51 protein-coding genes and 3 pseudogenes are annotated in these 56,549 nt (G+C 60.7%); 20 read left to right on the forward strand and 34 right to left on the reverse strand.

What is annotated here, in order from left to right; all coding sequences use genetic code 11:
- Nucleotides 1-403: 403 nt before the first annotated feature.
- Genes nuoH through C4N04_RS16495 form a run of 3 tightly spaced genes read left to right on the forward strand, consistent with a single transcriptional unit; the run spans nt 404 to nt 2,468 of the window.
- The gene (gene nuoH, locus C4N04_RS16485) at nt 404-1,405 is read left to right on the forward strand and encodes an NADH-quinone oxidoreductase subunit NuoH (RefSeq protein WP_077994905.1); all 1,002 of its coding nucleotides are present in this window, start codon (nt 404-406) and stop codon (nt 1,403-1,405) included.
- 10 nt (nt 1,406-1,415) lie between these two features.
- Nucleotides 1,416-1,982 carry an NADH-quinone oxidoreductase subunit I gene (locus C4N04_RS16490; RefSeq protein WP_077994904.1) on the forward strand — a complete coding sequence of 189 codons (567 nt, stop codon included), beginning with the start codon at nt 1,416-1,418 and terminating at the stop codon, nt 1,980-1,982.
- A gap of 45 nt (nt 1,983-2,027) precedes the next feature.
- Nucleotides 2,028-2,468, forward strand: coding sequence for a CBS domain-containing protein (locus C4N04_RS16495; protein WP_106796553.1), 441 nt, complete (start codon nt 2,028-2,030; stop codon nt 2,466-2,468).
- A 176-nt stretch (nt 2,469-2,644) separates the two neighbouring features.
- Here the strand turns inward: C4N04_RS16495 and nuoG are convergent, their stop codons facing one another.
- The 17 genes and pseudogenes from nuoG to C4N04_RS16580 all read right to left on the reverse strand — a co-directional run bounded on the left by nuoG (nt 2,645) and on the right by C4N04_RS16580 (nt 20,061).
- Nucleotides 2,645-5,224, reverse strand: coding sequence for an NADH-quinone oxidoreductase subunit NuoG (nuoG, locus tag C4N04_RS16500; RefSeq protein ID WP_106796554.1), 2,580 nt, complete (start codon nt 5,222-5,224; stop codon nt 2,645-2,647).
- 31 nt (nt 5,225-5,255) lie between these two features.
- The gene (gene nuoF / locus C4N04_RS16505; RefSeq protein ID WP_077994902.1) at nt 5,256-6,521 is read right to left on the reverse strand and encodes an NADH-quinone oxidoreductase subunit NuoF; all 1,266 of its coding nucleotides are present in this window, start codon (nt 6,519-6,521) and stop codon (nt 5,256-5,258) included.
- 4 nt (nt 6,522-6,525) lie between these two features.
- Nucleotides 6,526-7,038: an NADH-quinone oxidoreductase subunit NuoE gene (gene nuoE, locus C4N04_RS16510; RefSeq protein WP_010056746.1), complete on the reverse strand. Its 513-nt coding sequence runs from the start codon at nt 7,036-7,038 to the stop codon at nt 6,526-6,528.
- A gap of 18 nt (nt 7,039-7,056) precedes the next feature.
- A complete protein-coding gene (gene nuoD, locus C4N04_RS16515) occupies nt 7,057-8,271 on the reverse strand; it encodes an NADH dehydrogenase (quinone) subunit D (RefSeq protein ID WP_077994901.1) in 1,215 nt (404 codons plus the stop codon).
- Nucleotides 8,272-8,300: 29 nt separating this feature from the next.
- Complete coding sequence (locus C4N04_RS16520; RefSeq protein WP_009989232.1) at nt 8,301-8,837, reverse strand: NADH-quinone oxidoreductase subunit C; 537 nt, start codon at nt 8,835-8,837, stop codon at nt 8,301-8,303.
- The gene (locus tag C4N04_RS16525) at nt 8,834-9,337 is read right to left on the reverse strand and encodes an NADH-quinone oxidoreductase subunit B (protein WP_003582024.1); all 504 of its coding nucleotides are present in this window, start codon (nt 9,335-9,337) and stop codon (nt 8,834-8,836) included. The genes C4N04_RS16520 and C4N04_RS16525 overlap by 4 nt, the downstream gene beginning before the upstream one ends.
- Nucleotides 9,325-9,690 carry an NADH-quinone oxidoreductase subunit A gene (locus C4N04_RS16530; RefSeq protein WP_038692760.1) on the reverse strand — a complete coding sequence of 122 codons (366 nt, stop codon included), beginning with the start codon at nt 9,688-9,690 and terminating at the stop codon, nt 9,325-9,327. The genes C4N04_RS16525 and C4N04_RS16530 overlap by 13 nt, the downstream gene beginning before the upstream one ends.
- A gap of 129 nt (nt 9,691-9,819) precedes the next feature.
- Nucleotides 9,820-11,259: an NADH-quinone oxidoreductase subunit N gene (locus C4N04_RS16535; RefSeq protein WP_077994900.1), complete on the reverse strand. Its 1,440-nt coding sequence runs from the start codon at nt 11,257-11,259 to the stop codon at nt 9,820-9,822.
- Complete coding sequence (locus tag C4N04_RS16540) at nt 11,256-12,731, reverse strand: NADH-quinone oxidoreductase subunit M (RefSeq protein WP_106796555.1); 1,476 nt, start codon at nt 12,729-12,731, stop codon at nt 11,256-11,258. Before C4N04_RS16540 ends, C4N04_RS16535 begins: the two co-directional genes overlap by 4 nt.
- 8 nt (nt 12,732-12,739) lie before the next feature.
- Nucleotides 12,740-14,500: a Na(+)/H(+) antiporter subunit D gene (locus C4N04_RS16545; RefSeq protein WP_106796556.1), complete on the reverse strand. Its 1,761-nt coding sequence runs from the start codon at nt 14,498-14,500 to the stop codon at nt 12,740-12,742.
- A complete protein-coding gene (locus C4N04_RS16550; protein WP_077994897.1) occupies nt 14,493-14,747 on the reverse strand; it encodes a hypothetical protein in 255 nt (84 codons plus the stop codon). Before C4N04_RS16550 ends, C4N04_RS16545 begins: the two co-directional genes overlap by 8 nt.
- Nucleotides 14,744-16,207: a monovalent cation/H+ antiporter subunit D family protein gene (locus tag C4N04_RS16555; RefSeq protein ID WP_077994896.1), complete on the reverse strand. Its 1,464-nt coding sequence runs from the start codon at nt 16,205-16,207 to the stop codon at nt 14,744-14,746. The genes C4N04_RS16550 and C4N04_RS16555 overlap by 4 nt, the downstream gene beginning before the upstream one ends.
- 4 nt (nt 16,208-16,211) lie before the next feature.
- Complete coding sequence (nuoK, locus tag C4N04_RS16560; RefSeq protein ID WP_038690941.1) at nt 16,212-16,514, reverse strand: NADH-quinone oxidoreductase subunit NuoK; 303 nt, start codon at nt 16,512-16,514, stop codon at nt 16,212-16,214.
- Nucleotides 16,514-17,014 (reverse strand): NADH-quinone oxidoreductase subunit J, encoded by a 501-nt coding sequence (locus tag C4N04_RS16565; RefSeq protein WP_009996280.1) that lies wholly within the window; start codon nt 17,012-17,014, stop codon nt 16,514-16,516. Before C4N04_RS16565 ends, nuoK begins: the two co-directional genes overlap by 1 nt.
- A 150-nt stretch (nt 17,015-17,164) precedes the next feature.
- Nucleotides 17,165-17,287 (reverse strand): annotated as a pseudogene (locus C4N04_RS16570) (sugar ABC transporter ATP-binding protein); the annotation flags it as partial.
- A gap of 92 nt (nt 17,288-17,379) precedes the next feature.
- A pseudogene (locus C4N04_RS16575) lies at nt 17,380-17,685 on the reverse strand (adenylate/guanylate cyclase domain-containing protein); the annotation flags it as partial.
- A gap of 57 nt (nt 17,686-17,742) precedes the next feature.
- Complete coding sequence (locus tag C4N04_RS16580; protein WP_077994895.1) at nt 17,743-20,061, reverse strand: membrane-bound PQQ-dependent dehydrogenase, glucose/quinate/shikimate family; 2,319 nt, start codon at nt 20,059-20,061, stop codon at nt 17,743-17,745.
- A 253-nt stretch (nt 20,062-20,314) separates the two neighbouring features.
- Here C4N04_RS16580 and C4N04_RS16585 point away from each other — a divergent pair, with 253 nt between their 5' ends.
- Together C4N04_RS16585 and C4N04_RS16590 are read left to right on the forward strand one after the other, a co-directional pair.
- On the forward strand, nt 20,315-21,424 hold the full coding sequence (locus C4N04_RS16585; protein WP_077994907.1) for an acyltransferase: 1,110 nt from the start codon (nt 20,315-20,317) through the stop codon (nt 21,422-21,424).
- Nucleotides 21,425-21,794: 370 nt separating this feature from the next.
- Nucleotides 21,795-22,094 carry a hypothetical protein gene (locus C4N04_RS16590; RefSeq protein ID WP_009996210.1) on the forward strand — a complete coding sequence of 100 codons (300 nt, stop codon included), beginning with the start codon at nt 21,795-21,797 and terminating at the stop codon, nt 22,092-22,094.
- Nucleotides 22,095-22,125: 31 nt separating this feature from the next.
- Here C4N04_RS16590 and C4N04_RS16595 read toward each other — a convergent pair whose 3' ends face one another.
- A complete protein-coding gene (locus tag C4N04_RS16595) occupies nt 22,126-22,776 on the reverse strand; it encodes a sugar transferase (protein WP_009996208.1) in 651 nt (216 codons plus the stop codon).
- 342 nt (nt 22,777-23,118) lie between these two features.
- On the opposite strand from C4N04_RS16595, the pseudogene C4N04_RS16600 reads away from it, so the two are divergent.
- Nucleotides 23,119-23,883: pseudogene (locus tag C4N04_RS16600) on the forward strand (Crp/Fnr family transcriptional regulator).
- A 98-nt stretch (nt 23,884-23,981) separates the two neighbouring features.
- Here the strand turns inward: C4N04_RS16600 and C4N04_RS16605 are convergent.
- Both C4N04_RS16605 and C4N04_RS16610 read right to left on the reverse strand, forming a co-directional pair.
- The gene (locus C4N04_RS16605) at nt 23,982-25,004 is read right to left on the reverse strand and encodes a glycosyltransferase family 2 protein (protein ID WP_077994894.1); all 1,023 of its coding nucleotides are present in this window, start codon (nt 25,002-25,004) and stop codon (nt 23,982-23,984) included.
- Nucleotides 25,005-25,134: 130 nt separating this feature from the next.
- Nucleotides 25,135-26,046, reverse strand: a complete 912-nt coding sequence (locus C4N04_RS16610; protein WP_077994893.1) for a glycosyltransferase — start codon at nt 26,044-26,046, stop codon at nt 25,135-25,137.
- A 308-nt stretch (nt 26,047-26,354) separates the two neighbouring features.
- Here C4N04_RS16610 and C4N04_RS16620 point away from each other — a divergent pair, with 308 nt between their 5' ends.
- On the forward strand, nt 26,355-26,651 hold the full coding sequence (locus tag C4N04_RS16620; protein WP_077994891.1) for a hypothetical protein: 297 nt from the start codon (nt 26,355-26,357) through the stop codon (nt 26,649-26,651).
- A gap of 188 nt (nt 26,652-26,839) precedes the next feature.
- Here the strand turns inward: C4N04_RS16620 and C4N04_RS16625 are convergent, their stop codons facing one another.
- The 5 genes from C4N04_RS16625 to C4N04_RS16645 form a co-directional block, all read right to left on the reverse strand.
- Nucleotides 26,840-28,309: a hypothetical protein gene (locus tag C4N04_RS16625; RefSeq protein WP_106796557.1), complete on the reverse strand. Its 1,470-nt coding sequence runs from the start codon at nt 28,307-28,309 to the stop codon at nt 26,840-26,842.
- Nucleotides 28,310-28,435: 126 nt separating this feature from the next.
- Nucleotides 28,436-29,815 (reverse strand): polysaccharide biosynthesis/export family protein, encoded by a 1,380-nt coding sequence (locus C4N04_RS16630; protein WP_096763812.1) that lies wholly within the window; start codon nt 29,813-29,815, stop codon nt 28,436-28,438.
- 4 nt (nt 29,816-29,819) lie between these two features.
- Nucleotides 29,820-30,782, reverse strand: a complete 963-nt coding sequence (locus C4N04_RS16635) for a glycosyltransferase (protein ID WP_096763811.1) — start codon at nt 30,780-30,782, stop codon at nt 29,820-29,822.
- Nucleotides 30,779-32,545, reverse strand: a complete 1,767-nt coding sequence (locus C4N04_RS16640) for a tyrosine-protein kinase domain-containing protein (RefSeq protein ID WP_106796558.1) — start codon at nt 32,543-32,545, stop codon at nt 30,779-30,781. The genes C4N04_RS16635 and C4N04_RS16640 overlap by 4 nt, the downstream gene beginning before the upstream one ends.
- Before the next feature lie 114 nt (nt 32,546-32,659).
- Nucleotides 32,660-33,361, reverse strand: coding sequence for a sugar transferase (locus tag C4N04_RS16645; RefSeq protein ID WP_009995030.1), 702 nt, complete (start codon nt 33,359-33,361; stop codon nt 32,660-32,662).
- Between the two features lie 473 nt (nt 33,362-33,834).
- On the opposite strand from C4N04_RS16645, the gene C4N04_RS16650 reads away from it, so the two are divergent.
- From C4N04_RS16650 to C4N04_RS16670, 5 genes are all read left to right on the forward strand, one after another.
- Nucleotides 33,835-34,572 (forward strand): Crp/Fnr family transcriptional regulator, encoded by a 738-nt coding sequence (locus tag C4N04_RS16650; RefSeq protein ID WP_009995031.1) that lies wholly within the window; start codon nt 33,835-33,837, stop codon nt 34,570-34,572.
- Nucleotides 34,572-35,918, forward strand: coding sequence for a glycosyltransferase family 4 protein (locus C4N04_RS16655; RefSeq protein WP_106796559.1), 1,347 nt, complete (start codon nt 34,572-34,574; stop codon nt 35,916-35,918). Before C4N04_RS16650 ends, C4N04_RS16655 begins: the two co-directional genes overlap by 1 nt.
- The gene (locus tag C4N04_RS16660) at nt 35,915-37,159 is read left to right on the forward strand and encodes a glycosyltransferase family 4 protein (protein ID WP_077994885.1); all 1,245 of its coding nucleotides are present in this window, start codon (nt 35,915-35,917) and stop codon (nt 37,157-37,159) included. Before C4N04_RS16655 ends, C4N04_RS16660 begins: the two co-directional genes overlap by 4 nt.
- Before the next feature lie 78 nt (nt 37,160-37,237).
- Nucleotides 37,238-38,719 (forward strand): lipopolysaccharide biosynthesis protein, encoded by a 1,482-nt coding sequence (locus tag C4N04_RS16665; RefSeq protein WP_077994884.1) that lies wholly within the window; start codon nt 37,238-37,240, stop codon nt 38,717-38,719.
- A 52-nt stretch (nt 38,720-38,771) separates the two neighbouring features.
- Complete coding sequence (locus C4N04_RS16670) at nt 38,772-39,599, forward strand: glycoside hydrolase family 16 protein (RefSeq protein ID WP_077994883.1); 828 nt, start codon at nt 38,772-38,774, stop codon at nt 39,597-39,599.
- Nucleotides 39,600-39,627: 28 nt separating this feature from the next.
- On the opposite strand, the gene ugpC is transcribed toward C4N04_RS16670, so the two are convergent.
- From ugpC to C4N04_RS16700, 6 genes are all read right to left on the reverse strand, one after another.
- Nucleotides 39,628-40,707 (reverse strand): sn-glycerol-3-phosphate ABC transporter ATP-binding protein UgpC, encoded by a 1,080-nt coding sequence (ugpC, locus tag C4N04_RS16675; RefSeq protein ID WP_106796560.1) that lies wholly within the window; start codon nt 40,705-40,707, stop codon nt 39,628-39,630.
- Nucleotides 40,704-41,633 (reverse strand): PfkB family carbohydrate kinase, encoded by a 930-nt coding sequence (locus C4N04_RS16680; protein WP_106796561.1) that lies wholly within the window; start codon nt 41,631-41,633, stop codon nt 40,704-40,706. The genes ugpC and C4N04_RS16680 overlap by 4 nt, the downstream gene beginning before the upstream one ends.
- Nucleotides 41,634-42,656 (reverse strand): SIS domain-containing protein, encoded by a 1,023-nt coding sequence (locus tag C4N04_RS16685; protein ID WP_199852476.1) that lies wholly within the window; start codon nt 42,654-42,656, stop codon nt 41,634-41,636. It abuts the gene before it with no gap.
- Nucleotides 42,653-43,498 carry a carbohydrate ABC transporter permease gene (locus C4N04_RS16690; RefSeq protein WP_038690932.1) on the reverse strand — a complete coding sequence of 282 codons (846 nt, stop codon included), beginning with the start codon at nt 43,496-43,498 and terminating at the stop codon, nt 42,653-42,655. Before C4N04_RS16690 ends, C4N04_RS16685 begins: the two co-directional genes overlap by 4 nt.
- Complete coding sequence (locus C4N04_RS16695; protein WP_106796563.1) at nt 43,498-44,382, reverse strand: sugar ABC transporter permease; 885 nt, start codon at nt 44,380-44,382, stop codon at nt 43,498-43,500. The genes C4N04_RS16690 and C4N04_RS16695 overlap by 1 nt, the downstream gene beginning before the upstream one ends.
- Before the next feature lie 73 nt (nt 44,383-44,455).
- The gene (locus C4N04_RS16700; RefSeq protein ID WP_106796564.1) at nt 44,456-45,694 is read right to left on the reverse strand and encodes an extracellular solute-binding protein; all 1,239 of its coding nucleotides are present in this window, start codon (nt 45,692-45,694) and stop codon (nt 44,456-44,458) included.
- 229 nt (nt 45,695-45,923) lie between these two features.
- Here C4N04_RS16700 and C4N04_RS16705 point away from each other — a divergent pair, with 229 nt between their 5' ends.
- From C4N04_RS16705 to C4N04_RS16730, 5 genes are all read left to right on the forward strand, one after another.
- Nucleotides 45,924-47,129: an ROK family transcriptional regulator gene (locus C4N04_RS16705; RefSeq protein ID WP_096763802.1), complete on the forward strand. Its 1,206-nt coding sequence runs from the start codon at nt 45,924-45,926 to the stop codon at nt 47,127-47,129.
- Nucleotides 47,130-47,493: 364 nt separating this feature from the next.
- Nucleotides 47,494-48,849: an extracellular solute-binding protein gene (locus C4N04_RS16715; RefSeq protein WP_106796565.1), complete on the forward strand. Its 1,356-nt coding sequence runs from the start codon at nt 47,494-47,496 to the stop codon at nt 48,847-48,849.
- A gap of 126 nt (nt 48,850-48,975) precedes the next feature.
- The gene (locus C4N04_RS16720; protein WP_038690923.1) at nt 48,976-49,860 is read left to right on the forward strand and encodes a sugar ABC transporter permease; all 885 of its coding nucleotides are present in this window, start codon (nt 48,976-48,978) and stop codon (nt 49,858-49,860) included.
- A gap of 10 nt (nt 49,861-49,870) precedes the next feature.
- The gene (locus C4N04_RS16725; protein WP_096763800.1) at nt 49,871-50,785 is read left to right on the forward strand and encodes an ABC transporter permease subunit; all 915 of its coding nucleotides are present in this window, start codon (nt 49,871-49,873) and stop codon (nt 50,783-50,785) included.
- Nucleotides 50,786-50,797: 12 nt separating this feature from the next.
- The gene (locus C4N04_RS16730; RefSeq protein ID WP_096763799.1) at nt 50,798-51,907 is read left to right on the forward strand and encodes a sn-glycerol-3-phosphate import ATP-binding protein UgpC; all 1,110 of its coding nucleotides are present in this window, start codon (nt 50,798-50,800) and stop codon (nt 51,905-51,907) included.
- 21 nt (nt 51,908-51,928) lie between these two features.
- Here the strand turns inward: C4N04_RS16730 and C4N04_RS16735 are convergent, their stop codons facing one another.
- Complete coding sequence (locus tag C4N04_RS16735; protein ID WP_009994847.1) at nt 51,929-52,402, reverse strand: cupin domain-containing protein; 474 nt, start codon at nt 52,400-52,402, stop codon at nt 51,929-51,931.
- Nucleotides 52,403-52,489: 87 nt separating this feature from the next.
- Between C4N04_RS16735 and C4N04_RS16740 the strand changes: the two genes are divergently transcribed.
- Nucleotides 52,490-53,026, forward strand: coding sequence for a hypothetical protein (locus C4N04_RS16740; protein ID WP_009994849.1), 537 nt, complete (start codon nt 52,490-52,492; stop codon nt 53,024-53,026).
- Here the strand turns inward: C4N04_RS16740 and C4N04_RS16745 are convergent.
- A complete protein-coding gene (locus C4N04_RS16745) occupies nt 53,023-53,793 on the reverse strand; it encodes a TIM barrel protein (protein WP_096763798.1) in 771 nt (256 codons plus the stop codon). The genes C4N04_RS16740 and C4N04_RS16745 overlap by 4 nt on opposite strands.
- Nucleotides 53,794-53,921: 128 nt before the next feature.
- Between C4N04_RS16745 and C4N04_RS16750 the strand changes: the two genes are divergently transcribed.
- Nucleotides 53,922-54,710, forward strand: a complete 789-nt coding sequence (locus C4N04_RS16750) for an SDR family oxidoreductase (RefSeq protein WP_096763797.1) — start codon at nt 53,922-53,924, stop codon at nt 54,708-54,710.
- A 152-nt stretch (nt 54,711-54,862) separates the two neighbouring features.
- Nucleotides 54,863-55,327: an Rrf2 family transcriptional regulator gene (locus tag C4N04_RS16755; RefSeq protein ID WP_009996604.1), complete on the forward strand. Its 465-nt coding sequence runs from the start codon at nt 54,863-54,865 to the stop codon at nt 55,325-55,327.
- Nucleotides 55,328-55,382: 55 nt separating this feature from the next.
- Here C4N04_RS16755 and C4N04_RS16760 read toward each other — a convergent pair whose 3' ends face one another.
- Nucleotides 55,383-56,507: a monooxygenase gene (locus C4N04_RS16760; protein ID WP_106796566.1), complete on the reverse strand. Its 1,125-nt coding sequence runs from the start codon at nt 56,505-56,507 to the stop codon at nt 55,383-55,385.
- Nucleotides 56,508-56,549: the final 42 nt, after the last annotated feature.

The following is a 56,549-nucleotide window of genomic DNA, read 5'->3' on the forward strand; positions in this document are numbered from 1 at the left end:
GAGTGGAAAAGGCTGCGCCAGGCCGAAAAAGCCTCTGCTCAGATCACCGCCTGAATCTTATCCGCAGCATACATCAGCAATGACCCGCGCACGCGACCAAGTTCCGCGGTTCCTCGCGTATGGATACATAGATGCCGGCAATGGCCAGGTTTCAGATGGTTCACAAACAACCATCGTTTTATCCGCAAGTAGCGCAATACACACACGTGCGCATCGAACCAGTCGGCTCGAACCGTCCTGAACCCAGACACATCATCGCAGCGACCACATAACTGTAGTGGCATTGTAAGAGCTGCGTCGCCGTTATACTATGTAGCCTGACAAAGTGCTCAAGTGCTCAGCGTATAGCCGGAGCCAAAGTCCGGTTGCGCGTTTCAACCCGATGTATAAGTAGCCGCGGATCATGGAGCTTATCGTCGCCCTTGGCCTGATCGTTTTCAAGGTCGCGTTTCTGATTGCGATCTTGCTGCTGCTGCCCTTGCCGCTGACCTGGCTGGAACGCAAGATCGCAGGGCACATTCAGCAGCGGATGGGACCGATGCGCGTGGGGTGGCATGGGCTTCTGCAGCCGGTGGCGGACGGAATCAAGCTCTTGACCAAAGAGGACCACATCCCGGCCGAGGCCGATCGATTCCTGTTCAAACTGGCGCCAATACTGGCGCTCGCCCCTCCCTTTGTGGTGTTCGTCGCGATCCCCTTCGGCGAAAGCATCTCGGTCCTCGGCTCCGAGATCACGCTCTACGTCTCCAACATGAATGTGGCATTGCTCTTCGTCTTTGCGGTGATCGGGATCGAGGTCTATGGCGTCATCTTCGGTGGCTGGGCCGCTAACAGCAAATACGCGGTTCTCGGCAGCCTCAGGACCTGCGCGCAGATGATCAGCTACGAGATTCCGATGGGGTTCGCGGTGGTCGGGGTGGTCATGTTGGCGCAATCCATGAGCCTGCTCGACATCGTGCGGGCCCAAACCGATGTCTGGAACATCGTCTACCAGCCGGTCGGCTTCCTCGTGTTCTTCGTCGCCGGACTGGCCGAAGCGCAGCGTATTCCTTTCGATCTTTCGGAAGCGGAAGGCGATCTGGGCGCCGGCTTCCATACGGAATACAGCGGTATCCGCTTTGCGTTCTTCATGGTCAGCGAATATGCCATCGTGTTGCTGGTGTCGGTCCTGGTGGTGATCCTGTTTTTCGGCGGCTGGAACGGTATCCTAATCCCCTTGCCACCACTGCTCTGGTTTGTGGTCAAGGTGGCATTCTTCGTCTATGTGTTTATCTGGTTCCGCTTCACTTTCCCCCGCTACCGCTACGACCAACTGATGGCGATCGGATGGAAAGTCTTGCTTCCTCTGTCGATGGCGAACATAATTGTAACCGGTGTACTTTTAGGGGCCATGGCGGCTCCGTAGCGAGGCGGCGATGTCGCGCGCGCAGGACAAAGCTGGAAGATGGATCGGCTGGGCGTTCTTCGCCGATCTGGCGAACGGCTTGGCTCTGACCTTCGGCTACATGTTCTCCAAGCCGGTCACCATGCAATATCCGGACAAGGAAAAGTGGTTGCCCTATTCCCGCTATCGCGGGCATCACTTCCTGAAGCGTGATGAAGCAGGCGAGATCAAATGCGTGGCCTGCGAACTCTGCGCGCGGATCTGTCCCTGCGACTGTATCGAAGTCGTCCCCTACGAGGACGAGAAGGGCAACCGGCACCCGGCCAAATTCGAGATCGACACGGCTCGCTGCCTGTTCTGCGGGCTGTGCGAGGACGCCTGCCCAGCCGATGCAATCGCGCTCGGCCAGCAGTACGAATTTTCGAGTTTTTCCTCGCGTGACCTGGTGATCGGGCGCGACGACCTGCTCGCCAAGCCGGGCAAGGCGGCAACCGGCGGCGGCGTGGTTACCGCACGCCTGAACACAAAGAAGGACGTGCTCGTCGAGACGAAAGAGAAGCAGGGCTACAATTGGTGGCGGAATATCCGGCGAACGTGAACGCGCGCCATCCGTCAATCCGGAGCGCGCAGACAGGAGGCTCAGATGCTTGTCGGCGAAATCATGAAGAACAAGGGTGTCGGTGTCATCGCGGTTGCTCCCGATCAGACGATGTTGGAAGTCTTGAGGCTGTTTCGCGACAGCAATATCGGCTTCGTCGTCGTCGGCCAATCGAACGACGAATACCTGGGTTCGCTATCGGAGCGGGATTGCTGCAATGCGGTGGCGGAATACGGGTCCGAGGCGGCGTTGATGCGCGTCGCGGATGTCATGAACCGCAGTGTGGCGACCTGTTCGACACGAGATTTGCTACCCGTCGTGATGGGGATCATGACCCAGCGGCGTACGCGTCATGTGCTGGTTCTGGATGGAGGCGACGTTGTCGGCGTGCTCAGTATCGGCGACGTGGTTAAACATAGGCTCGAGGAAGCGCAGCGCACAGAGCAGGAACTGCAGGATTACATCTGCGGAACCAGGTATCACTGATGCCGCCAGCTTGATGTGAGGAGGCTAAAGCGCGTCGCATCAAATTTGATCCATGCGACGCGCTTTAGCCCTTTGTTTTTTTGCATGTCGTTATCCCGGAACCGCTGCACACTTCCGGGCGACACGCATTGGGGCAGGGCAGCTTGCGGGCGGCGCGGCGCCCCGACCCCAAATCTTCAGACCCCACGCCAGATCCGGCTCGTGCGGTCGACCTCAAGCGTGGCCTGCACCTTCCGGACCTCCACCGGGCATGGGTATTCACCCCGCCGCATCAGGCCGTTGAGACGCAAGGCTCTATAGTTTTCCGGAACGAAGACGAGGCCCTTGGGAAACCGCCCGTCGACCTTGAGCTGGGCCGTCAGTTCGCCCTGGGCGGAACGCACAATGACCTGATCGCCATCCGAAAGGCCAAGCTGTGCGGTATCCTGCGCGCTCATCGCGACATAGGGATCATTGGCGACCGTGTTCAGGATGTCCGACCGTTCGGAAAGATAGCCGTTGTGGAACAGGCAGTCCCCGGTGATCAGCATGAGCCGGTCGGCTGCTGGCGGGACGGGCGGCGGCGCAAAGAACCTGGCCGCAGGTGCCGTCGGCACCGCCTTGGTGAATGCGCCGTCGGCGCCAAGTCCGTCCTGCGTCAATCCCTGGTAGGCGGGAACAAACCGCGCAATCTCGTCGAAAATTTCGCCTTGCGTCGACGGCCGCAGTGCCTGGTTGCGAAGCGCCGCGACGAAGTCGAAGATCGCCAGATTGCTCCGCGCCTCGAAGGCGGGTTCGCGGAATTTGCGGACCTTCTGGATTCGGCCCTCGTTGTTGGTGAACGTGCCGGTTTCCTCGCCGTAACCTGCCGCGGGTAGGACGACCTCGGCAAGGCCCGCCGTATCCGTGAGGAAGGCGTCCTGCACGATCAGGAGATCGGCGGCGCCAAGCGCCCGCGACACGAAATCCCTGTCGGGATAGGCAATCAGGGGGTCGGTTGCGACGATGTAGAGAGCGCCCATTCGCCCGCCGACGCAGAGCTCCAGAATGGCGTCGAGATCCGCGCCGGGTTCAGACGGGATTTCGGCGCCCCAGTTCCGCGCAAGAGTTGTGCGCGCTACCTCGTCGGTTACCGCCCGCAGCCCCGGCAGAGCCGCCGGCAGAACTCCCATGTCCCAGGCGCCCATCTGGTTGGCACGGTCGAAGAGGAACTGCATCGCCAGGTCCTTGCCGAGCAGGCGCAGAGCCTGCAGCAGATTATTGATCTGCTGCAGCGTCGCGCTCGCTTCGGGTGATCTCAGGAGGTCGACGCTGACAAGCACGGTGACGCTGCGGCCGTCCTTGAGCGCCGCGGCCAGACGATCGGGCCCGTCAATTCCGGTTTCCACCGCTGACTTGCCGATTGCCGCGCCGATGCCCGCAAGAACGGTGCCCGGCAAGGCCTCACCAACTGCCGCTACGAGACCGGTCACCACCGCCGCAAGGCACGCCGCTTCTCCGCCCGGCGGCACGCGAACCACCACCCTGGCATCGGCATCCAGACGGGATGGCCGCGCCGAGAGCATGAGCAATCCGGTCTGCCGCCGCCGCACGCCATCCCGCAGCAGGTATTCGGTGACCGGGTTCTCCTCGGTGACGTTGCCGCCGACCACGAGCACACAGTCGTTGCCGATCACTTCGTCCAGCGGTGCGCGGCTGTTGAAGGCTGCCATTAGCGGGCCGAGCGTATCGAAGGGCGTGGACCAGCGTGACGAACAATCAATGCTGTTGGTCTGGAATGCCGTCCGCATCAGCTTCTGAAACTGATAGAGTATCTCGTTGGGTAGGCGAGGCGAGGCCAGCCCGCCGGCAGCCTTGCCCTCGACGGCCGACAGCCGCTGGCGCAGATAGTCCCCCGCTTCGTCCCAGGAAACCGAAACCAGGGTACCATCACGACGGATCATCGGTCGCTTGATCCGGTCCCGGCTCTCGACGAAATCGAGGCCGAAGCGTCCCCGTACGCAGAGCACTTCGCGGTTAAGCCCCTCGTCCCACTTCGAACGCACCCGCATGAACTCGCCCTTGCGCGTGCCCACCGTCAACTGACAACCGGTGCCACAATGCGGGCAGACCGTGTCGGTCTCGACCAGATCCCAGGGCCGCGCCTTGTAGCGATAGGGAAAGCTCATCAGCGCGCCGACCGGGCAGACCTCGACGCAATTGCCGCACTGGTCGCAGCTTGCGAGACTACCCTCGAAGCCGGTGACGGCGGTATCCATGCCTTTTTCGACGGTACCCAGGGCGACCGCGCCGACGACCTCCTCACACATCCGGACACAGCGCTGGCACTGGATGCAGCGGTTGACGTTCATGATGATGACCGGGCTGAGACGGATGTCCTCGGAATGGAAGACACGTTTGGGATCGTGAAACTCGCTTTTGCGAGGCCCGTAGGCCATCACCATGTTCTGAAGCTCGCATTCGCCGCCCTTGTCGCAGATCGGACAGTCGAGGGGGTGGTTGGCGAGCAGCATATCGAGCATGGAAGCGCGCGTTTCCTCGATCAGAGCTGTGTTCGCCCGCACCACCATACCCTCGGTGACGGCGGTGGCGCAGGACGGCTGCAGCCGCCGCTGCCCCTCGATCTCCACCAGGCACATGCGGCAGGAGGCCAGCGGCGGCAGGCGCTTCAGATAGCAGAAGGTTGGGATATCGATGCCCAAACGCCGGGCGGCCTGTAGCACTGTCGAGCCAGCCTCAACTTCCAGCGTTCGTCCATCGATCGTAATGCTAACCATACTTCCTCGCAGTCCTGTCGCGGTGCAGGCTTCAGTGAAAGGGGCACCTGTGCTCCTCGATATGGGCGACGAACTCATCGCGGAAATGCGCGAGTGCCGCCCGCAATCCCATCGCTGCGCCGTCACCCAAGGCACAAAACGTATTGCCGAAAATGCCCTTGCAGAGCATCTCCAGCTGCTCCAGATCGCCGGCAGCACCTTCCCCGGTCTCAATCCGGCGCAATACTTTTACGGTCCAGTTCAATCCTTCCCGGCACGGCGTGCACTTGCCGCAGGACTCATGATGGAAAAATTCGATGATCCGGGTCGCGACCTTGACCATGCAGGTCGAGTCGTCGATCACGATAACGCCAGCCGAACCGAGCATCGAACCGGCGGCAGCCAGCGAGTCGAAATCCATCCTCACTTCCAGCCCGTGCTCCGGTATGACCGGCGCTGAGACCCCGCCCGGGATCACCGCCTTGATTCTGCGTCCCGGCAGCACGCCGCCGGCGTGGTTCTCGACCAGTTCGCGCAGCGGTATGCCCATCGGCAATTCATAGAGGCCGGGTTTGTGCACCTGCCCACTGAGGCAGTAGAGCTTCGGGCCGGGGCTCTTGTCCGGGCCGATGCCCCGAAACCAGTCCGCCCCCCGCATAACGATATGCGGCACGCAAGCGAGCGTCTCGACATTGTTGATCACTGTCGGGCTGGCGTAGAGCCCCGCCACGGCCGGAAATGGCGGCTTCAATCGCGGCTGCGCCCGTTTGCCCTCGAGCGACTCGAGCATCGCAGTCTCTTCGCCGCAGATATAGGCGCCGGCGCCGCAGTGGATGTGTACGGCGAAATTGAAATCCGAGCCCAGAATGCGTTTTCCGAGATAACCCTTTGCGTGGGCCTCGGCGATCGCCTGCTCCAACCGACGGATCGCCGTCACATATTCTCCGCGAATGTAGACATAAGCGGTTTCGGCCCCAATCGCGTATGCACTTACCGCCAACCCCTCGATCAGCTGATGCGGGTCGCGCTCCATGATGATCCGGTCCTTGAACGTGCCCGGCTCGCCCTCATCGGCGTTGCAGCACAGATATGTCGGCTTGCCGGTCCGCTTCGGTACGAAACCCCATTTCATGCCCGTTGGGAATCCGGCACCGCCGCGACCGCGCAGGTTGGACCGTTTGACGAGATCAATAACCTCGTCGGGCGTGTATTCGCGAAGTACCGTGGCCAGAGCCTGGTAGCCTCCGCCGGCCTCGAAGGTGGAGAGCAGATGGCCATCCCGAACATCGACATTCTTGAGGAGGATCGGTTCGAACATGAGGCTATTCTCCCGGCGGTGCTGCTGAGGCGAGATCGGCACCAGTCGCTTGCCCCGCCTCCGTTCGCAACCTGTCGAGAAGCGCGTCGATTCGCGCGATGTCGAGGTCGCCGTGATAGTCGTCGCCGACCTGCATCACTGGAGCCATCTCGCAGGCGCCGAGGCATTCGACGGTCGAAAGCGTGAACAGCAGGTCCGGGGTGGTCTCGCCCTTCTTGATCCCGAGGACCTCCTCCAGATGCCTCAGCAGGTCCTCGGATCTGCACAGCATGCAGGAGACGTTGTCGCAAAGCTGCAGGTGAAACATGCCCACCGGTTCGGTATGGAAGAGCGTGTAGAAGGTTGCCAGCTCGTAGACCCAGATCCGCTCGACCCCGAGAATGTTGGCGACCTCCTCCAGCACCGGACCAGGCAGATGGCCATGCTCCCGCTGCGCGATCCGAAGCGCGGGCATGATCGCCGAGCGCTGGTCGGGATACCGCGCCGCCGCCTCTTCGATCTTTTCGCGCATGGCCATCACGTTCCAAATCCTCTGCTACTTGTCCACCTCGGCCATCACGGGGTCGAGGCTGCCGAGCACGGCGATCATGTCCGCCAGATAGCGGGCGTTGGTGACCCCGAAGAGGGCCTGAAGATTGACGAACGAGGGTGCCCGCACCTTCATGCGGAACGGTTTTGGCGAGCCGTCACTGATGATGTAGAAGCCAAGCTCGCCCTTTGGCGCCTCGATTGCCGAATAGACCTCGCCCTTCGGCACCTTGAAGCCGTAGGCCGACAGGTCGAAATGCTGGATCAGCGCCTCCATCGAGCAGTGCACCCGATCCTTGTCCAGCGGGAAGGCGATTGTCGGCATATCGATCTGGAACCGCCCCTCAGGCATCTGGTCGATGCATTGTTCGATGATCCCTATGCTTTCGCGCATCTCGTCGACGCGGCATCGCCAGCGTGCATAGCAATCGCCCTCGTCACGGGTGATGACGTTGAAATCCAGCCGGTCGTAGATCTCGTAGGGCTCATCGCGCCGGATGTCCCAGTCGACACCGGACGCACGCAGGTTCGGGCCGCTGAGGCCGAGATCGACAGCATCCTCGGCGGAGATCACGCCGATCCCCTTCGTGCGATTGAGAAACACCCGGTTATCTTCGAGCAGTCGCTCATAGTCGCGGATCCGGTTCGGGAAGATGTCGCAAAACTCCCGGATCTTCGGGAAGAATTCGTCAGGCAAGTCCTCGCGCACTCCGCCGACCCGGCAGAACGAGGTGTGCATGCGCGCACCGGTGATCATTTCCAGGAGGTCCATGATCATTTCACGTTCGCGCATGACGTAAAGCAGCGCGGTCATGGCGCCGAGATCCATCGGCAAAGCGCCCGTGATCAGGAGGTGACCGGAGATCCGTGACAGCTCGGCCATCATCACGCGGATATATTGCGCCCGGATCGGTGCTTCTATGCCGAGGAGTTTCTCCACTGCCAGCGCGAACGCAAGGTTGTTCGAGGGCGGGCAGAGATAGTCGAGCCGGTCCGTCAGCGGGAAAATCTGGGTATAGGTGAAGCTCTCCGCCAGTTTTTCGGTGCCGCGATGGAGGTAGCCGATATGCGGATCGACGCGCTCGACGAATTCGCCGTCCAGTTCGAGGACGAGCCGAAGAACCCCATGGGTGCTGGGGTGCTGCGGACCGAGGTTGAGAAGCACTTCCCTGGTATTGAGCGCTTCGCCCTCAGGCCTGCTGAGTTCGGTGACTTCAGTCATCTCAACGGTCCGGCGTCGAACGGCCTCCCCTACGGAATGTCCCTGGTGGCAAGGTCGGGCTGCGTTGGCGGCGGACCTTCGGCACCGAAGGGGTTCAACTTGTCCCTAAAGCCCCTGAGGGGGAAATCCTTGCGCTGAGGAAAGCCCTCGAAGCCTTCCCACATATAGATCCGGCGCAGATCGGGATGTCCCGTGAACCGGATGCCATACATGTCCCAGGCCTCACGCTCATGCCAGTTGGCGGTGCGCCAGACTCCCGTGACCGAAGGCACTTCAGGGGGATCGCCAAGGCGGCACTTGATGCGGACCCGCCGCCTGTTGGGCAGCGAATAGAGATGGTAGACCGCCTCGAACCGCGGCATTTCGGGATAATGATCGACCCCGCAAACGTCCGAGAGGAAATTGAATTGCAGCGCCGGATGCTCTTTCAGGAACCGGCAGAACTCGACGATCCTCTCCGGCGGAACGGCAAAGGCCTCGATGCCGTGCGCAGTGCCGAGGTCCTCGATTGTTTCTCCGAAGCGCTCCATGATCGGAGCGCGATTGAGGGACGGCTCCGCACTCATGATGCTATAACCCGATCCAGAGGCGTGCCGGCGAGTGCCCGCGACCTCTTGATCTTTTCTTGAAGCAGAAGGAAGCCGTGCATCAGCGCCTCAGGCCGGGGCGGACAGCCAGGCACATGTACATCGACGGGCACGAAGGTTTCCGATCCCTGCACCACGGCGTAGGTGTTGTAGACCCCGCCCGAAATAGCGCAGGTGCCCATTGCGATCACCCAGCGTGGTTCCGGCATCTGGTCATAGAGCCGCCGCACGACGGGCGCGAATTTCCGTGTCACGGTGCCGGCGATGATCATGACGTCGGATTGTCTCGGCGAAGGGCGGAACACGACACCGAACCGGTCGAGATCGTAGCGGGCGCAACCGGCGGAGATCATCTCGATGGCGCAGCAGGCGATGCCGAAGGTCTCCGGCCACAGCGCCGATCTGCGGCTCCAACTGATGATGCTGTCAGCCGTGGTGAACAGCACGCTGTCGCGGATCGCGTTGTTTACGCCTCCCATTCCAGCGCTCCTTTCAGCCAGGCGTAGGCGAAGCCCACGAGAAGCAGCACCATGAAGACGATCATTTCGATATAGCCGACCAGCCCGATCTCTTTCAGGACGACAGCCCAGGGAAAGAGGAACATCGCTTCGACATCGAAAACGACCAGCAGGATCGCGAGAATAAAGAACGGTACCCTGAAGCGGCCCGCCGACGCCTCGCCCGCGGCGTCCATGCCGCATTCATAGGGCATGTTCTTGGCGGGATAAGGATTGGATGGGCGCAGCAGCGAGGAGACGAACAACGTCACCCCCGTCACCAGAACGACTCCGGCGACCATGAAAAGAACCGGCAAGAATTCCATTGCAGTCATGTCACTGCACCGGTCGCCCATCGACCTCATCCCGATCGGGTAAATCGGTCACGCCGCGGCGCGACTTGGGCAATCCTTCCTCTGCTTTCAAGTCTATTCCGTCGGTGTGATCATTGCAAATCCAATCGCTCACCCGCCAAATACCGAATCTTGGGCAAGCTTCAGAAACCACGACGGAAACAGGCCGATGCCGATCGTGCCGGCAGCGGTGACGGCGAGTGTCGCGCCGACCAGAGGCGTCAGTGCCGGGGCGAACGCCCTCTTAGGCTCGCGCATGTAGATCACCATCACGATGCGGATGTAGAAATAGGCGGCGACGGCGCTGAGCAGTACTGCGATAACCGCAAGCATGACGAAACCACGCTCGACAAGGGCGACCAGCACGTAAAACTTGGCGAAGAACCCGGCCGTCGGCGGAATGCCGGCCAGCGAGAAGAGATAGAGCAGCATCAGAAGCGCCAGCCCCGGATGCGACTTGGCGAAACCCGCATAGTCGTCGATGACCTCGCCCGAGAAATCGCCGTTCCGCATCATGATGACGGTGCCGAAAATGCCGAGATTCATGAACGCGTAGATCAGCAGATAGAGCATCACGCTGGCGATCCCATCGGCGCCGCCGGCGGCCACGCCGAAAATGGCGAAGCCGGCATGAGCGATGCTGGAATAGGCCAGGAGGCGCTTGAAATTATCCTGGACCAGCGCGACGAAACTGCCGAGCGCCATCGTCGCCACCGCAATGACGGCGACGATGATCCAGACGTCCGAGGCTGCGACCAGAGGGTTGAGGAACACCCGCAGGATAACCGCGAACCCTGCCGCTTTCGGGCCGACCGACATGAAGGCGGTGATCGTCGTCGGCGCGCCTTCGTAGACGTCCGGAACCCACATATGGAACGGCACCGCGCCGACCTTGAAGACCAGCCCCGCGACAATGAAGACGACCGCCAGCAGCAATCCGGGATCGAGCGGATCGCCGGTCACCGCTGCAGCCATCGCGTCCAGTTGCGTGGTGCCGGTCAGCCCGTAGACCAGCGAAACGCCGTAAAGGAAAATCCCGGTCGAGACCGCGCCAAGGATCACATATTTCAGCGCCGCTTCGTTCGATCGCCGCTCTCGCCGCAGGAAGCCGGTCAGCACATAGGTACAGAGCACCACCAGTTCGAGGCCCACATAGATCGACAGGAGATCGGTGGCCGACGCCATGATCATCATTCCCGAAAGCGCGAAGAGCAGCAGGACATAGTATTCGCTGCTGCCGATCCCTTCGACATCCGCATATTTTCGCGAGAGGAGGAATGTCAGAACCGTGGCCAAATAGAACACGAACTTGAAGAAGACCGCGAAGCGGTCGGCGACGAACATGCCCGTGTAGGCCGGCCGCACCTCGCCCGCCAGCATCAGTGTTGCCAAGGCGGCAAACAGCACGATGGCAACGGACGCCGAGACAAGGAAATATTCCTGTCTCTTTGGCACAAACTGTCCGAGGATCAGCAGGATACAGGCCCCTGTGATCACGATGATCTCGGGCAGGCTCGCAAGGACCGACTGGAGAAGCGCAGCGGCGGTCATTGGCCGCTCTCCTCACCGTGCACCTGCGCCAGCAGATGTTTCGCCGAGGCATCGATGATGTTGAGGAAAGGTTTTGGATAGAGCCCGACCCAGAGCACGAAGACGCTCAGCGACAGGATCGCAGCGAGCTCGCGGGCGTTTACGTCACGCATCTTGAACCGGGCGCTGACGCTCGCCGGACCAAGCGCGACTTTACCATACATGCCAAGCAGATAGGCCGCGCCCAGCAATGCGCCCAGAGCGGCGGCCGCGCCGACGGCCGGGTTGGCTGCAAACCCGCCGGACAGCACGAGCAACTCGCCCACGAACGAATTCGTTCCCGGCAGCGCCATCGACGACAGGATGAACAAGGCAAGAAAGGCGGTATAGACCGGTGCTGCCTTCATCAGCCCGCCATAATCGGCGATGCTGCGGGTGTGGGTCCGCTCGTAGATCAGGCCGACGAACAGGAACAACGCGCCCGTTGTCACGCCATGATTGAACATTTGCAGGATACCGCCCTCGAGCCCGCGGAGGTTCAGCGCGAAAATCCCCATCGTCACGAAGCCCATGTGGCTGATGCTGGAATAGGCCACCAGCTTCTTGAGGTCGTCCTGCGCCAGCGCAAGCAACCCGCCATAGACGATCGCAAGTGCCGAAAGCGAAAGCATCAGGGTGGAATAATACACTGACGCCTCCGGCAGCATCGGCAGCGAGAATCGCAGGAAGCCGTAGGCGCCCATCTTCAGCAGTACTCCGGCGAGGATGATGCTGCCCGCTGTCGGCGCCTGCACATGGGCGTCCGGTAGCCAGGTGTGGACCGGGACCATCGGCACCTTGACCGCGAAGGCAACCAGGAAAGCGAAGAACAGCCACGACTGGACCCGGAACGGCAAATCCTGTGCTGTCAGAGCGAGAATGTCGAAGGTCTCGCCGCCGCTGAAATAGAGCACGATGACGCCGACCAGGAACAGGACGCTGCCTGCCAGCGTGTAAAGGAAGAACTTGAAAGCCGCATAGACCCGGCCGTCGCCGCCCCAGACGCCGATGATCAGGTACATCGGGATCAACATCGCTTCCCAGAAGACGTAAAACAAGAACAGGTCGAGTGCGCAGAAAACCCCCAGCATCAGCGCCTCCATGGCCAGCAGACTGACCATGAATTCCTTCACCTTGCGGTCGATCGCGACCCACGAGGCGAGCACGCAGGTCGAGCCCAGCAGCGCGGTCAAGAAAACGAAGAGCGCACTGATTCCGTCGATGCCAAGCGCATAGGTGATCCCGAGCGCAGGAACCCACGGGCGCGTCTCGGTAAACTGCATCGCGTGGGTCGTGGTGTCAAAACCGACCAACATAGCGATGCAGAGAGCAAGGTCGAGGACGGTGACACCCAGCGCCATCCACCGCACAGCAGCGTCGCTGCGCAGAAACATCAGAACCGCTGCCCCGGCGGCGGGTGTGAATATGATGAGGCTGAGTAGCGGTAACCCCATGGGACCCCCTACCGCCACGCCACGGCGAAGATGGCGGTGGCCGCGATCACACCGACGATCATCGCCAGCACGTAATGGGTCACGACGCCGGTCTGGAGTTGCCGGAGCCGCCCGCCGCCGCGCAGGATCGAGCGGGCAACGCCGTTCACGATGGCGTCTACCACGGTGAGATCGATCCGCAGTCCCGCCCGTGCCGCCCCATACAGCAGGGGTAGCGCCGCGGTTTCGGACACCCCGCTCACCGCCTTCTCGTAGCGCGCCAGCGGTCGTTCGGCGAACCACATGAAGACCCGTCCGCCCTTGCGATAGAACCAGTCGGTGTCGATGCTAATGGTGTTTTCCGGGTCGAGCGCCCGCAGGAACAGCACGAACCCGAAGGCAGTGAACATCAGCAAGCCGAGGCTCTCCGTGACATGGAGGCCAGTGTAAGGTTCGAAGTCGACCGGATAGGGCAGAAGCGCATAAAGCGGCTGCGGGAACACTCCGATCGCAATGCAAAGCACCGCCGCCATTCCCATGGCGGCCAGCATGTTGCGCGGCGGCTCCCGCGCCTCCAGTTTCCGGTCCGTGCCGAAAAACATGTAAAACGGCAGCTTCAAGCCCGTGTGCAGGAAGGTCCCCGACGATGCCATTGTCAGCGCCAGCACCACCAGCGCCCGATGATCCTGTCCGGCGGCGGCGATCACCATCGATTTGGTGACGAAGCCCGAGAAGAAGGGAAATGCCGAGATCGCGAAGGCGCCGACCATGTAGAGCGCCACCGTCAGCGGCATGGTCTTGTAGAGCCCGCCAAGCTCGGTCAGCTTGCGCCGGCCGGTGACGTAGATCACCGCCCCGGCACCCATGAACAGAAGCGCCTTGTATAGGATATGCGCAAAGGCATGGCTGGTGGCGCCGTTGACAGCCATCTCGGTCCCGATACCGACGCCCGCCACCATATAACCCACCTGGCTGACGATGTGATAGGCCAACAGGCGCCGGCAGTCGTTCTCCAGTACTGCATAGATGACGCCGTAAAGCGCCATCGCGATGCCGAGCCAAACGAGAAGCTCGGTTCCCGGAAACGCGCGCGCCAGCACATAAACGGCGGTCTTGGTGGTGAAGGCGCTCATGAATACCGCCCCGGTGACGGTTGCCTCAGGGTAAGCGTCGGTCAGCCAGGCGTTGAGCGGCGGCACGGCGGCGTTCAGAAGGAACCCGGCAAGGATCAAGTAGGCGCCGGCGCCCATCCCCCCGCCGATCGGGTCTAGGAGTAGCGAGCCTGTTGAAAGCCCGTAGAGAATGATGCCGCCAAGCAGGACGACGCCGCCGGTGATATGGACCATGAGATACCGGAACCCGGCGCTGATCGCTTGCCGGCCGCCCTGTGCGAAGACCAGATAGGCAGAGGCAAACGCCATGCCTTCCCAGAACAGGTACAGCGTCAGGTAGTCGCCGGCGAATACCACGCCGAGCGCGCTCCCGACGTAGACGAACGCAGCGACGTGCTGGCCGGGGCGAGGCAAGTGCAGCGCGTAGACCGTTCCAATCAGGGCCATGATGGTGAAAACCGTGGCGAAGACGCTGCTCAGCTTGTCGACCTTCGCGACTTGGATTTGCTGCCCGAGGAACGACGCCGCGCCGTAGTTGCCCGGCTGCATCGTAACCACGGCGAGGATCGCCAACGCCGGGATCAGCAGCAGATAAGCCTTGCGGATCGATCCTCTGAGGAATGGGATCGGCAGAGCGCCGAGAATGAAGAGCAGGGCCGGATGGATGAAGTCAGTCATAGTAATCCTCGCGCCGCATCAGCCCAGCCCGATGGCCGAGAAACTTGGAAACGAAGATGAGCAGCACGCAGGAGCCGAAGCCGTAGACGGCCGACCAGCCCGGCAGGCGGTCCCACAGGTATTCGGCGTGTTCGCGGGGAACGAGAAAGTCGGCGATCACGATAACAACGAGCGCCAGATAAAACAGCCGGCGCCGCTGATGCGCATATATTTCGGCACCAAAGAAATCGACCACGCGCTTGATCATCTGACCACTCCGTCCGCCAAGGTGAGGAAATAGCCGGGGAAGATGCCCATCAGCACCGACAGGATGGCGGTCGCGACCAGCGGGATGGTGACCATCGGAATTTCCCGAACCGTCGCGGGGCCCTCCTGTGCCTCAGTCCCGAAAAAGGCGAGATAGCTGATTGGCAGGAAATAGGCGGCGTTCAGGACCGAACTTATGAGGAGCACGATCAGGAAGGGGATTTCCCCCGCCTCCACCGAACCCCGTGCCAGATACCACTTGCTGACGAAGCCCGCGGTCAGCGGCATCCCGATCATGCTGAGCGAACCGATGAGGAACGCCCCCATCGTCCAGGGCAGCCTGCGGCCGATCCCAGCCATATCGCTGATGTTGCGCTTGCCAGACGCGCAATAGATTGAACCCGCGCAGAAAAACAGTGTGATCTTGGAGAACGCATGCGCCGCGATGTGAACGATCCCGCCGACCATCGCGACCGGCGACAACAGAACCGCGCCCAGCACGATGTAGGAGAGTTGGCTGACGGTCGAATAGGCGAGCCTCGCCTTCAGGTCGTCCCGCGTGAGGGCGTAGATCGATGCCGTGAGGATCGTGAATGAAACCAGATAGGCCGTGGCGATGCCGAGGCCCAGCTTCCCCACCAGCTCGACGCCGAAGACATGGAAGACCACGCGCAGCACGCAGAACACGCCCATCTTGACCACGGCCACCGCATGCAGGAGCGCGCTGACCGGTGTCGGAGCCACCATCGCGGCAGGCAGCCAGGCGTGCATCGGCATCACCGCGGCCTTGGCGAAGCCAAAGAGATAGCAGAAATAAACGACCGTCAGCAGCAGCGCCGAGGCATCAGCTCCCGCCAGCAGCCCGCCCCTCACAAAGTCGAGCGACCCCGCAATGTGGTAGGTCAGCGCCAGCGCGGCGAGCAGCACGCTTTTCGACGCGCCCATCAGATAGACGAGGTACTTGCGGCTGCCCGTCCATCCTTGCTCGTCCTCGTGGTGGTAGACGAGGGGATAGGTAACGAGACTGAGCACCTCGTAGAAGATCACCAGCGTAAACAGATTGGCGGCGAAGGCACCCCCGGCGGCGGCGGCCAGACTGCTGGCGAAGCAGGCGAAGAACCGGGTCTGCGCATGCTCGTTCAAGTGCCGCATGTAGCCGATGGAATAGATCGCGGCCACGATCCACAGCAGCGACGAGACGGTGGCAAACACCATGCCGAGCGCATCGACCCGGAAAGCGAAGTCAATCCCCGGCAGGATCTCGAACAGGCGCAAATCGATCGTCCCGCCAGCCAGCACGGTGGGTGCCATCGAGGCGACAATCGCGAACATGACGATTGCGGCCAAGGGCGAGACGATATCGCGGAGTTTCTCGCGGTTGTTCAGAAGGAGAATCGCAAGGGCCGCCATGCCTGCGACGGCAACGGCAAGCAGCGGCCGGATCGATATCACCGGGTCCAAACCGCTATCCTTTCATCATGGTCACGTCGTCGACCTTGAGGGTGGACTTGTTCCTCACGAGGGCGACCAGGATACCGAGGGCGACGGCAACCTCCGCCGCGGTGATTGCGATGACGAAGATCGCGAAGATCTGCCCGCGGAAATCGTCGTAGTAATGCCCGAAAGCGATGAAGTTGATGTTGACGGAGTTGAGCAAAAGCTCCAGCGACATGAGCACCACCAGAATGTTGCGCCTGATCAGTACGCCCGCTGCTCCGATCACGAACAGGACCACTCCAAGCACAATATACCACGAGAGCGGAACCATCAGTCCTGCTCCTTCCGCGCCAGCACGATGGCGCCGACCAGGGCCGCCAAAAGGATCACGGAGGCGATTTCAAACGGCAGGAGATAGTCGGCGAAAAGTGTCGTGCTGAGCTGCCTGATCTGATCGCCGCCGCGCATGGCGACAGGTTCGATGACCGAAAAGCGGTCGCTCCAGAGCACCAGCACCAGCATCTCGAGCCCAAGCACGACGACCAGCACCAGAGCCAACAGGTTGCCGCCCGGCAAGAACCGCTGCAACACCGCTTCGCGCACATCGATCATCATGATCACGAACAGGAACAGGACCATGATCGCGCCGACATAGACAAAGATCTGGATAACCGCGAGGAACGGCGCCTCGAGCAAGACGAAGATGGCCGAGATATTGAGGAAACACGCCATCAACGCCAATGCGCTGTGAACCGGATTCCGCGCCAGGACCACCGTCAGAGCGGTGACCACGGACACCGTAGCGAACAGAAGAAAGAACCCCTGATCCATCGACGCCGCCCCTCCGGCGCGAACTGTCACTCGGCGCGAGACGGCCGGCTATGAGATCGTGCCGCAACTTCAGATGCGTTCATAAATTGTGCCCTAGTATGAGCTTTTTCACAAGGTTATTGTCATCGGCGGAGCGATACCAGGCCAGCCTTCGCGGCCATTGACGGCGGCTTGGGCGAAGCGGGCCGGCAGGGGCAGGCTGGCATCGGAACCTGCAATCGCCAGCCGGCCATCGCGCACTGTCGCCTTCAGCAGGTTCATCGGCGGAGCGCCGCGCCGCCGGCGCCCTTCTCGCTACAGCGATTCTTGCTGGTCCCGCTGCCGCCGATAAGACCAAGATTGACTTCTGGTTCGGCAATTCCGGTGACATCGCAAAGGATCCCGACCCGGAACTCGATGCGATGCTCCGGAGGCACGCCGATATTGCGCTCGACCATCGCCGTCGGCACCTCGATCGCGCAGCGCACGGCGTCGACGGCGCTGCGAAACTCGATGAGGCTTCGATCGCCGGTGGGCTTGACGATACGGCCATTGTGCACGGCGATTGTCGGATCGACCAGGTCGCTGCGCAGGGTTCTCAGCCGCGCCAGGATGCGATCCTCGTCCGCACCGGCGAGACGGCTTTAGCCGACTACATCCGCGACCAGGATCGCCGCCAGTTTTCGCGTCACGCTCGTAGCCTCAGTTCCTCATCGGACCAAAATAGCACAGTGTGACCGGCAGCGGCGCTAATCTTCGTCTTTTAGAGAAAAGGCGAACACGTAATCGCCGTTGTCCTTGGAATATGGCGCTCCGCCAACCGAGATCACCACATATTGCTTGCCGGTTTTCGGCGAGACGTAGGTCATGGGCGTGGCGCTCGAGCCGACCGGTAGGGGATATTTCCAGAGCTCATCGCCGTTCTCGGCGTCGTAGGCGCGGATGTAATAATCCTGGAAGCCGGCAAAGAAGACGACGCCGCCGGCGGTCGCCGACGTGCCGGCATAACTCGGCAGGCCCATTGGCATCGGCAGATTGGTTTTGATCTTAAACGGCCCGAGCTGTTCGGCGGTCCCGGCCGGGACCTGCCATGCGATCTTGCGTGTGTTCAGATCCACGGCTGTGACGGTGCCGAAGGGCGGCTGCGTGCAGGGAACGCGGAGTCTCGAGGTCCACATTTCGGTGGCCATGCCGTAAGGCGTGCCGCGCTGCGGGGCGGAGGGGCCGTGAGCGGTCGTGGTTAGGGCAAAATCGACATACTCCCCGCGGGGAATGAGTGCGAAGAGGCTGGGCACGCGGATATCGTTCAGGAAGACCCGGTTGTTGGGCAGGTCGACCGACACGCTCCCCCAATTGAGGCCGCCAAGATTTCCCGGCTGCTGGATCGCATATTGCGGGCCGATCGGGGTGAAATCGCCGTCGTAGCGCATTTTTCGAAAGGCGATGCGGCATGCTAACTGATCGAACATCGTCAGTCCCCAAGCCGTCTGCTCCGTCACCCGTTCCGCACCGATCGTCGGCATGCCGACGGAATAGGGCTGCGTCGGAGACAGCTTCTCTTCCGGTGCGCCGCCTTCCTGCGGCACTGGTCTCTCCTGAACCTCGGCAAGGGGTACACCGCTCTGACGGTTGAGCAGGAAAAGCTGCCCGCGTTTGGTGGTCTGTAGGAGAGCCGGCACGGTGGCGCCATTGCCATCGGGCAGGTCGAGCAGAACCGGCTGGGCCGGCAGGTCATAGTCCCAGATATCGTGATGCACGGTCTGGAACTTCCATCTCTCCCGTCCCGTCGTGACATCGAGCGCCACCAAAGTGGCATTGTATTGATCGGCGAAAGCCGGGCGATTGACGCCGTAATAATCCGGGGTGGTATTGCCGAGCGGTGCATAGATGAGGCCGAGCTTGTCGTCGAATGCCGCAGTCGTCCACATGTTCGGCGTGGCCCGCGTATAGGTCTGGCCCTCCGGCGGGAGTTTGGTGATCTCGGGATTGCCGAGATCCCATGCCCATTCGAGTTCGCCGGTGACGACATTGAAGGCGCGGATGACGCCCGAGGGTTCTCCAACCTCCTGATTGTCGATGACCCAGCCTCCGACGACGATCAGATTACGGGCAATCAGCGGGGCCGATGTCTGGAAATAGTAACCTGACTTGACTTCACCCATGCCCTGGGAAAGCCGCACGGTGCCATTGTCTCCGAAGCCCTTGCAGAACGCGCCGGTCTTGCTGTCGATCTCCAGGAGGCGGGCATCGATCGTCGTCTGCACCAGACGCTCATTGCAAAGACCGTCGGCTGATTGGGCCTCCGATGGCATCTTGTAGTAACCGAGGCCGCGGCAGCGCTGCCAGTACGGCGCCGCCGCCTTCGGATCGAAGGTCCAGCGCGGTTTGCCCGTATCTGCGTCAAGCGCTGCGATCACGTCCGTCGGCGTGCAGGTGTAGATCGTGTCGCCGATCTGCAGCGGCGTGTTCTGGTCGGCGCCATCGCTTTTCCCGGTGCGATATGTCCAGGCAAGATCGAGCTTGGCAACATTGCCGCGGTTGATCTGATCGAATGGGGAGTAGCGATCCCCGGCCGTGCTGCGGCCATAGGATGTCCAGTCGGAGGGGGAGTTGTTGCCCTTGGCAGTCTTATAGGCGGGGATATCGGCGGAAGGGCGGATCAGCCCATGCGGCGTGAAAGCAAGGCTGAACCCCGCCGCGAGCAGGATCGCCGCAAGCAAAGTGCCGCCGTAAAAGAGCTTCCGGTTGGCGGTTGGCGACAGCGACGGCGCAAAGAGAAGTGCAAAGCCCGCCAGTGCGATGGGGGACATCAAACGCGCAAAGAGCGCCCAAAAATTGAAACCCGACTCCCATAGTGCCCAGGGAAGGGTGAGAGCTGCGACAAGCAGGACAATGAGGGCGCCAGACATCTGCCGGCGCCACAGCAGAAGCGCGGCAGCCAGATAGGCAACCCCGCCGATCGCGTAATAGGGCGAGCCACCGAGGCTGAGCAGCAGGGCGCCGCCTCCTATCAGGCCCAATCCGATAAAGGCGAGAACAATCAAAAACAGCCTGGCCAGAAATTTCATGGTTTCCTCATTTGAATTCGCTGCCCGATCGCCTGGTCCAACTCCAACCGTCGCATGGCGCCGCGGAAAGTGCAGGGCGATTGGGTTGTGGTCAGTTGCCTCGTCTTCGGGAGAGGGGCGCTCTCTCCTTCAATTTTTCCTAATGTAGCTCTGGTCACTGACACGCGGTCCCGACCCGGCAATCATGCCGCCGCTGCGCTGCGGCGACAGCTTGCCAATCCAAATCGAGTCAATACTTCTGAAAGGGCCACAGATGTTTCTCGGCGAAAAGCTTGATCTAGCGAAAGGGCGACCGACAGGATTCGATTATATGCGATTACTGTTAGCTTTTTCAGTACTTTGGATACATACGGCCCGCGTCACATACGGCGATGACCTGTTTCTCTGGGAGTCGCCTTTCCGTCCTGTCATCAAATCAGTGCTGCCGATGTTCTTCGTCTTGAGCGGATTCCTAGTGGCTGGCAGTCTTGAACGGTCGAAGACATTGATCTCCTTTCTCGGCAACCGATTTATCCGGATCTACCCTGCCCTTGCGGTGGAGGTATTGCTGGCAGCCTTTATACTCGGAGCGATCTATACAGAGTATGACCTAAGTGACTATTTCACCGATCCTCAGTTCTTTACTTATCTGCTGAATGTCACAGGCCACATCCACTTCAATCTCCCCGGTGTATTCCTGGATAATCCCGACGCCGCAATGGTCAATGGGCAGCTCTGGACGGTGCCCTTCGAGCTTGAGTGCTATGCCGCGATCGCCGCCCTGTTTCTGCTCGGCGTGGTCAGGCGGCGGGTGATCGCCCTTATCGCAACGCCGGCTTTGATCATCAGCTTCGGTATCGCAAGGTATTGGAAACATGAGAGCGATTGGGCAACCATGCCCACGACCGCGTCGGGCAATCTGCTCATCTGCGCGTTTCTCATGGGGGTGACCTTCTATCTCTACAAGGACAAGGTTCTCTGGGATGTGAGAATTTTCCTTGCTTCGGCCACAATCATATTATGGGCCTATTGGTTCACTTCCTTTGGAGATTTCATTGCCATTCCGGCAATCGGATATGTCACGGTCTTCCTCGGCCTGACCTCGCCCCGCAAGCTTGGCATTCTCAGTGGGGCCGACTATTCCTATGGCGTTTTTCTCTACGGCTATCCCATTCAACAGGCGTTCGTAGCGCTCGGATCTTGGGCGCATAACTGGTGGTTGAACGGCATTGTCTGTAGCATCCTTGCGACCTGCTTTGCCGCCTTCTCGTGGAGATTCATCGAAAAGCCGGCGTTGAAATTGAGGAAACAAGTTACTTGGCTTGAAAATTTCAGCCTCCAGCGCGGCGCAAAACGGCAATTGGCCGCCGCAGTCTCGAAATAGCCTTATCGATGCAGGACATCAGCAGGGCTCGCCATTCACCGGCGAGCCCTGTTTCGTTGAACCGTGGTCGATTGTCGGGGGAGGCTCATCACTCTGTCGTGGTAAGGAGGAGGCTTACTGCACATGATGACGTGCATTAATCTTGCTGCATGCCGCAAACATCTCTTGGTTTCGGACGATAGAGCGTCCCTGTCGGATGAATAGCCGAATATTCTGCGCTTGGTTCGGTCGGCTTACTGAGCGTGTTTTAGGAATATTTTAACAATAATAGATAAAATACTTTAATCGAACTTCGCTTCGACTTTGAGCTTTTGCCATGTCATTGAGGCAGCCGGCGGTTTAAAGGAGATGTGAAGAGAGGAGCGGGTTAATGCTGAAGAGCGCGCTTGTCGTGGTTGCCATCTCCATCGCTGCTGGAGCGACCATTCGCGCCTGGGCCTTTGCAACCTTTGCATTTCTGCTGGTCGTTGCCTTGGGTGCTGTGATCCTGCTGAAAGGTTCCTCCTTCTCGGATGCGATCGCCTACTGCCTCCAAGCGCTTGTCTTGATGGAAGTGAGCTATCTGGCGGGTCTATTCGCCTACTCGTTGTGGGAGCATATGCGAAAGCGCCGGAAAAGGAACTCTGTTGCCGAGCGCGATCCTATGACCGGCAAGCGCCCCCACGGATAATGCTACGAGTATGAGGGAAAACCGAACGACCCTACAGGTCCGTCTTGGGCAGTAAAGCGTGCCTGGAAAGCAGGGCCGCCATAGTCTTTGCCATTATCATGAAATCCAACGTGAGTGTCCAATTGCGCAGATACTCGACGTCGAGGAAAACTCTATTCTGATAACTGACGTGTTCGCTGATCTGCCAATGACCGGTCAGGCCAGGACGGACTGCGACGTAGGCATAGGCGTGTTCGCCGTAATGGGGCAGTTCCTCTTTGGCAATGGCGCGAGGCCCGACGAGGCTCATCTGCCCAAGCAGCACGTTGATCAGTTGCGGAAGCTTGTAGAGGCTCGATCGCGTCAGGATGTCACCGACGATAGCCGCATGCAGGCTGGGCGTTGCGTCTGATCGTGTCGTCCGAAACTTGAGGCAACCGAACTCTTTTCCCCTATAGCCGATAAGCCGATGGGATTTGAAAACGGCACCCCGATCGCTGAGCATTATAATGACTGCTCCCGACAGAAGGAGCGGCGACAGAAGAAATAAAAGAGATGCCGCAATGACAAAGTCTAACGCGCGCTTCAAAATTCTGCTGATTGTATGGGATTTTGACGAATTGAAGGGACGCCCTTCCTTCCGCACCCCGGTGCTACGCCGCCAAAGGTCAGCTGGGTTGATGCCCTGATTTTTTCCCGCCATCCGCGTCTCCGTTGGGCGAATCCCAGAAATACCATCCGAAGCTTGATTCAATACAAGTTTGACGTCTGTGACCGAGGTCATAATGGTGAATAAATTCTTTATTTCCCAAAGTTCTTCTTTTAAAGCTTTACGATACTGTTTGCTTTTTGGATATATAAACGAAATATTATTAATTAATGAAAGTGGACGATATTATTCTATAGATCCAATCTTTCGTTCAGTGATTGTCATAAATCGTATAAAAATCCGGTCGTGGCTTAAAATAATCGATGAGTTAGAATTAAATTTGCATTATATTGTATATTTATGTGAGCATTAGTCACTAGTTGTATATAAATCAAGATGAATACTTTATATTATTGTAATTTGACTATAAGAGATAACGAGACTGGTGCATGCGCGGCGCGAATAGGCGAAGCGGTTACTTCAGGGCCTGCAGATATCATATACGGCGGCCGTGGTGATCTGGATCACGAGTTCCCGTTTTGCCGTTCGAGTGTTCGATAGTTTCGACGGGGTGAGGTGATTGGCTGCGCCGGGGACGCCATCGACATGTTCGCCTGCGTCCAGCGCGGAATGGTGAGCGCAAGCACGCCGCTTGCCGATGGACAGGAGTTCATCGTGGAGATGATCCCAAAAGGCGGCTTGATCGGCGAATTGAAGGTGTTGCGCAAGCAATCCCTCAGCCTGGAATATCGCGCCTCATCGGACTGCGAACTGCATTACTTCGATGGTCGTTTGCTGCGGGATTTGTGTGCGAACGATCCGCAATTTCAGGTGAAGCTCCTGTCGAAGGCGCTGGCGCGTGTTTCCGAACTCGAACTGCGGATCATTTGCAACGCTGGATCGAACCTGAGGCAGAGATTGGCCCGGACGCTGCTGCGCCTTTCTGCCGTGTACAAAGTGGATGCACAACATAGCGGCGATGAGCTGATCATCTCCCAACATGACCTGGCGGCGACGCTGCCGGCGTCGCGCGAAAAGGTCAATCAATGCCTGCGGCGTTTGCGCGAAAGCAAAGTGGTCGACGGCATGCAGGGCAAAGTCCGTATTCTCAATCGGAAGGCGCTGGAAGCCTACGCCGATGGTGTGGCGTCCATTGCTTGAGGGCGCCTCGACGAATGCGGCAGCGAAAGCCTCGACAAAACCCGCCTCGGCGGGGCTTGTGTTTGACGGCGGTTGAAGCGGCTTCCCGATAATAGTGGTTAGACGTCGCTTTCGGAGGCATTCTTCCAGTATTTCCATCCTTCACCCTGAATAAGCCCGTGATCGGAGAGATCCTTCCAGCTGCGGTAGGTGCCCGTATCGTCGTAGACGAAATCATCCTTGTCCTTGCTCGAGGAATATACCGCATATTCCTCCGTGTGCTGGGAGCGGTGCGCGGCATCGGCAACCTTGTGAACGAAGGTCGACAGGAATTTGAAATGCAGAAGGGCGCCGGATACGCCGAGCGCTCCGCGCATGTCGCCCAAATTCAGGGAGAGCGGCCAGACCTGGTGCGATGATTTGAGAAAAAGACGTTCACCTTCGATATAGACGAGAGGGATCTTGTTGAGCGCGGGACCATCCCAGAGCCGGTCATGGAAATAGACCCGGCCGCGGACGCCGCCCTTGATCCATATCGTCCAGTTGCGTTCGTCGAAATGCGCGACATAGCCGGACCGGTCGAAGAGATTGCAGACCTCGAGCGGATTGCGGCCGGGTTCGCATATGTTTTCGAGAACGGGATGCCGGCTGTACATGTCGATCATCACCGAGCGCAGCGAATGACCGCCGGTGGAATCGATATAGGCGGTCAGTTGATCGATCGGTCGTGTGTCGCAATGCGGATAAACCAGGAACTCATCGGCGTCGACATAGAGGACCCATTTCTGCTGGCAGTGCCGGTTGATGACTTCGTTGATCCAGTCGTTTCCAAATCTCGCCGCCTTGTAGGATCCGTGAGCAGAAAGAAGGGAGACATCGTCGAAGCCGGACAGCAATTCGGCTGTGCCGTCTGTCGAGCCGTTGTCGATGCAGATGAAGTGCTCGAAGCCGAGATCGCGATAATACTGGAGGAAAAATGCCAGCCGGTGCCCTTCGTCGCGCATGACGCAAATGACGACGTGACGCGCCTGCTTGAGCCCGTTGCGCAGCAGGTCGTAGCGAACCTGCCGAGCCTTGAGCGAGCGGCGCAGGCGGGCTTTTGCGTAATGCGAGATACTGGTGGCGGAAGCCCTATAACTCATATTCTGTCCTGACCATTATCCATCCTGCAATGAATAGATGAATAGTTGCGCGTCCGCCTGCAACCCAAGGGTCGACCGCGATGCCGAGATCAGTCCCGCGGCTATTCACCCCCAGGCGGACCTCAATGCATCACACGGCGTAATCGCCAACCAGCAGGCTCTGGACCCGCGGATTGGGTCCGTTCGCCTCGATTGCGTGTTTGATGCGCGCCCGCATCGACCGGTACTTATACAGGGCCTTACGATCGAAGCTTATCCCGCGATACAGCGAGTTATAAATCGGATGTGCTTTGCGCAAGTCGACATAGACTTGGCTTTCCCGATCGGTCCAGGGAAAGAAGGTGCCATGCCAAGGCTTCGGATGCGCCATATAATGGACGATCGACAGGGCGGACATGTTGACCAGATGAAGGAACTGTTTAGGAAAGTTCCAGCGGTTCGATACGAGGATGAGCGATGACCCGCAGACATAATTCAATGCGCCCTGATCATGTTTGCCCTCGCAGGCCTCGGGATTTCTAGCAAAAAGCTCAAGCGCCTCCTGCCCGATCCAGCCTTTGCGGTGGAATTTCAAGACCCCCGCGTTGAAATAGTGGCTGTTCTTTCCGGTGTCGAGGAAGTCATGGATCGCCGTGTAATCGCGCGCCGCAAAAAACCTGCCCTCGGGCACAACCGCATTTTCGAGCCCGCCGAGATCGCTGACTATCTGCGTGTCGCCATCGAGGTAGATGATCTGGGTATAGTTGGCAGGCAGGATCTCGCACAGGACCAGCTTGGCCATGGTGCTGACGCTGATACGTCCCTGGAAGTGCGATCCATCGAGCTTGCCGAGCGAGTCCTGCAGCGCTTCGGTCGCATCGATCAAGTCGACCCCGCTCGTAGCCAGTAGGGCTTTGAGTTCGTCGAAATTATCGAGATGTTCCGACATGAGGACACAGACATCGGTCGCGGGGCTCGCGAATTTGCGAGCCTGCAGCGCTGAGAGAATTGTCGGAAATGAATATTCGACATCCGTGACGTAGACGACGCACTGATTGTTCATGTCTTCACCTTTCCGATCGTTTTTAACAGCACAGAATCGCTGTCGCCCTCCAAGTCGAGGGAACAGTTGTTGATTGAGCGGAAGGGGCTGTCGTATGAAAGCCCGGTCCGGTATATATTGCCGCGACACAGCCTCGGTCGTTGGCTGGTCGGCGTCCGGCTGCTGGCGGTTTTCGTGTGTTTCATTGTTGAGATATTCACCATGAAGAATGCCCTGCCTGCGACGACGCTGCGTTTGGATATCTTCTCCCCCGGCACGACAATGGGGGCCGGGGCGCATGTCGGGCCGCAGCGAGAAAAGGTATTTGAATGCTGATTACCGCGCTCATCGCCGCCGTGATTTCGATAGCTGCCGGTGCTTGCATCCGCGCTTGGGCTTTCGCAATCTTCGCATTGCTTGTGGCAATCGGCTTCGGCGGCGTGGCCTTCGTGGATGAGTCCTCCAGTGTAGCGGCGATCGGATCCGGTATCGCGATCCTCGTGCTGATGGAGATTGGCTATCTGTCGGGCGTCTTCCTGTCGGGTGTCCTGCGGCGCAATGCCAGACTGCGGCAGAGCAATTCCCCCGACAGTGTCTCTGCCGCCAGCGAGCGTCAGCAGAGCTGATATTGGGACGGAAGCAGCGGCATATCCCTCCCTGGATCGTGGTTTGGGATCGCTTGCGAACGGCAGCCTGATTTCACCGGGAATCCCTGGAGGGTGCGGCGTCGCCGAGCGGCCCCGAACCTGTGTTCGCCCGTGTCCGGCTGCGCCAGGCCGCCATTCGGCGCAATCGCGAAAGTCCCGAGCGGGCGTCATGGCGTTGAAAACATCGGCGCTCTCAAAGGAGATGCCGATGCCTCTATAGGACGCCGGTTCGCAGGCGATGAGGGCGCCCGATGCCGCGGCACATAAGCTTCGGCCAGGCAGCCCGCGGCCAGCCCCGCCGAAGTGCTGAACAGTAAGCCGAGATCCGTGCCGCTTCCTGATATCGCTGCGGAGCCGATCTGTGCGATGGATGCCATTACGGCGGCGGTTCCGATCGCGTGGGTTTGCCGGTCGCCGGATTTGTGCCGGCCGGCTGCCCTCATCAGACTGTACACGAAGACGGCGAACAGCGCGGTGCCGGTCAATCCGACATTGGACAGCAACGCCGCGATGAAGCTGGAAGCTCGAACCGTGCCCAGTCCGGCGCCGAAAGTGGCGGTATCGACAAATGCGATCAATGCCAGGGTGTTCCAGGCGGTGCGCTCTTCGCCGGACTGCGATTGCAGTTTGTCCGATACGGTGGTGGTCAGGAGACCGGCGATGGAATTCCACGCATCGGGGACAAGGCTGAGCGCGGTGATGGCGCAGGGGATGAAAAACAGCGTGATCGCAAGGAAAGTCACGTGCGGGGTCGTGGCGGAACCGCCGATCAGTCGTTTCAGGCAGAACAACACGAACATGCAGACAAGAAAGACGCCCGCGACATAGGCGGTTGTCGAGGTGCAGAGCACGATGGTCGGGCCGATCAGAAGAGTTGCCAACCCAGCCATGCGGCTTTGGACGCGCTCCAGCCATAACATGAGTGTGAAGGCGAAATAGGCCAATGCAACGGCGCCATAAGCACTTGCTTCGGGAAAGGGGCCGACGATGCGCTTGAAACCGTGGATAGTCTCGGCCGTGTGCATCGTATAATTCGCATTCCTGATGATATCGAGCAGCTGGGCCTGGCCGATCTGGAACGTTGCGAGGTCGATCAGCGCGAAGGCAAAACACGCTATCGATGCGACGATCAGCTGCCGCGCGATGAACCGGCCATATCCCAACCGGGCAAGTCCGGCGACGACGGCGAAGCAGGCGAGGTCGCCGAGAAGATAGACGGACTGGCTGATATTGGATGAACCCGGAGCCAGTGGAGCCGCTACCGTCGACATCATCCCCGAAGGGTCTCTGGCGGAGGAGTAAACGAGGGTCGCGCCGGCAAAAATACGGGGCAGGAAGAAGGACGACACCACGGAGAACAGGATGTAGCAGGCAAACCAGAAGCCGGGGCCGGGATAGGCGATGCTGGCGAGCGTCGCTTGCATCTGAACCGGGCGCAGCAAGACCGTCATGACCAGAAAGAGCACCAGAAGATGGCTCGGCTGGATGCTGCTGCCGCCGAGCGCCGGCAACTGCAGAGCCGCTGCGGCACCGAGCAGCGTCGAAAGGCAAAGGGCGGTGACGGCAAAACGCGCGCCGTTCAGCATGCTGAGCGCGCCAAGCAGCAGAACCACGAAACCGATCGGCTCTATCGACATGCTTCAGATCCCAAGCAGAAGAATGAGCGGCCGAGGCCTGGCATTTGCCGAAAAGTCGCATCCAGCTTTCGGCAGGATGTGCGAGGCGAAAGCCCGCCGGCTGTCGTCGATGATCACAATCGCCTCCTAATTCGATCCGGTCTGGGATATCCAGCCGGGAGCGGAGCGATTGTCTCGGGCCACATCGGATGACGGGACCGTCAAGCTCTGTTTCTGCGGTGCTGTCTGCGGCGATGAGGATGGCGCTTGAGGGGCCGTGTCCAGACCGACCTCGACGAGGTCATGCGGTAGCAATGCGGTTTGCTCGTCCGCCACGATGTCGTGGGAGGTTCCGTCATCATTGCGACGCACGATCCTGTAGTTCTTTTTTGCCCGGCCGAGCCCCGGCGCGTCCGTGTTGATCTGGGCGAGCTGAGCGTCGTAGCCGGCCTGTTCGCCGAGGAGCTGGGCTACCTGGATATCGATCGCCGCCCTGCCGATCGCGAGATTGACCTGGTTCAGCAGGTCTTGGTTTTCGCTGTTCTGCCTGTTGACGATGTTGATCTTGGAACGGTCGGCTTCGCTGAGGCCTTGGCGAGCCGTGGTCAGGGCGACTTCGAGATCGATCAAGGTGCCTTGCGCATCCGCCACCCAGCGGTCGACAGAGACCTGGCGGGAATTGCTGACGAGGCCTTTGCTCACCAGGCTGTTGACATTGTCCAGTTCCTTCTGGGCAAGGTCGATCTGCCGTTTTTGCGAACTGATCTTGGCCGTGAGCGATTCGACCTGTTGGCCATAGAGGCGGGTCAGGTCATTCGCCGCTTCGATCCGGCTGTCGATATCGACGCGCCGCAACCGCATTAGGTTCAATTCCTGTGCCTTCAACTTGTCGACGTCGGGCGTTCCCACCAGTTCGTCGGGGATCTCGAAACTCTGTTGGCCGGCGATCTCGGCGCGCAGCCGCGCCTGTCGCATCAGGAGATCGCGCCGGTTGATAACGGCCGTCCGGTAGGCGCCGGCAGCCTGGATCCGGTCGCGCTCGAAATAGGTGTTGTCCTCGCGTTCTCTGAGGAAGCCGCCGGCAATGCTGACGGCCTTCATCACCGTCATGTTGGGTTCAAACGGATAGCGGCCGGGGGTTTGCACGGTTCCGGTCACGAAAATCGGTGCGTGCTCGGCAATCTCCAGGGCGATATACGGCTTGCCCGGAAGTGCGGATTTTTCGGCCAGCGCGCTGGCAATGGCATCGGCAAGCTGCTCGGTCGTCTTTCCATTCGCCTGCAGGTGGCCAGCGATCGGGATCGACAGGTTGCCGGCATCGTCGATGGTATAGACGCCATCGAGGGCCTCCCAGCTGGCATAGCGGGAATCCGACGACCGCCATTCGACGACGCGCAGCCTGACCTTGTCTTCCGGCACGAGAGTGAATGTTTGCGCATGGGCGACGCTCCAGCCGGTCAGGCAGGCGAATGGCAGCAAGGCGAGTGTCGCGGAAACGAGTCGATGGAACAGGGATGCTGGCTGCATTGGTCTATCTCCGCTCCGTTGCGATCGACGGTGAAGGCATTTCGTGCGGCGAGGAAGTGCCGAATTCGAGAATGCGGGACGGAGAGGCACGACCGACGACAAGATCGGTCAGCGCCAGCAAATTGCCGTTCAAACGTCCCCACCGATCGATCAGCCGGTCCTTCAACAGGACGCCCGACATATTAGCCAGGATATTGCGGCCGATCTGCGCGATTGCACGGCCTTTCGACATCGTGCCCTTGCGGATCAGGTAGACAGGATTGGCGACCTGCGAATAGCCGAGCCTTCGGCCGGGCTGGCGTCCGGATCTGACGCCGAGATGCACGCCGCGGGCGCCTTCGACATAGACGGACCGGCCGTGGCGGGCGACGGACCTGCTGAAATCGACATCTTCGAGCCAGCCGTAAAGCGGCAACTGCTCGTCGAAGGTCAGGGCGTGCTCGACGACGGGCGCAAGGCGAACCGCCATGTTGCATCCATAGGCGTTATAGACATCCGCCACGTGCTCGGCGCCTTCGCCTGCCGTATAGAGAACCTCCAAGGCCTTCGCCATGCTGAGGCCCCCGTCGAGCACGCCGTCGGCCAGCACCTCGCCGGTGGCGATTGCCACGTCCGGCTTTGTTGCAAAGACGGCCGCCATGCGCGATAGGAAAGTCGCGGCGGGAATGAAGTCGTCATCGAGGAAGATCAGAACGTCCGTATCAGCCGCGGCGGCCTGGATGATCCTATTGCGCTGGGCGGTCAGGCCGCGGCTGCCGACGATGACGTCCACGTCGCGGCGGTCGGCAAGCCCGGCCGCATCCTCGATGACGGGCACGCAGACGATGAGCCGTTCCGCCTGGTCCGGCAGGCCGGTGAGATAATCGATGGTCTCCCGCAATATCGAAGGGCGACCCGCCGAGGCGATCCCCAAGGCAATTCGCAATGGACGGCCCTGTCCTGCTGTTCCTGTCGAAGGGGAGATCATGACTCTATTCTCTTCGGTGCATGGTTGATGACCGCGCCGAGGATCTCGGCGCCGACATTGCGCATGGTCTCGATAACGCGCACGGTATCGTCGATCGAAGTACGCCCATGCGAGGTGACGACGAGGACGCCATCCAGCTCCGGCGCGATCGCATTGGCGTCGGGGGAAGTCGAGAAGGCGGAAATATCGACGAATATGGCGTCGAATTCCTTTTTCAGGTCGGCGAAGCTCAACTGCGTGCGGCGGGAACTTAGACGAACGGCCGGCGTCACGGCTTCTACCTTCCCGAGTGGAAGGAATTTCAGGGTCGGGGTGAGGGGCAACGCCGCCGTCTGGATCAGTTCGCCATTGTCGAGAACATCGACGAGACCTTTGGAACTATGAGGCGCGATCAATTTGCTGAGCGAGGAATTCTGCGCTGCCGCATCGATGAGCAGCGTCTGCGCCCCTGACTTCGACGACAGCACCGCCAGTTGGCATGCAATGGTCGATGTCCCGCTGCCCGTATCGACGGCGACGATTCCGATGACGACGCGGCGTTTGCGCCGAAGGCCGACGACGGTTGCGCTCAATTCCGCCATGCCGGGAATAACTGGATAGGCGGCCGTATTCATGCTGCCCGCGTCGGCGGCGAGGACGCCGGCTGAGTGCCCATTCCGGTTCTGCTTCGATCTTGCCAGCACGGTGACGATGGACACTCCGCCGGCATCCGCGATCTGCTGAGGACGGACGATCCGGCGGTCGCTGGCGTGCCTTACCATGGCGAGCGCCAGGCCGACGCCAAGGCCGACCGCCCCGGCAAAGGCAAAGATGAGCGTGCTGCGCGGCCTCGCCTTTGAAAGAGGTAGCGTGGCCCGTGAGACGATCGTGGCGTCGGATACGGGGTAGGTTATGCGCTGCTTGGCTTCGGTAAGCTGGGTCAGCGTGCTTTCATAAAGGACGCGGCGGGCATCGGTCGCGCTCTGCAGCTCCGCAAGCTTGAACTGGTCGCGCGGGTTGCTGTTGAATGTGTTCAGGGCGCTGGAGGCATCGGCGAGCCCACGCTGTTGCTCCCTCACGAATTTCTCCAGCCAGTCGCTGTATTGGCGGGAGGAATCGGCCTTCATTGCGATATTCTTCTGGATATATTGCCTGGCGAGCGTATCAGCGATGGCGACGGCCTTCTGAGGGGTCGACGCTGCAGCTGATATCTCGATGATCGTGGAATTCCCGATCCGGCGTAAGGCCATCATGTTCTGTAGGGTGGCGATTGCCAGGTCGTGGAGCTGTTCCTGCTCCGTCCGCGGTCTGGATGGGGTATCACTCGCTCTCATGCCTGCCGCTTCCTGCCCCGTATCCATTTGAGCAGAAATTCTCAGAAGCCAGTCCTTCGACTTGTCCAGAAGCGAAGGTTTCCAATCGACAAAGTCGGGATCGCTATCAAGGTCGAGCGCTCTTACCGTTCCGTCGACGACATCGCTTGATCTGGCAATCTCCAGCTGCCCTTCGATGAATGCATCTTCCGCGAAGGCTCTTTGAGCTTCGGAGCTGTTCACCTGGGGGAAGATGACAAGTTGCGTGCTGGCAACATAAGTCGGCGCGGCGGTGAGAAGGTAGCTGCCGGCGATAACAAGGAAGGCAAAGGTCGTGGCCAGGATCCATAGCCAGCGCATTTTAAGAAAAAACAGCATGTCCCGCAGGGTCAGCGGCGAGTTCCCGCCAGCGGCTGCGGCGGCAGGCAGGGATATCGGGGAAACACCGCTGAAGATTGTGCTTGAGGTCATGTCGTCCTAATCCAAACTGGCGAGATTACGGAGTTACGAGATACTGGCAGCCTGGAGGGGACGAAGGGGGCGTGTCTTCCGACGGACATGTTCGGCAGCTTTCTCCTTCGATACTCAGTACGAGCCACGCTGCGAAAACAGAGCTGGGATCGTCTTGGCGATGATGATCAAGTCCCGGCCGAGCGACCAGTTATTGAGGTAGTGAACGTCGAGGGAAACCCGGTGTTCATAGCTGACATCGTTGCGCCCGCTGGTCTGCCAGTGACCGGTCAGTCCAGGACGGACGGCCATGTAGGCCCAGATGTGCTCGCCGTAGCGCGGCAATTCTTCGGCGGTGATCGGCCGCGGTCCGACCAGGCTCATTTCGCCACGCAGCACATTGAACAACTGGGGGAGCTCGTCGAGGCTCGACCGTCGCAGAATGTCGCCGACGGCGGTGATCCTCGGATCATCCTTCAGCTTGCGCGTCGCTTCCCATTCGCTGCGCGCAGCCGCGCTGTTTTGCAGCAATTCGGACAGCTGCGCGCTCGCATCGGTCTTCATCGTGCGAAACTTGAGGCATCCGAACGGCGCTCCGCCGAAGCCGATGCGCGTATGGGAATAGAAGACTGGGCCGCGGTCGGAGAATTTCACGATCATTGCGACGAGCAGCAGAAGCGGGGAAAGCAGGACCAGGGCGGTGATCGCCAACTGAAGGTCGAGTGCGCGCTTGACCGATCTGCCCGCTGTACGAGGCCGGGACGCATAGAGGTCGCCGTCTTTCGCAGACCGTTCGACACGCGACCATGCCTCGAAACTATGTGCATCCCATGCCATTGGGGGTCTCCAAAAACTTTCCGATTAACAACCGTTCGAAATTTGCTGCGCCGCACTCTTGTTGTCTGTTACCAAAGTCATAATCCTTAATAAATACTTTATGCTAGGAAACCGCAGAAGAGAGACCCGATCGTGGCGTCTGGCAAACTATTTTGATTCTAAATCAGGATATAAACTACCAAATCGTGGTTATGGCGCGTAGATACATCTATATTTGTGATATCGTCATTCGGATTAATGGTATTTTTTAATCATCAAGACTTATCGATGAGCGTAAATTTCAATCAGATGCGCTTTATTTGATCTTCTCGAGGTTCTTAACGCGATATATTGATGTATTTTTGTTTTTTCGACTAATTGTAATCTCAATATGTACGTTGATTATTGGAGATGTAATTTGACTTGGATATTAAGGTAATATAAATGGTGCGGTGCAGCATTTTTGTCGTTATTCGAGTATTGGAGTTATGCGCATGGACGGGGTGACACACGCATCAGATCGCAGGGCCGGCATCGGTAAGCCGACGATATCGGCCAGCGGCGGCAGTCATCTCGGCAGCCGCATCGTGCTTGACGATGAATTTCTTTCCTGCCGGTCGAGCGTCCGGCGTTTCCGGCGCGGCGAGGTCATTGCCGGGGCCGGCGTCCTTATCGATATGTTCGCGCGCGTGCATTCCGGGGTGGTTAACGCAAGTACGATGCTGCCCGACGGCAGGGAATTCATTGTCGAGATCATTCCGAAATCAGGCCTGATCGGCGAGCTCGAGGTTCTGCGCAGGCAGACGGTAAGCCTCGAATACCGAGCCGGCTCCAACTGCGAGCTGCATTTCTTCGAAGGTCGCCTGTTGCGCGACAAATACGCCAGTGATGCCTCCTTCCGCGAAAAGGTTTTTTCCAGGGCGCTGGCGCGTATTTCGGAGCTTGAACTCCGGATCATTTCGAATGCGGCGTCGAGCCTGCAGTCGAGGCTAGCCAGCACACTGCTGAGGCTTTCGGCTGTTTATGGAAAAGACGTTGTAAACAGCGGGGACGAACTGATCATCTCCCAAAATGACCTGGCCGCGACGCTGCCGGCGTCGCGCGAGAAGGTCAATCAATCCCTTCGGCGCCTGCGGGAAGGCAAGATCATCGACGGGGGGCAGGGCAAGATCCGCATTCTCAACCGCAAGGCGCTTGAAGCCTGTGCCAACGGCGCGGTTTTGGTGAAGTAATGCGCCCGTCGCTTTCCGAGGGCCTTCGATCCACCGCAAGCATTGGCCGCCTTCCCGGCCCACGCACGGCAAAGATCGATCGCGTGGTCGTGATTGACGACTATTCGGTGGCCAAAGGCGGTGCGACAGCCCTGGCGGTACTGTCTGCCAAGCTTTTTCGCGGGCTCGACATCCCGGTGACCTATATCAGCGGGGATGATGCGGCCAATGCGGAGCTTGTCGCGCTCGGGATCTCGATGTTCGGGCTGAACAGCCGCGACCTGCTCAGCGCCGAGCGTGCGGAGGCATTCGTCACCGGCATTCACAACGGCGCTGCCGTCCGCATGGCGGCGAACTGGATTGCCGAAAAAGATACCGTCAACACCGTCTACCATGTGCATGGCTGGCACCAGATCCTGTCTCCCGCGATTTTCAAGGCACTGGCGCCGGTCGCCGGACGGTGCGTGGTTCACGCTCATGATTTCTTCACGGCCTGCCCCAATGGCGCCTTCTTCGACTATCAGTCGCAGGAAATCTGCCTACGACGCCCGCTTGGCGGAGGCTGCATTGCGACGGCTTGCGACAAGAGAAGTTATTCGCACAAATTGTGGCGGGTTGCCCGCGGCTCGAATATCCTTCGGCTGCTGAAGGGTCAGGCTGAATTCGGCCGGATCATCCTGCTGCATGAGAAGATGGCGAGTTTTCTGGTCGGCGCCGGCTATCGGCCAGAACGGCTGACGACGATCCGCAATCCCGTCGCTCCACTCTCCATCAACCGCATCGAAGCGGAAGCCAACGACGAGTTCGTGTTCATCGGACGGCTGGACGAGGAGAAAGGCGTTGAGGACGCCGTCGCCGCCACGCGCCGAGCCGGTGTCAGGCTCTGCGTGATCGGCGACGGGCCGCTGATGCCGCGGGTCGCAGCGTCGGGAGATCATGTCAGGGCAGTCGGCTGGCAGTCGCATGCGGAGATAGGGCCGATCATCCGCAAGGCGCGTGCGCTGTTGATGCCCTCGCGCTATCCCGAGCCGTTCGGTCTCGTCGCTATCGAAGCGGCAAGAAGCGGTCTGCCCGTCATCATGTCGCGGAGCGCCTTTCTCGCCGAAGAAATGGAAAGAGCCGGCATGGCACTTGCCTGCGACACCGCCGATGAAAGTGCCTTTGCCGATACTTTGACGCGGTTCAGTCAAATGCCCGCGCAAGAGGTCCGCGCCATGAGCGAGCTGGCCTTCCGGCTGTCGCCGGATCTCGCCACGACACACGAGGAATGGCGCGATGCGCTTCTTGCCGAATATTACAGCCTGATTTCGACGAATGCGGTTTCCGAGCCGGCAGACGGTGTGGCGATACAAGGAGTATTCAGTTGACCCTTAAAGCAGCGACCTCCCTTCCCGACGCGAGGCTGTTTTTGACCGATGCGCCTGTTATGGCGAAAAGACGCGTCACCGAGGCCGGAACCTCAAAAGAGAGCGGGCAACTTCGTGTCGCCATCGTACATTACTGGCTCGTTTCGATGCGCGGCGGCGAGAAGGTTCTGGAAGAGCTGTGCCGGATGTTCCCGCAGGCCGACATCTTCACCCTCGTCTGCAACCGGGATCGCATCAGCGATTTTCTGAAGACGCGCAACATTCGCACGTCCTTCCTGCAGAAGATCCCCGGCGCTCAGCGACACTACACCAAGATGCTGCCGCTGATGCCCTTTGCGCTTGAGCAGTTCGATCTGCAGGATTACGACCTTGTGCTGTCGAGCGAATCCGGCCCCGCCAAAGGCATCATCACACGCGCCGACGCCCTCCATGTCTGCTACTGCCATTCGCCGATGCGCTACATCTGGGATCAGTTCCATGTCTATCGCCATGGCCTGCCCTGGGTGGGACGTGCCCTGATGTCAATTACCGCGCCCGTGCTGCGCGCCTGGGACGTGACGACGTCCTCACGCGTCGATGTGTTCGTCGCCAACTCCGAATATGTCGCAAGCCGCATCCGACGGTTCTACGATCGGGACGCCGTCGTTATCCATCCGCCGGTTGCGACCGACGATTTTGCCGTGGGCAAGGGGAAAGGCGAATTCTACCTCTATGCGGGACAGCTAACCACCTACAAGCGGCCGGATATCGCCGTGCGCGCCTGCACCGAGGCCGGCCGGAAACTGGTGGTGATCGGCGAGGGCGAACAACTCCCTTACCTGAAGTCGATCGCCGGGCCGACCGTTCAGTTTCTCGGCCATCAGCCTTTCAACGTGCTGCGCGATCACCTGTCGCGATGCAGGGCCTTGTTGTTTCCGGGCACGGAGGATTTCGGCATCCTGCCGGTTGAAGCGATGGCATCAGGGCGGCCGGTTTTGGCCTTCGATGCGGGCGGCGCCCGGGAAACCGTATCCGCGCCGCAGGTCGGCTTTCGCTTCGCTGAGCAGACGACGGAAGCCCTTTTGGAAACGATGGCAGCATTCGAAGAGGTCGAGGACGATATCGATCCGCATGCAATCCGCGCGCATTCGCTGAAATTCTCCTCGGCCGTATTCCGCGATCGCCTGTCCGGTCTCATTGAGCAACAACTGTCCAGCCACAGAGACGGAGCAGCCGGCGTCTTCAGAAGACGGCCGGGTTGAGGGGGAAAGAACGCAGCAGCCCGCCTTGCAGCCCCGACCGCCGTCTCAACCCCTCGACGAGAAATAGATAAACCGATCATGTCAAGCGTATCTCAGAGGACGGCGACCGCGAGCATCTGGACGATCAGTGGAAAATTCCTCGCGCGGATGCTCGATTTCGTCAGCCTCCTTGTCCTGGCAAGGCTGCTGAGTCCTGCGGATTTCGGCCTGGTCGCCATCGCGACGTCGGTCCTGGTTATCGTCGAGGCAATCCTGGACCTGCCGTTGACCCAGGCGCTGATGCGTCAATCGTCGCCTTCGGACGAGATGTTCGCCACGGCCTTCACCCTCAGCCTGCTGAGAGGGCTGGCCATCAGCCTGCTGATGATGATCATCTCCTGGCCAATGGCGCTGGTCTACAACGATCCTCGGCTTTTCGCCCTTGTCGCCGTTCTCGCGATCGCGCCTGCGATGCGCAGCGTGGTTAGCCCGCGCATGGTTCTTTTCATGCAGCGGTTCGATTTCAAACGTGAGTTCGCGCTCGACCTCATCGCCAAGGGATCGACGTTGCTGTTCGGAGTGGGGGTAGCTGTGGCAACAGGCAGCTATTGGGGGCTGGCGATCGGAGCGGTCGCCGGCCCGACCGCGGCGATGATCACCTCCTATGTTCTTGCGCCGATGCGACCGACGTTCAGCCTTTCCGAATGGAAGCATTTTCAGGACATGATCAGCTGGAATACGGTGTCGCAGGTGTTGAGTTCGATCAACTGGCAACTGGACCGGCTGCTTCTGCCGCGTTTTACCGGCCTGTCGACGTTCGGCGCCTTCAGCGTCGCCGACAATATCGCCGGTATTCCGTATCAAACCTTCGTCGGACCGTTGCTGCGCCCGCTGATGGCGGCCTTCTCCACGGTCGAAGATCGCCGCAACCTGATCGCCGCCTATCTGAAGGCGACGAATGCGATCACCTTCGTCGCAGCACCCATTCTCATTGCACTTGCCCTTCTCGCCGAGCCGACCGTGCGCATCCTCGTCGGCGAGAAATGGGCATCGGCCGCGCCAATTCTGCAGTGGCTGTGCCTTGTCAGCCTGCTTGGTCTTCCGACAAACATGATGCCGCCATTGGCGATGGTCATGAACAATACCCGTTATGTCGCTCTCAGGATGTTTGTCGAGTTCGCCGTCAGGGTACCGGTCACCATTCTGGGCATCGGCTATTTTCAGGTGGCGGGGGCACTCGGCGCGCGGATCGTGGCAGTCCTCGTCGCCTATGGCGCATCGCTTGTCATCACACGGCGGCTGATCGGCGCAAGTTTTGCCACGCAACTGAATTCCTTTATCCGTCCGCTGGCCGCGAGCCTGCCGATGATCGCCTTCCTGCTCTGGGTGGGGCCGATGCTCGTCGCCATGCCTGTCGGCGTCACTCTTGTCGTCTGCGTCGCGCTTTGCGGCGGGGTGGCAGCGGGCATTTTCTGGGTTGGCGCGCTACTGCTGTGGCACATGGTCGGAAGGCCCGACGGCATTGAGGCCATCGTCGTTCAACGGCTGATGCCGCGACGGAACGAGGTTCTCACCTCATGATCGGGGCAAATGCCCCCGACGATTTGGTTGAAGCGTTTTCAAGGGAATAACAATGCGTTACGGGATATCTGCCAAGTGGCTCGGTCTGCTCGTCGTACTCGGTCTAGGCGCGCTGCCCGGCCAGCCCAGCGTGGCCCAGGAACCGCTCAATATTGATGCATACCAGCTGACATTCGACGAGAGTTTCGACAGCCTCGACGTTTCGCCCTGGGGAGAGAAAAGCTCCCGCTGGATCGCTCATACGCCCTGGAACGGCGATTTCGGTGATGCCCGTTTCACTGATCCGGCTCCCGGCTTTCCGTTTACCACCGATCAGGGAATTCTGAAGATCGAAGCACGCAAGGAGGCCGATGGCACCTGGCGTTCAGGCTTGCTGTCGTCAGTGAACCCGAAGGGCGAAGGTTTCTCGCAGCAGTTCGGCTATTTCGAAGCACGGATGAAGCTGCCGCCGGGCAAGGGCGTCTGGCCGGCCTTCTGGCTCATCGGGCTCGACCGGTCGAAATACACAGCCGAGATCGACGTGCTGGAATATTACGGCCGCGCGCCTTACGAATTCAGCATGGGTTTTCATATCTGGCGTCAGAGCCAAGGCGGCCAGAACTCGACCGGCGGCTATTGGAAAACGGTCGAGGACGGAATTCTAAACAGCGAGTATCATACCTACGGCGTCGATATCCAAGCCGACAGGACGACCTTCTATTTGGATCGGCAATACCTTTGGAGCTTCGAAACCCCGAAGGAGTTCCACATGCCGTTCTATCCGCTGGTCAATCTGGCGCTCGGCTCGGGATGGCCGATCGATGAAACGCCGAATCCTTCCATTCTGCTCGTCGACTATATCCATGTTTACAAGCGAAAGCCCGCCGACGCGGCGAATTGAACGAGGAGCTCAGGGTGCCATGGTCGGCCTATTGCTCCTTGAGGCAGCTGAGACCGGTTTCCAGGTCGAAGAGATGCATCGCCTCCTCGTCGAAGAAGAGGGTGAGCGTTTCGTCGTCGCGGATCGGCGTGCGCGGCGGTAGGCAAGCCATCAGCCGCTGATTTCCGGCAAGGGCGGTGACGACGAGTTCTGGGCCGGTCAGCTCGGCGACCTCCAGGGTTGCCTTGAGCGACGGGCCGGCGCCGTCCGTGCGAAGGACCTCGGGGCGGATGCCGAGGACGAGTTCGCGGCCATTGACGGCGGCTTGGGCGAAGCGGGTCGGTAGGGGCAGGCTGGCATCAGAACCTGCAATCGCCAGCCGGCCATCGCGCACTGTCGCTTTCAGCAGGTTCATCGGCGGAGCGCCGACGAAGGTGGCGACATAGAGCGTTGCAGGATAATTGTAGATTTCCTCAGGTGTGCCCAGCTGCTCGATGCGGCCGTCGCGCATGACGGCGATGCGGCTTGCCAGCGTCATCGCCTCGATCTGGTCATGGGTGACATAGACCACCGTGGTCTTCAGCATCTGATGCAGCCGCTTGATCTCGGTGCGCATCTCCATGCGCAGCTTGGCGTCGAGATTGGAAAGCGGCTCGTCGAAGAGGAAGACCTTAGGCTTACGCACCAGTGCCCGGCCGATCGCCACACGCTGACGCTGGCCACCTGAGAGCTGGCTCGGTTTGCGGTCGAGAAGGTTTTCGATCTGCAGGAGCTTGGCGGCATCGCGCACGGCCTTGTCGCGCTCGCCCGCCGGCACCTTGCGCATTTCCAGGCCGAAGCCGATGTTCCGGTGCACCGTCAGATTGGGATAGAGCGCATAGGATTGAAACACCATGGCGATGTCGCGGTCTTTCGGGTGCACGCCAAGCACCGAGCGCCCGCCGATCCTGACATCGCCGCTCGTCGCCTCGGCAAGGCCGGCAATGATGTTAAGCAGCGTGGACTTGCCGCAGCCGGAGGAGCCGAGCAGCACGAGGAACTCGCCGCTTTCCAGCGAGATGTCGATGCCTTTCAGCGTCTCCACCTCGCCATAGGTCTTGCGGATGTTTTGGATGTCGAGCGCGCTCATGACATGGGCTCCTGAGGAGACGATGGCTCGCCATAGCTGCGGGGAAGGGTGGAAATGGCGCGCGAGGCGACCTGTGTCCCAGCCGCCAGGCAGGAGGCCAGCGGCTTGCCATCTGCCAATGCCGCCAGGAAGCCGGCGTTGAAGACATCGCCGGCGCCGATCGTATCGACGACCTTGACGATGGGCGCGGCCGCAGACGCCGGCAGACCATCCCGCCCGATGGCGATGGCGCCGTCCGGGCCGCGCTTGACGACAATGATCGCGCCCTCCGGCATATGCGACCTGACCTCACGGGCGGCTTCGACCGGATCGGCGATGCCGGCAAGCGTCGTCGTCTCGACCTCATTCAGCAGTGCAATGCCGCTGCGCGAAAGCCAGGCGCGGGCGGCCGCGCAATTTTCTTCGGTCCAGCCGTCGAGCGGCCAGCCGGTATCGAGTGCGACGGTGATGTCGTGGCCGTCGGCCCAGTCGAAGAAGGCGTCATATTCGCTCGCCAGGTCGTCGGTCAGAAAGCCGCCGCAGAGAAGCGCGTAACCGCCGCGCAGCCTTTCGCCGTCGATGACCGCGAAGACGTCGGCGAGGCTGAAGCGCGGCAGATGGCCGGTCGTCGTGAAGAAGGTGCGCTCGCCGTCCGGATGGGTGATGCCGACGGAAAGCGTCGTTCTCTCGGGGCGTACCGGCCAATTTTTGGAGCGGTGGCCGAAGGCTTCCGCCAGCCAGCGGCCGAACTGGTCGCTGCCGATATTGGCGGCGATCTCGAATTCGATGCCGAGCGCCTGCCAGGCGAGTGCGCTGTTGCCGGCCGATCCGCCGACCCTCAACTCGTCATGATCGACGATGATTTCCGTGCCGGCCTTCGGCCAGGGGGTGGCCGGTCCGAGGATGAGATCGACATTGACGTTGCCGATGACTGCAAGCGACCGCATTCATTCACTCCGGGTAATCTTGGTGGACCGGACCGGCGTTCCGGCATTCTCCACGCGGGTTTCGGCAAACGCGATCATCAGCCGCTGGGCGACAGGCAGCATGGCGAAGATCGCGACAAGGCCCGTCGCCGGAGCAAAACGGATCGTCACCGCCCCTGTGACGGGGGTTTCACTCGTGGCGTCGAACAGGATGACGGGCGCGCCGGTCTCGACGGCGGACACCGCCATGGCGGTGACCAAGCCCGCCGTCTCGTCGAGACCGCGAAACAGCACGACGCCGATCTCCGGCCCCAGCATCTCCATCGGGCCATGGCGCAGCTGGCCGCCCTCGAGAGAGAAGCAGGGCCGCCGCGAAAGCTCCGTCAGCCCGAGGGCCAAAGCCTCGGCGACACCTTGCAGGCGGCGGCCAGAGGTAACGATCGTCACGACGTTCTCGAGTGCGGAAAGCGCGGCCGCAATGTCATGGTCTTCTGGTGCCTTGAGGACGGCAAGTGCGGCCGCCGGATCTTCGCCGAGGGCGGAAAGGATTGCCAGATGCAGGGCGAAGGTCACCGTCAGGCTGCGGGTGGCGGCGAAGGCGAGCTCGGTGCCGCCGCTGCCGACCAGCGACGGGGCGGTTCTGGCGAGGAAGGAACTGGCTTCGAGCGTCAGGCCGAAGGTTTCCTCCGTGCCGCCGGTCTCGTCGAACCAGCGCAGGACCTCGGCGCTTTCGCCGGATTGTGAGGTGACAAAGATCGACCTGCCGGCGATCGGCAGCGGCTGGCCGAGCTGTTCGGAAAGCGGCAGGGCGACGGCATCGATGCCGAGCGCACGGTAGAGCGGCTCGACGGCGCGGTTGACCGCATGCGAGCCGCCCATGCCGATCAAAAGCAGCCGGCCGGTCTTCTTCAGCGAGGCGGCGGCTCTTGCCGCCATCGGTGCCGCGGCTTCATAAGAGGCGATGGCATCGGCGTGCTGGCGCGCCATTTCGCGGTCGATCGCCGCAAGTCCGGCGGGCCGGTTTGTTTCTGTTGTCATGTTCACCCCTTGACGCCGCCGCTGGTGAGCCCTGAAATCAGGGCGCGTTGCATGACGAGACCGATCAGCACCGGGGGCAGGGCGGCGAGCACGCCTGCCGTGGCGATCAGTCCGTAATCGGAAACGCGCCCGCCCGCGAGATCGGCAATGGCGACCGTCAGTGTTTTGGCGCGCTGGTCGGAGGTGAAGAGCAGCGCATAGAAGAATTCATCCCAAGCCAGCAGGAAGGCAAAGAGGCTCGACGTCGCGACCACGGGGGCAGCGAGCGGCAGCGTGATGATCCTCAGCGTCTGGAACAGGCCGGCGCCGTCGATCATCGCGGCGGATTCGATCTCGCGCGGGATGGAATCGAAGCCCGATTTCATCAGCCAGGTGGTGAAGGGCGCCAGGATGGTGAGATAAACGAGGGCGAGGCCGAAGACGTTGTTCAGCATGCCGAGATGGGAGAGACCCATATAGAGCGGTACGGCGAGCGCCACCGGCGGCAGCATGTAGGTGGCGATCACCATCGACAGCGACCAGCCGACCGAAGGCGTGCGCGACACCGCCCAGCCGGCCGGAATGGCGAGCGCGATGGCGGCGATGGTCGCCATGCCGGCCACCTCGATGCTGTTGCGCAGCGACGACGTGAAAGCGGCGCCGGCGCTGTTTTCCAATGTCGACAGCAGGAGCTGGTATCGCGAGAAATCCGCCGTCTGCGGCCACCAGCGCAGCGGCTTTGCCGCAAGGTCGGCGGCCGGCGAGATGCTCATGATGAAGAGCCAGAGGATCGGCGCCAGGATGACGGCGGCAAGCAGCAGCGCGCAAAGATGAATGAAAGCGGAAAAGAGGGGGCTTTGACGTTCCATCAGGCGGCACTCCCCGCGGTCCTGCGCACCAGGGCGGCGTAGCCGACGGCGAGCAGCGTCACCAGAAGTGTGACGATCAAGGCCAGCGACGCGCCCGAACCTGCCCGCTGGAAGGAGAAGGCTTCCTGGTAGACGAGGATTGACAGCGTGCGGGTGCTGTTGGCCGGGCCGCCGCGGGTCATTACCCAGATGATGTCGAATACCTTGAAGGCTTCGATCGTGCGCAGCACAAGCGCCACCATCAGCGGGCCGGCGAGATAGGGCAGGATGACGAAGCGGAAACGGCCAAGCGCGCCGGCGCCGTCGACGAGCGAGGCCGCGGTGATATCGCGCGGCACGGCCTGGAGTGCGGCAAGCGCGATCAGCGCCACCAGCGGAAAATTCTTCCAGCAGTCGGCGACGATGAGGGAGGCGAGCGCCGTGCCGGGCTCGCCGAGCCAGGAGCGATAGGCATCGAGCAGGCCGAGCTGCGTCAGCGCAGCGTTGAGCGCACCGTATTCCGGATTGTAGATCAGCCGCCAGAGCGTGGCGTTGACCACCGTCGGCAGCGCCCAGGGCAGGATCATCAGGGCGCGCAGCGCGGTGCGGCCGCGGAACTGCTGGTTCAGCAGGAGTGCTGCAAGCACGCCGATCACCATTTCGGCGGCGACCGAGACGATCGCGAACCATGCGGTCGTGACCAAGGTGCGCTGGAAATTCGAGCCGGAGAGCATCTTCACGTAATTATCGATGCCGACGAAATTGCCCCCGGTGCCGACGAGCTTGGCATCGGTGAAGGAGAGGCCGACGGTATCGACCAGTGGCCAGCCGATGACTGAGATCATGACCACGAGAAGCGGCAGCATCAAAAGCCATGCGCGGGTTGTCAGCCATGTGCCCGACATCGAGGCGACCCTTCTTCATTCACAGGTTTGGGAGGCGGGCGGCGACAGGCGCCGCCCGGAGTTCATGCCGGGCTCAGAGGCCGCTGTTTTCCGCGGCCGACTTCAGCGCGTCCTCGGGCGTGGACTGCCCGAGCAGTGATTCCTGGATTGCCTGCTGCAGCGCCGTCGAAAGCTCCTGATATTTCGGCGTCGTCGGGCGCGGATACATGGCGGCAAGGCCGATCTTGGCGGCGGAAATCAGCTCTTCCTGACCCTTAGTGACGGCCGCATCCTCATAGGACGAGGCCCAGATCGGCAGGCTGAGCTTGGCGTAGGCATTCTGTGTGGCCTGCGAGGTCATGAAGGTGATGTATTTCCAGGCCTCGTCGGGATGCTGGCTGGCCGAGGTGATGCCGAGGCCCATCGAGCCGTTGACGGCCGAAGCCTCGCTCTTTCCGGCGACGCCCGGCGCCGGCACGACGCCGACCTTGCCCGCGACCTTGCTGTCCTTCGGGTCGTTCGCCATGTTGTACATGTAGGTCCAGTTGAGCGCGAAGGCGGCGTCGCCGTTCTGGAAGACCTTGCGGACATCCTCTTCAAGGAATTCCTTGGAGTTCGGATTCGTCAGGCCTGAGGTATAGCTTGAGACCATGTATTTCAGAGCGTCAAGGCCGCCGCCGCTCTGGAAGGCAGGTTTGCCGTCCTTCAGAAAATCGCCGCCATAGGCGCTGACCAGCGTGGTGTAGTCGCAGATTGCGGCTTCGGCCTGCGACCAGCTCCAAGCGATCGGGGTGGCGAGCAGTCCCTTGTCCTTGATCGCCTTTGCCTGTTCGGCCAGTTCGTCCCAGGTCTTCGGTGGCGCCTTGATGCCGGCCTTCTCAAGGATTTCCTTGTTGTAGAACAGGTATTTGGTGTCAAGGATCCAGGGCATGCCGTAATATTTGCCGTCATACTGAACGGTGGTCCAGGCGCCCGGCAGCACGCCCTTCTTCATCTCGTCAGTGATGCGGGAGGAGACGTCGACCAGAACCTTGTTGGTGGCATATTCGGCCGGCCAGATGACGTCGAAGAGAACGACGTCGTAACCGCCGCCGGAACCCTGTGCCAGCACGGTCTTATCGTGCAGGCCTTCATAGGGGACGAATTCGAGATTGATCTTGATATCGGGGTTCGCCTTGACGAAGGCGTCGGTCATGGCGCGCACATCGGCTTCGCTATAGGCGGCCTGCGCCATGAAAAGCGCGTTCAGCGTCGTTTCGGCGAAAGCATGTGGAGCAAAGGATGCGCCGATCAAGGCCGCACCCAGAAGCGTCTTGTTGAGAGATTTCAGCATTGCAGCCTCCAGTTTTTAAAGTTTACGCATGGCCGATGGCGGTTCTGCCGCCATCGGTTTTCGAGAAGGCACGCGTGAAAAAGAACGTGCCGATTCATCATCTCGGAGCGTCGTTGGAGGCCCTATTCGGCTTCCAGCGTTCCCTGGAACTCTTCGGTCCCTGATTAAGTCAAATGTCTTGACTTATTACTTCGCCAACATTCTACTGGAGTCAAGAGGCAATTGACACATGAACGACGTCAGGCCGATCCGGGCCAAGAGCGGCACCAATCACGAAGGCACCAGCGCCCATAACCGGCGCGTGATGATCGATGCCTTGAGGATCAATGGCGCGCTTTCGCGCGCCGATCTGGCGCGGGCGACGCGGCTGACCAAGCAGACGGTGTCGAATATTATCGAGGAACTCGAGCGCGATGGTCTCGTCAGTTCGCAGGAGGTGGTGCGCAAGGGCAGGGGGCAACCCTCGACACCCTATCGCCTCGTGCCCGAAGGGGCTTTCGCGATCGGTCTGCAGATCGACCGGCATGTGACGCGGGCGGTCGCCGTCGATCTCGTCGGCACCGTTCTCGTACGCGCAGAAGCCGTTTTGCCGCCGGGAGGTCCTTCGACGGGAACCAAGGCCATTCTCGATCTCGTCGCAGGCGTGCGATCGGGGCTTGCCGGGATCGTCCAGCAATCGGAAAAACGGCTGGTCGGCCTCGGCGCCGCAATGCCCGGCCCCTTTGGGATGGACGGCAGCGGCGATGATCCTTGGATGATGGAGGCGTGGCAGAAGTTTCCGCTCCTGGAAACGCTGAGCGATGGCACCGGCCTCGATGTCAGCCTTCAGAATGACGCGGCAGCGGCTGCGACCGCCGAGCGCATGGTGGGAGCCGCCCACGGCGTTGATCATGCCGTCTGCCTGTTTGTCGGCTACGGCATCGGTGCCGGCCTGATCCTCAACGGCGAGCTCTATCGCGGCGCCAACGGCAATGCCGGCGAGATCGGCATGGCGCTACTGTTTGCCGATGGTAAAGCGACGCCGCTCGAACACCGCGCCTCGCTCGCCTCGCTCTACCAGCATCTGTCGGCCGATCCGGCCGATCCCGATCTCCATGCGCGCATCAATGAGCTCGCCTCCAACGGGGCCCCAAGCATCGAAGACTGGATCGAGGCGGCGGCGGCGGACCTGCGCTGGAGCATCCATCTCATCGAAACGGTCTTCGATCCGCAGACGGTGATCCTCTGCGGCAGTGCACCGGAGGCGCTGGTAAGCAGGTTGATTGCGGCGATCGGGCCGCTGCTGCCCTCGGTCGCTGAAAGGCGTGGCCGGACGCTGCCACGCCTGCAGCCCGGCATGGCCGATCCCTGGTCGGTCGCGGTCGGCGCCGCCGCCGGACCCATCAGCCGGGCATTCGATCCGCATTTTGCTGCAATTTTGAAGGATTCTCGCTGATTTCGAGCCTGATACCGGGCGTTGCGCAGCAGTGCAACGGCAGAAAAATGGCCCTCTTTGTAAGTTTCAAGCGACCAATGCAAGCGAATGAAGAGGCTTTATCGAAGTATAGTAAAGTATTGAAAATCATTGAAAATTATATGAAATCTGGTATAGATATAATTATTCGGCAGTGCGCTGGGGTGGCTGGCGAGGCTTATCTCAATATAGCCTTCAGCCGTGGCATATAACATCCGCATGAAAGTTTCGTGACGGCGCGATTTCGTTTGTTTCATGTCATGGAATATTCATTGGCCGCGGCAATTTGGACCAGCTAATAGGGCGTGCGCTGAAAGTGCGCGTCTCTTTTACGTTCGAGGTTCTCATGCAAGCCAAGCTTCTCGGCGCCGTCGGCGCCCTTCTCGCTACAGCGTTTCTTGCTGGCCCGGCCGCCGCCGCCGAAAAGACCAAGATTGACTTCTGGTTCGGCAACTCCGGTGACATCGCAAAGCGTGTCCAGGAACAGTGCGATCGCTTCAACCAGTCGCAGGCCTATTACGAAGTCGTCTGCACCAGCCAGGGCAGCTACGACGCCTCCCTGCAGAACACCATTGCCGCCTTCCGCGCCGGCAAGCAGCCGACCATCGCTCAGGTTTCCGACGCCGGCACGCTCGACATCATGCTCTCCGGCGCCTACTACCCGGCAAACAAGCTGATGGCCGACATGGGCTACACCGTCGACTGGAACGATTACTTCTCGGGTATCGCAGGCTACTACGCCACGTCGAAGGGCGAGATGTATTCCTTCCCCTTCAACTCCTCGACCGCTTTGCTCTACTGGAACAAGGACGCCTTCGCCAAGATCGGCAAGGATCATGCTCCGGCGACCTGGAAGGAAGCCGGTGAGGACTTCAAGGCTCTGAAGGACGCCGGCTATGCATGCCCGCTCGCCTTCGACATCTCCAGCAACGAAGTCTGGCAGTACGTCGAGCAGTTCGAAGCCGTCAACGGTGAGCCGATCGCCACGAAGAAGAACGGCTTCGAAGGCCTCGACGCCGAGCTGGTCTTCAACAAGAACCCGCTTCTCGTCAGCTACATCAAGGATCTCAAGTCCTGGTACGACAACAAGCTCGCCGTCATCAAGAACAAGGCCGTCGGCCAGACCTTCGTTGAAGCCTTCGCCGCCGGCGACTGCCAGGTCATCCTGACCTCGGTCGGCGACCACGGGAATATCGGCCGCACCGCCAAGCAGGGCATGAACTGGGGCGTTGCCATGCTCCCGACCTATGGTGACGCAACCCGTCACAGCTCATATGTCGGCGGCGCTTCGCTCTGGGTTCTGAAGGGCCATTCGGACGCCGAGTACAAGGCAGCCGCTGCCTTCTTCAACTTCATCGCGAAGCCCGAAGAAGCTCTGACCTGGTCGACCGTTACCGGCTACATCCCGGTTCGCAACTCCGGCTTCGAATATCTGAAGAAGCAGGGCTTCTACGATAAGGCGCCTTACGCCGGCCGTGAACTCGCCATCCAGAGCCTGACCGCTTCCCCGGCCGGCGACGCAGCCGCCAAGGGCATCCGTCTCGGCGGCCTGCTGCAGGTCCGCACCGAGATCGCCAACGGCCTGCAGGCGATCTTCGTCAACAATGCCGACGTCCAGGCCTCGCTCGACTCTGCTGCCGAACGCGGCAACCAGCTCCTGCGCCGCTTCCAGCAGACCTACAAGAACGTTCAGCTCCCCTGATCGCCTAATTGAGCCGCACCCGGCCCGCCTTGCGCGTGCCGGGTGCGTCTTTGTAAGTTCTCCCAACCAGTCGCGGATGCGCTGCCGCCCGCGCCTGAAGTCAAACCAGGGCGAAAACGACCACCCATGGAAAAGCGCGTCACTTTCTCCTCGACGACGATCGGCCTTCTCTTCGCATTCCCGATGCTGCTGCTGATCTTCGTCTTCTTCTACTGGCCAAGCGCGCAGGCGCTTTATTGGGCGTTCACGCTCGAGCAGCCATGGGGCGGCGGCAATGCCTGGGTCGGCTTCGACAATTTCAAACTGCTGCTCAGCGATCCGATCTATTGGGAATCGATCACCCGCAGCATGGTCTTCGGCTTCAGCTCGACGATTATTGCCATGGGCCTGGCGCTCATCCTGGCGCTTTTGACCGATCGTGAACTGCGCGGCCACAAGGTCTACCGGTCAGTCTTCATCTGGCCTTACGCGATCGCCGCGCCCGCTCTCGGGCTTGCTTTCCGCTTCATCCTGGCGCCGGAGGCCGGCCTTCTCTCGGTCATCAACCATGTCTGGCCGGGCCTCTGGAACCCCGCGCTCGACGGCAAGGACGCGATGATCGCCGTCATCGTCGCCTTCTCCTGGAAATATATCGGCTACAACTTCATTTTCTTCCTCTCGGCTCTGCAAGGCATTCCACGCTCGCTGATCGAAGCGGCGGCCATGGACGGTTCAGGGCCGATGCGCCGTATCTGGGATATTCAGCTGCCCTTGCTGACGCCGACGCTGTTCTTCCTGCTCGTCATCAACATCACCGAAAGCTTTCAGGATTCCTTCGGCATCGTCGACGTCATGACGCAGGGCGGCCCGGCACGCGCGACGGAGCTGATGGTCTACAAGATCTATTTCGACGGCTTCCGGGGCCTCGATTATTCGGGCGCTGCGGCGCAATCGATCATCCTGATGCTGCTCGTCGTCATGCTCACCATCTTCCAGTTCCGCTTCATCGAGCGGCGCGTGCACTACAAGTGAGGTCGCGGACATGATCGAACGCACGCCGATATTCAACTTCATCTGCTACACGCTTCTGGCGCTCGGCATGGTGATCGCGCTCCTGCCTTTCGTCATCGTCATCATCGCATCGACGCTCGATCTGGAGACGGTCAACCGCGTGCCGCTGCCGCTGACGCCGGGCTCGCATTTTTGGGAAAACGCCCGGGAAGCCTGGGTTCGCGCCGATCTCGGCACCAAACTGCTGCACAGCATCATCTTCGCGACGTCGGTCGCCGCCGGCAAGGTCATCCTTTCCGCCATGGCAGGCTTCTCGATCGTCTATTTCCGCTTCCGCGGCCGCTATGTGATTTTCTGGATCATCTTCATCACGCTGATGCTGCCGCTGGAAGTGCGCATTGTACCGACCTATTCGATCGCGGCCAACGCGCTGCAGCCGTTCCAGACGATCCTCGATGTCACGGGCATCAGCTGGCTCGTGGCGCAGATCAGCGGCATCCAGATCAAGCTCGCATGGGGTCTGCTGAATTCCTACCCCGGCCTGGTTCTGCCGCTGGTCGCAACCGCGACCGGGACGTTCCTTTACCGGCAGTTCTATCTGACGGTTCCGGATGAACTTGCCGAGGCCTCGAAGATGGATGGGTCGGGCCCGGTTCGGTTCTTCTGGGACATTCTGGTGCCGCTGTCGCGGCCGAACATGATCGCGCTGTTCACCATCATGTTCGTCTGGGCATGGAACCAGTATCTCTGGCCGCTGCTGATCACTACCGATCCGAATTTCGGCATTGCGGTGACGCAGCTCAAGACCCTGATCCCGTCCGAATTCGGCCTGCCCGATTGGAACGTCGCGATGGCCGGTACCCTAATCATCATGTCGCCGCCGCTGGTGCTCGTCATCCTGATGCAGCGCTGGTTCGTGCGCGGCCTTATCTCCACCGAGAAGTGAAGGAACAGACCTGTGGCACCGATCTCAATCCGTGATGTGAAGAAGAGCTACGGCAAGCATCCCGTGGTTCACGGCGTCGACCTGGAGATTAAATCCGGTGAATTCGTTGTCATCCTCGGCCCGTCCGGCTGCGGCAAGTCTACGCTCTTGCGCATGATCGCCGGTCTGGAGGAAATCAGCGGCGGCGAAATCGCCATTGACGGCCGCGTTGTCAACCAGCTGGAGCCGCGCGAGCGCGGCTGCGCGATGGTGTTCCAGAACTATGCGCTCTACCCGCATATGACCGTTGCCGAGAATATCGGTTATGCGCTGAAGGTGGCCGGCATCGCGAAGGCTGAGCGTCAGCGACGCATTACCGAGGTCGCCAAGGCGCTCAGCCTCGAACCCTTCCTCGACCGCCGCCCGGCCGCTCTTTCCGGCGGCCAGCGCCAGCGCGTCGCCATGGGCCGCGCGATGATCCGCGAGCCGAAAGTGTTCCTCTTCGACGAGCCGCTGTCCAACCTCGACGCCAAGCTGCGCATCGCCATGCGCGCCGAAATCCGTCGGCTCCACCGCCGCCTCGGCGCCACCTCGATCTTCGTCACCCATGACCAGACGGAGGCGATGACGCTGGCCGACCGGCTGGTGGTGATGAATGGCGGCAGGGTCGAGCAGGTCGGCACGCCGGAAGAGGTCTATCATCATCCGGTCTCGCGCTTCGTCGCAGGATTCGTCGGCACGCCGGCGATGAACCTGCTCGAAGGCACGATCAACGATGAAGGTGTCTTCGTCTATGACCAGAGCCGCAAGATTGCGCTGCCGCGCGAACGCGCCGCGCCGCTGAAAGGCAAACGCGTCGTGCTCGGCATGCGCGCAGAGGCCGCCCGGCTGGTGGCGCCGGATGCACCCGGCGCCTTGATCGCGACGGCCGATTTCATCGAAGAGCTCGGCGCGAGCCGCGTCGTGCATGCCGATTTCGACGGACTGCCTTTTGCCGTGGCGCTGACGGATGCCGTGAGCGTGAAATCGGGCGATCCGATCGGCATCGCGATTGATCACAATGCGATCCACCTCTATGCCGCCGATACCGGCCGAATCATCGAGACCCCTGCCATGAGCAGTGCCGGCCCCGTCCACGCCTGACGAATTCATCGACGGTCGGCGTCAGCGATGGATCGGATCGATCCAGGGAACGTCTTCCGGTTTTTCCACAGGCTCGATATCGAGATTGACGACGACGGGCTCCTGGCCTGAGCGGACGAGCACGCATTCCAGCGTCTCGTCTCGGCTGGCGTTGATCTCCTGATGGGGCACGTAGGGCGGGACATAGATGAAATCGCCGGGGCCCGCCTCGGCGGTAAATTCCAGATGCTCGCCCCAGCGCATGCGGGCCTTGCCCTTGACGACATAGATGATGCTTTCGAGATCGCCGTGGTGGTGGGCGCCGGTCTTGGCATTGGCATGGATCGTCACCGTGCCGGCCCAGATCTTCTCGGCGCCGGCGCGCGCATTGTTGATCGCCGTTGCGCGGTTCATGCCCGGCGTCTGCGCCGTGTTAGGATCGAGCGAATTGCCGGGAATGACCTTGACGCCATGTTCCCGCCAGTCGATGTGAGAATGCTCGTGGTCGCCGCTCATGCCTTGCCTCCGCCTTCGATATAAACAATCTAGGTGGGCGCCGCCCGGCGGCCAAGCGGATTTATCTTCTAGGAAAGCGTTCACTTGATGAGCCACCTCCCGCAGATCGATTACGACACCGCTTCGCCAGAGGTTCGCGCGGCGCATGATGAAGAAATAAGGATGCGCGGGCGCATGACCAACATGAAGCGGACGCTCCTGCATTCGCCGGTCGCCCATCGCATCTATGCCGAGTGGTTCACGCTGCGGGCCGAACTCGATCCTGTGATCAGCGACCGGGAAATCTGGATCTTCTCCCATGCGATCTCGAAAGCGGCGAGTTCGACGATCGCCATCACCTTCTTTCGCCGGGCGCTGATCAACAAGGGTTTCGACCCCAATGCGCTGGAGCTTTCGGAAACGGAAGCACTGCTCGAGGCATTCGGCAGGGCGATCGTCGTCGATTCCAACGCCGTTCCGGCCGAGCTCTGGACGAGACTGAAAGAGCGCTACGAGACCAAGGTGCTCATCGATCTCGTCGCCTTCGCCGGCATAATGCTGGCGACAGCCATCTTCAACAATGTCGTCGGCGTCGATTTCGATCCGGAGCTTGAACCCTTTGCCGAAGACGCGGACTCGGTCTAGCCGCCAAGCGACGCGATCGCGGCCTCGACCGCTTCGGCGCCGGGCCTGCTCGGCCGGTATTCGAGGCCGACGGCGCCATCATAGCCGTTGGCGAAGATCCAGTTGAGGCGGTGGGCGAGGTCGATGCCGCCGGAACCCGGTTCGTTGCGGCCGGGATGATCGGCGACATGGACGTGGAAGACGCGGTCGAGGCGGCCGTCGAGCACCTCTTCGGTGCGTTCGTCCATCACGGCGGAATGGTAGATGTCGTAGACGATGCCGATCTCGGGACGGCTGACATCGGAGACGATGTCGAGGCCTTCGTGGGTGGAATCGAGGAAATAGCCTATATGGTCGATGCGGATGTTGAGCGGCTCGACGCCGAGGCGCACGCCGCTGCCCTTGAGGATATCGGCGCCGGCCTTCAGCGTTTCGGTGAGCGCCCGGCGCTGTTCTTCGCGGCTGACGCCCGGAAGATCGTCGCCTGCCTGAGCGATCAGCACCGGCGCGCCGAGGCGTCTCGAAACGGCGACGGATTCGGCAAGGCCTTTCAGCCAGGACTGCCGGTTGGCCGCATCGGTCAGCGCGATCATCGGTTCGGCGACAAGGCTGGTGAGGGCAAGGCCGGTTTCATCAAGCGCCGCCTCAATCGCATCCAGGTCCTTGTCGCTCCAGCGCCAGAATTCGACCGCCGTCAGGCCGCCGGCACGTGCGCGGCGGATGCGATCGGCAAAGCTGCCGTCTCCTTCGGCAAACAGCCATTCTATGCAGGCTGAATAACGTCGCATGAAAACTCCTCCTAGGTGGGAGCTCAGGCTGCGACAGATCGGAGTCTGTCGCAAGGCTTGACGCCCGGATTCATTGGCGGAACACTCGCCATATCGGACGGGGCTCGCCGGCGCTTGTGGAGGAAGATATGGATCTTGGATTGAAGGGAAAGATCGCCGTGATAACAGGCGCGTCGGTCGGCATCGGGCTGGCGATCGCCGAAGGGCTGGCGGCCGAGGGCTCCAACCTCGTGCTCGCCGCGCGCGGCGGTGAGCGGTTGGAGGCGGAGGCTGCCCGTATCGCCGGAAAATACGGTGTCAGCGCCACCGCGGTTGCCGCCGACGTTGCGACGGTTGCGGGAACGGAGGCGATCATTGCTGCGGCCGCAGAGAAGGGCGGCGCCGATATCCTCATCAACAATGCCGGCACCGGATCGAACGAGACGGTGATGGAGGCGCCTGACGAGAAGTGGCAGGCTTATTGGGATCTGCATGTGATGGCTGCCGTGCGCCTTGCACGCGGGATCGCGCCGCAGATGAAGAGGCGCGGCGGCGGTGTCATCCTGCACAATGCCTCGATCTGCGCCGTCCAGCCGCTCTGGTACGAGCCGATCTACAATGTCAGTAAATCAGCGCTGATGATGTTTTCGAAGACGCTCTCGACCGAGCTCATCCCGGACAATATCCGCGTCAACTGCGTCAATGCCGGCCTGATCCTGACGCCGGACTGGATCAAGACCGCCAAGCAGCTGACGGCCGAAAGCGGCGGCAACTGGGAAGGCTACCTGCAGAGCGTCGCCAATGAGCATGCCGCCTCCAAACGGTTCGGCACGCCGGAGGAACTGGCGAATGTCTTCGTCTTCCTCAGTTCGGAACGAGCAAGCTACTGCATCGGATCGACCTATTTCGTTGACGGCGGCATGTTGAAAACGATCTGACGGATCATCAGGCCGAAGATTGGCGGCGCCTTCTGTGGACGTTGCCGAGATAAGCTATAAATAATAGCTATTTTGTTGTATCTTCACGCTTTCGACGCTATTTGCCTGCTATTGGCGGGGTGAATACTGCGTTTTCGACAGGGCAAAGACAAATGCTGACGAAAAAGGGAAAATATGGCCTGAAGGCGCTGGTCGATCTGGCGCGGCTGCCGCCGGGCGAGACCGCCTTCATCAATGACGTTGCCGCCCGCAACAATATCCCGAAGAAATTCCTCGATACGATCCTCTTGGAACTGCGCAATGTCGGCATTCTGCGTTCGAAAAAGGGGCCCGGCGGCGGTTATTCCCTCTCGCGGCCGGCCTCCGAAATCCGCATCGGCCATGTCATCCGCACGCTCGACGGGCCCTTGGCGCCGATCCGCTGCGCCAGCCGTACGGCCTATGAGGCCTGCGACGACTGCGCCGATCCGGAAACCTGTCAGGTGCGGCGTTCGATGACCGATGTTCGGGACGCGATCGCCGCCATTCTCGACAATATGACCCTCGAACAATTCGTTGCGGCGGGCGGACAGGTCGAGGGCGCGACGGAGGAATTACCGATCTCTGCCGCCAGCTGAGATCTCTTCCCTTTCATATCGTCCCCGCACAACGGCGGCGCTCTGCTGCAATCGTTCAGGTTTCGATCTTCTGCGACACATATTCGCCTGCGCTACGCAGCAATCGGTCCAGCGGCAGCGACAAGCCGTGAATGCGGGCGTTGCGCCAATGGCGATCGAGATTGAGCCCGATGGCGGCCGATGTCTGGCCTGCGAGTTCGAACAGCGCGTTGGCGGTGCTGAGCGCCGCTTCGCCGGCTATGATCGCGGCCGCCGAAGCGGAAAAATGCGCATCCGCCATCGCCGCCTCCACGGGATTGACCTGGGCAAAGTCGAGTTTTCGGCCAGCCCGTTCCAAGGCCGCCGCCGTCGCTTCGATGCTGACGGCGTGTTTGCCGATGTGAGCGAGGACGGCGGCGTGATCGCCGACCGCTGTCATCAGGTCGGCCCAGGCGGCACGCGCGATACCGAGGCTTACCCCGGCCTTGAGCAAAAGGCCAAGCGAGACGCCGGTCGAATATCGAAACGAAGGCGCCGGCGCGATGGCATCGGCATTAACATGGAGTGCGCCGGCGATCGCCGTTGCCGACCCATTGGTACGCTGGCCGAAGCCGTCCCAATCATCGATCACCTGCAGGTCGTCGTCGCTACGGGTGAGGTACAGCGTCACCGGGCGGTTGGGCGCAAGTGTGTGCGCAGCGACAATCCAGTCGGCATAGAGAATTCCGGCCGCCTGCCGAGTGCGGCCGCTCAGGCGATAGCCAAGGCCTTCGCCGACCAGTTCGGATCCGTCAACGAACGTGGCCGCCGCGAAGCGGTCGCCGAGCAGCACACGGGCAAAGAGTGATGCCTTCAGATCTTCGGCGGTCTGAACGCGGAGTGTTTCCAGCGTGGAAAAATGATTTTCTAGGGTCTCGCCGATCGAGGCATCGGCCTCTGCAACGATCGCAACGATTTCTGCCAGCAGGGCGTTCGGCACGTCGAGCCCTTCATGGTCGGGCGGAACAGTGATTGCGGTCAGTCCTGATATCGACAGGGCGTCGAGCTCGGCAAACGGCAGAATGCGGTTGATATCGCGTTCGCTCGCCTCGCGCCGGAATGCGGCGGCGAGGTCACGGGCCGTGGATATTGCCGCCTCTTCGCTTTCGATGCGCTGCGCTGGCGGTCTCAGGCGGTGATGAAACTGCGATACGGTTCCCATCGATCACTCTTTCCTCTGAGGGATAACAGGAGTGAGGGATTT

Origin of the sequence: Rhizobium sp. H4, assembly GCF_003013335.1 — a bacterium.
Lineage (GTDB): Bacteria > Pseudomonadota > Alphaproteobacteria > Rhizobiales > Rhizobiaceae > Rhizobium > Rhizobium sophoriradicis.

Excerpts from the sequence above, each read along its gene's own strand:
- nuoH (WP_077994905.1), top strand. The coding sequence starts at position 404 with ATGGAGCTTATCGTCGCCCTTGGCCTGATCGTTTTCAAGGTCGCGTTT.
- C4N04_RS16490 (WP_077994904.1), top strand. The coding sequence starts at position 1,416 with ATGTCGCGCGCGCAGGACAAAGCTGGAAGATGGATCGGCTGGGCGTTC.
- C4N04_RS16495 (WP_106796553.1), top strand. The coding sequence starts at position 2,028 with ATGCTTGTCGGCGAAATCATGAAGAACAAGGGTGTCGGTGTCATCGCG.
- nuoG (WP_106796554.1), bottom strand. The coding sequence starts at position 5,224 with ATGGTTAGCATTACGATCGATGGACGAACGCTGGAAGTTGAGGCTGGC.
- nuoF (WP_077994902.1), bottom strand. The coding sequence starts at position 6,521 with ATGTTCGAACCGATCCTCCTCAAGAATGTCGATGTTCGGGATGGCCAT.
- nuoE (WP_010056746.1), bottom strand. The coding sequence starts at position 7,038 with ATGGCCATGCGCGAAAAGATCGAAGAGGCGGCGGCGCGGTATCCCGAC.
- nuoD (WP_077994901.1), bottom strand. The coding sequence starts at position 8,271 with ATGACTGAAGTCACCGAACTCAGCAGGCCTGAGGGCGAAGCGCTCAAT.
- C4N04_RS16520 (WP_009989232.1), bottom strand. The coding sequence starts at position 8,837 with ATGAGTGCGGAGCCGTCCCTCAATCGCGCTCCGATCATGGAGCGCTTC.
- C4N04_RS16525 (WP_003582024.1), bottom strand. The coding sequence starts at position 9,337 with ATGGGAGGCGTAAACAACGCGATCCGCGACAGCGTGCTGTTCACCACG.
- C4N04_RS16530 (WP_038692760.1), bottom strand. The coding sequence starts at position 9,690 with ATGACTGCAATGGAATTCTTGCCGGTTCTTTTCATGGTCGCCGGAGTC.
- C4N04_RS16535 (WP_077994900.1), bottom strand. The coding sequence starts at position 11,259 with ATGACCGCCGCTGCGCTTCTCCAGTCGGTCCTTGCGAGCCTGCCCGAG.
- C4N04_RS16540 (WP_106796555.1), bottom strand. The coding sequence starts at position 12,731 with ATGGGGTTACCGCTACTCAGCCTCATCATATTCACACCCGCCGCCGGG.
- C4N04_RS16545 (WP_106796556.1), bottom strand. The coding sequence starts at position 14,500 with ATGACTGACTTCATCCATCCGGCCCTGCTCTTCATTCTCGGCGCTCTG.
- C4N04_RS16550 (WP_077994897.1), bottom strand. The coding sequence starts at position 14,747 with ATGATCAAGCGCGTGGTCGATTTCTTTGGTGCCGAAATATATGCGCAT.
- nuoK (WP_038690941.1), bottom strand. The coding sequence starts at position 16,514 with ATGGTTCCGCTCTCGTGGTATATTGTGCTTGGAGTGGTCCTGTTCGTG.
- C4N04_RS16565 (WP_009996280.1), bottom strand. The coding sequence starts at position 17,014 with ATGGATCAGGGGTTCTTTCTTCTGTTCGCTACGGTGTCCGTGGTCACC.
- C4N04_RS16580 (WP_077994895.1), bottom strand. The coding sequence starts at position 20,061 with ATGAAATTTCTGGCCAGGCTGTTTTTGATTGTTCTCGCCTTTATCGGA.
- C4N04_RS16585 (WP_077994907.1), top strand. The coding sequence starts at position 20,315 with ATGTTTCTCGGCGAAAAGCTTGATCTAGCGAAAGGGCGACCGACAGGA.
- C4N04_RS16590 (WP_009996210.1), top strand. The coding sequence starts at position 21,795 with ATGCTGAAGAGCGCGCTTGTCGTGGTTGCCATCTCCATCGCTGCTGGA.
- C4N04_RS16595 (WP_009996208.1), bottom strand. The coding sequence starts at position 22,776 with ATGGCGGGAAAAAATCAGGGCATCAACCCAGCTGACCTTTGGCGGCGT.
- C4N04_RS16605 (WP_077994894.1), bottom strand. The coding sequence starts at position 25,004 with ATGAGTTATAGGGCTTCCGCCACCAGTATCTCGCATTACGCAAAAGCC.
- C4N04_RS16610 (WP_077994893.1), bottom strand. The coding sequence starts at position 26,046 with ATGAACAATCAGTGCGTCGTCTACGTCACGGATGTCGAATATTCATTT.
- C4N04_RS16620 (WP_077994891.1), top strand. The coding sequence starts at position 26,355 with ATGCTGATTACCGCGCTCATCGCCGCCGTGATTTCGATAGCTGCCGGT.
- C4N04_RS16625 (WP_106796557.1), bottom strand. The coding sequence starts at position 28,309 with ATGTCGATAGAGCCGATCGGTTTCGTGGTTCTGCTGCTTGGCGCGCTC.
- C4N04_RS16630 (WP_096763812.1), bottom strand. The coding sequence starts at position 29,815 with ATGCAGCCAGCATCCCTGTTCCATCGACTCGTTTCCGCGACACTCGCC.
- C4N04_RS16635 (WP_096763811.1), bottom strand. The coding sequence starts at position 30,782 with ATGATCTCCCCTTCGACAGGAACAGCAGGACAGGGCCGTCCATTGCGA.
- C4N04_RS16640 (WP_106796558.1), bottom strand. The coding sequence starts at position 32,545 with ATGACCTCAAGCACAATCTTCAGCGGTGTTTCCCCGATATCCCTGCCT.
- C4N04_RS16645 (WP_009995030.1), bottom strand. The coding sequence starts at position 33,361 with ATGGCATGGGATGCACATAGTTTCGAGGCATGGTCGCGTGTCGAACGG.
- C4N04_RS16650 (WP_009995031.1), top strand. The coding sequence starts at position 33,835 with ATGGACGGGGTGACACACGCATCAGATCGCAGGGCCGGCATCGGTAAG.
- C4N04_RS16655 (WP_106796559.1), top strand. The coding sequence starts at position 34,572 with ATGCGCCCGTCGCTTTCCGAGGGCCTTCGATCCACCGCAAGCATTGGC.
- C4N04_RS16665 (WP_077994884.1), top strand. The coding sequence starts at position 37,238 with ATGTCAAGCGTATCTCAGAGGACGGCGACCGCGAGCATCTGGACGATC.
- C4N04_RS16670 (WP_077994883.1), top strand. The coding sequence starts at position 38,772 with ATGCGTTACGGGATATCTGCCAAGTGGCTCGGTCTGCTCGTCGTACTC.
- ugpC (WP_106796560.1), bottom strand. The coding sequence starts at position 40,707 with ATGAGCGCGCTCGACATCCAAAACATCCGCAAGACCTATGGCGAGGTG.
- C4N04_RS16680 (WP_106796561.1), bottom strand. The coding sequence starts at position 41,633 with ATGCGGTCGCTTGCAGTCATCGGCAACGTCAATGTCGATCTCATCCTC.
- C4N04_RS16690 (WP_038690932.1), bottom strand. The coding sequence starts at position 43,498 with ATGGAACGTCAAAGCCCCCTCTTTTCCGCTTTCATTCATCTTTGCGCG.
- C4N04_RS16695 (WP_106796563.1), bottom strand. The coding sequence starts at position 44,382 with ATGTCGGGCACATGGCTGACAACCCGCGCATGGCTTTTGATGCTGCCG.
- C4N04_RS16700 (WP_106796564.1), bottom strand. The coding sequence starts at position 45,694 with ATGCTGAAATCTCTCAACAAGACGCTTCTGGGTGCGGCCTTGATCGGC.
- C4N04_RS16705 (WP_096763802.1), top strand. The coding sequence starts at position 45,924 with ATGAACGACGTCAGGCCGATCCGGGCCAAGAGCGGCACCAATCACGAA.
- C4N04_RS16715 (WP_106796565.1), top strand. The coding sequence starts at position 47,494 with ATGCAAGCCAAGCTTCTCGGCGCCGTCGGCGCCCTTCTCGCTACAGCG.
- C4N04_RS16720 (WP_038690923.1), top strand. The coding sequence starts at position 48,976 with ATGGAAAAGCGCGTCACTTTCTCCTCGACGACGATCGGCCTTCTCTTC.
- C4N04_RS16725 (WP_096763800.1), top strand. The coding sequence starts at position 49,871 with ATGATCGAACGCACGCCGATATTCAACTTCATCTGCTACACGCTTCTG.
- C4N04_RS16735 (WP_009994847.1), bottom strand. The coding sequence starts at position 52,402 with ATGAGCGGCGACCACGAGCATTCTCACATCGACTGGCGGGAACATGGC.
- C4N04_RS16740 (WP_009994849.1), top strand. The coding sequence starts at position 52,490 with ATGAGCCACCTCCCGCAGATCGATTACGACACCGCTTCGCCAGAGGTT.
- C4N04_RS16745 (WP_096763798.1), bottom strand. The coding sequence starts at position 53,793 with ATGCGACGTTATTCAGCCTGCATAGAATGGCTGTTTGCCGAAGGAGAC.
- C4N04_RS16750 (WP_096763797.1), top strand. The coding sequence starts at position 53,922 with ATGGATCTTGGATTGAAGGGAAAGATCGCCGTGATAACAGGCGCGTCG.
- C4N04_RS16755 (WP_009996604.1), top strand. The coding sequence starts at position 54,863 with ATGCTGACGAAAAAGGGAAAATATGGCCTGAAGGCGCTGGTCGATCTG.
- C4N04_RS16760 (WP_106796566.1), bottom strand. The coding sequence starts at position 56,507 with ATGGGAACCGTATCGCAGTTTCATCACCGCCTGAGACCGCCAGCGCAG.